Genomic DNA, 55,586 nt, shown 5'->3' on the forward strand with positions numbered 1-55,586 from the left:
GGGGTTTTGTCTTTGTGCGCCAAAAAGCTCAGCGCTATCTGAAGGCTCAAGGCGTCACTTTTCTATGCAATCACCCAGCGCATGGCTATCATGCCTGCCTCATTGTGAGTCGAGATTGGCATGCTTAAGTTGTTGAAGCTCCTCAGGGATGGACGATTCCATTCGGGTGAGGCACTGGGGGCCGCGTTGGGCGTCAGCCGCAGCGCTGTCTGGAAGCAGTTGCAGCATCTGGAAGCCGAATTGAGCCTGCCTGTGCACAAGGTTCGAGGCCGCGGCTACCGGCTGGCTGCCCCCTTGTCGCTGCTCGAGGCCCAGGCTATTAGTGAGGCGAGTTCGGGTGAGTGCTGGCCGGTGCTGATCTACGACGAAATCGACTCTACCAATGCCCAGGGGTTGCGCGCTGTCGATGCGGGGCAGCAAGCACCTTTCCTGGTGTTGGCCGAGCGGCAGACCGCAGGGCGCGGACGCCGCGGGCGACATTGGGTCAGTCCCTTTGCACAAAATCTCTATTACAGCCTGGTCTTGCGTATTGACGGCGGCATGCGTCAATTGGAAGGGCTGAGCCTTGTCGTAGGGCTTGCGGTGATGCGCACATTGCAGGCCGCGGGTGTGACAAAGGCCGGTTTGAAGTGGCCGAACGATGTCTTGGTGGGCGACCGCAAAATCGCCGGAATTCTCCTGGAATTGGTGGGGGATCCTGCTGATGTCTGTCACGTTGTCCTGGGTATTGGGGTCAACGTGAATATGCAAAATGCTGATGATGTCGACCAGGCCTGGACTTCCATTCGCCTGGAAACGGGCCAGTTGGTCGAGCGCAATACATTGGTGGCGCAGCTGAGCGCCAATCTGCAGGAATACCTGGAGCGCCACCGTCAGTACGGATTTGAAGCGCTACAAGCAGAGTGGGAGCAGGCGCACCTGTGGCAGGGGTGTCCTGTGTCCTTGATCGCGGGTGTCACCAGGGTTGATGGCATCGTACTGGGTATCGATAAACAAGGCGCGTTACGTCTGCAGGTGGATGGTGTTGAAAAGAGTTTCAGTGGTGGTGAGCTCAGTGTGAGGTTGCGTGATGATTCTTGAGCTCGACTGCGGTAACAGCTTTATTAAGTGGCGGGTCATTCGCAGCCCGGCAGGTGCAATCGTCTCTGGCGGCGTCGTCGACTCGGACCAGGCACTGATTGCGGCCGTTCAAGCGCTGCAGATCGAGCCTCCTGCCAGGTGTCGCCTGGTAAGTGTGCGCACCGAAGATGAAACGACGTTGCTAGCTGACGCGCTGGTGTTCGCATTCGGCTTGGTGGTGACGCGAGCTTCAGCGGCTCAGGCGCTGGGTGGTGTCACGAATGGTTATGTGGAGTTTGAGCGGCTGGGATTGGATCGCTGGCTGGCGTTGCTAGGTGGCTATCATCTTGCAAAGCGCGCGTGCGTGGTCATCGACCTAGGCACCGCGGTAACCTCCGATTTCGTCAGTGCCACTGGCGAGCACCTGGGTGGTTTCATCTGCCCCGGCATGCCGCTGATGCGCAACCAACTGCGCACGCACACGCGTCGTATCCGCTATGACGATGCGTCGGCGGAGCGTGCGTTGTCGAGCCTTGAGCCAGGTTGCTCAACCGTTGAAGCGGTTGAGCGTGGCTGTATGTTGATGCTCCATGGTTTCGTCTTGACTCAGATCGAGCAGGCGCGAGCTTATTGGGGTGAAGACTTCACGTTGTTCATTACCGGTGGTGATGCCTCGATGGCGCACCAGGTTGCGCCGTGGGCGCGTGTGGTGCCGGACCTGGTGTTTGTAGGGTTGGCGATCGCATGCCCGCTGGATTGAGGTGACTATGCGCTGGTTGTTCTTGTTATTGCTGGTTCTCAACGTCATTTACTACGTCTGGCATCAGCAGGGCGCTCCCCTGAAGGTCAAAGAGGTGGTTTCCTTGTCACTGTACAAGGGAAGTCAGCAGGATATTCGCCTGCTTAGCGAGTCTCGTAACGCCGCCCAGGTGCCGGCGCGCGAGAAAGAGTGCCTGTATGTCGGCGGCGTGGAGACCCCGGAGGTGCTTGAATCACTGCGTCAGCGCCTCACGAGCCTCGATATTCGCGCGCGAAAGGTGGTTGGCAAGCTGGTAGACAGTACTGGCTGGTGGCTGCAGATTTCGCCTGAAAGCCAGCGTTTGCTGGATCAAACCCTGCTTTCGACTCTTTCCAATGATTTCAAAGACTTAAAACATAAAATAATGTTGTGCGAGGGTGTTGCAACCGTCGATTAGTTTGCATAGAATGGCGCCCGCTCCACAGGGAACACCACTAGATGGAAATCTGTGAAGCGTTGTCAAATTAGCTAACCTCAAGATTTTAATGAGAAAAAGCTTGACAGCAGGACGGCAAGAGTTGAAAATGCCGCCCACGTTCAGGAGGGGTTCCCGAGCGGCCAAAGGGATCAGACTGTAAATCTGACGTCTACGACTTCGAAGGTTCGAATCCTTCCCCCTCCACCAATTTAGCGAGAGCTGCAAGCCTCGCGGGTATAGTTTAGTGGTAGAACCTCAGCCTTCCAAGCTGATGATGCGGGTTCGATTCCCGCTACCCGCTCCAGATTTGCTGCTGTTGCACAGTGTTACGCTCTTGTAGCTCAGTTGGTAGAGCACACCCTTGGTAAGGGTGAGGTCAGCGGTTCAAATCCGCTCAAGAGCTCCATATAACAAGGCAGATATGAAAATATCTGCCTTTGTTTTAATGGTCAGTTTGACTTGCTTGATTCTTCTGATGGGAGATGGTCTCGATGGCTAAGGAAAAGTTCGAACGTAACAAGCCGCACGTAAACGTAGGTACTATCGGTCACGTTGACCACGGTAAGACCACGCTGACCGCTGCGCTGACTCGCGTTTGTTCCGAAGTCTTCGGTTCCGCAAAGGTTGATTTCGATAAGATCGACAGCGCCCCGGAAGAAAAGGCACGTGGTATTACCATTAATACCGCGCACGTCGAATACGATTCAAATGTTCGTCACTATGCTCACGTTGACTGTCCAGGTCACGCTGACTACGTAAAGAACATGATTACTGGTGCTGCGCAGATGGATGGCGCGATTCTGGTTTGCTCGGCCGCTGATGGTCCGATGCCGCAAACCCGTGAGCACATCCTGCTGTCCCGTCAGGTTGGCGTCCCGTACATTGTGGTCTTCCTGAACAAGGCTGACCTGGTCGACGACGCCGAGCTGCTGGAATTGGTCGAGATGGAAGTTCGCGACCTACTCAGCACTTATGACTTCCCAGGCGACGACACTCCGATCATTATCGGTTCGGCTCGTATGGCGCTGGAAGGCAAAGACGATAACGAAATGGGCACTACTGCCGTTCGTAAGCTGGTTGAGACTCTGGATAGCTACATTCCCGAGCCTGAGCGCGCAATCGACAAGCCATTCCTGATGCCGATCGAAGACGTATTCTCGATTTCTGGTCGTGGCACTGTTGTTACCGGTCGTATTGAACGTGGCATTGTTCGCGTTCAAGAGTCGCTGGAAATTGTTGGTCTGCGTGACACTCAAACCACTACCTGTACTGGTGTTGAGATGTTCCGCAAGCTGTTGGATGAGGGTCGTGCTGGTGAGAACTGCGGCGTTTTGCTGCGTGGCACCAAGCGTGATGATGTCGAGCGTGGTCAGGTCCTGGTTAAGCCGGGTTCGGTCAAGCCGCACACCAAGTTCGCGGCAGAGGTTTACGTTCTGAGCAAGGAGGAGGGTGGTCGTCATACGCCATTCTTCAAGGGCTACCGTCCGCAGTTCTACTTCCGTACGACTGATGTGACTGGTAACTGCGAATTGCCAGAAGGCGTTGAGATGGTGATGCCAGGTGACAACATCCAAATGGTTGTCACATTGATCAAAACCATTGCGATGGAAGATGGTCTGCGTTTCGCTATCCGTGAGGGCGGTCGTACCGTCGGTGCGGGTGTCGTAGCCAAGGTTATCGAATAAGTAGTTGATTTATCTCGATCAGGTCGGCATAATTGCCGGCCAGATTAAGCTTTTAGGTCAGTAGCTCAATTGGCAGAGCGACGGTCTCCAAAACCGTAGGTTGGGGGTTCGATTCCCTCCTGACCTGCCAGATTCACCTCGTGTGTCTGGCTTTCTTTTCACAGGATCCTCCTAGATGACTCCAAAGTCTGAAGCCCAAGACTCTCGTTTTGATCTGCTCAAGTGGGTGGCTGTTGTCGCTTTGGTCGTCGTCGGTGTAGTCGGTAATCAGTACTACTCCGCATCGCCGATCCTGTATCGCGTCATTGCGCTGCTTGCACTTGCTGCTGCTGCTGCCTTCGTGGCGCTGCAGACTGCTAAAGGCAAGTCGTTCTTTGCGCTGGCGAAGGAAGCTCGCACCGAGATTCGTAAAGTCGTATGGCCAACCCGCCAAGAAACCATGCAGACCACGCTGATTGTCGTGGCTGTTGTCCTGGTTATGGCGCTGCTGTTGTGGGGTCTTGATTCCCTGCTCGGCTGGTTGATTTCCTTGATTGTTGGCTAAGGGTGTCCTGTGGCTAAGCGTTGGTATGTTGTTCATGCGTACTCGGGTTACGAGAAGCATGTGATGCGCTCGCTGGTCGAGCGTGTAAAGCTGGCCGGTATGGAAGACGGCTTCGGCGAAATTCTGGTCCCCACTGAAGAAGTGGTTGAGATGCGCAATGGCCAGAAGCGCAAAAGCGAACGCAAGTTCTTCCCTGGCTACGTGCTGGTACAGATGGACATGAACGAAGGGACTTGGCACTTGGTCAAGGACACCCCTCGCGTCATGGGCTTCATTGGTGGTACCGCAGACAAACCTGCGCCGATCACTGACAAAGAAGCTGAGGCCATTCTCCGTCGTGTTGCCGATGGCAGCGACAAGCCCAAGCCGAAGACGCTCTTCGAGCCGGGTGAGGTGGTTCGCGTTACTGATGGTCCGTTCGCTGATTTCAACGGCACTGTCGAAGAAGTTAACTACGAGAAGAGCCGGCTCCAAGTGGCTGTGCTTATTTTCGGTCGCTCTACCCCGGTGGAGCTCGAGTTCAGCCAGGTCGAAAAGGTCTAGCAGAGCGAAGCATCCCATACCCCGCAGCCCTATGTGCTGCGGGGTTTTGTCGTCACTGGGATAAAACGTAAGTAACCCGGGGAGCCATTTGGCGTTCGTACCCGATATTGGAGTAGCTCATGGCTAAGAAGATTCAGGCTTACATCAAGCTGCAAGTAAAGGCCGGCCAGGCCAACCCTAGCCCACCCGTTGGTCCAGCACTGGGTCAACACGGTGTGAACATCATGGAATTCTGCAAGGCCTTCAACGCCCGTACTCAGGGTCAAGAAGCCGGCCTGCCGACTCCTGTGATCATCACTGTTTACAGTGACCGTAGCTTCACCTTTGAAACTAAAAGCACCCCTGCTTCGGTCCTGCTGAAAAAAGCAGCTGGCCTGACCAGCGGTTCTGCACGTCCTAACACCGTTAAAGTCGGTACTGTGACCCGTGCTCAGCTGGAAGAGATCGCAAAAACCAAAAATGCTGATCTGACCGCTGCTGACATGGATGCAGCCGTGCGTACCATCGCCGGTTCTGCTCGCAGCATGGGCCTCAACGTGGAGGGTGTGTAATGGCTAAGCTGACCAAGCGCCAAAAGGCTATTGCTTCGAAAATCGAAGCTGGCAAAGTCTACAACTTCGAAGAAGCAGCAGCGCTGCTGGCCGAACTGTCCACCGTGAAGTTCAGCGAATCCTTCGACGTTGCTGTCAACCTCGGCGTTGACCCACGTAAATCCGACCAGGTTGTTCGTAGCGCTACTGTGCTGCCACACGGCACTGGCAAGACCGTACGTGTTGCCGTCTTCACCCAGGGTCCAGCTGCTGAGGCCGCTCTGGCTGCCGGCGCTGACCGTGTAGGTATGGACGATCTGGCTGCCGAAATGAAAGGCGGCGACCTGAACTATGACGTCGTTATTGCTTCCCCGGACGCAATGCGTGTTGTTGGTCAGTTGGGTCAGGTTCTGGGTCCTCGCGGCCTGATGCCTAACCCTAAAGTCGGTACCGTAACTCCAGACGTAGCCACCGCGGTTAAAAACGCCAAGGCTGGTCAGGTTCGTTATCGCACCGACAAAAACGGCATCATCCACACCTCCGTTGGCAAGATGGGCTTCGAAGCCGTCAAGCTGAAGGAAAACGTTGAAGCACTGATCGCTGACCTGAAGCGTATCAAGCCAGCTTCTTCGAAAGGTATCTACGTCAAGCGCGTTACCCTGAGCACCACTATGGGCCCAGGTCTGGTCATCGACCAGAGCTCGCTGGACGCGTAAGACAAAGGCCGGCGCGAGCGATCGCGCCGACTTGAAAAATTGGGGTCCCTGCCTGGCGGGGGCTATCCAAGACCGTAGGCGGCGCAAGCCTTAAACCTCAAGCCTACGCAGATGGTGCTCCCGGTTCCTTACCGAATCAGACACCAAAACGACATCCGGCCTCGGCCAGATGAAACGGTAACAAGCAGGAGTTAAACCCGTGGCAATTAATCTCGAAGACAAGAAGGCCATCGTCGCTGAAGTCAACGAGGCTGCCAAAGCTGCCCTGTCCGCTGTCGTGGCTGATGCCCGTGGTGTGACTGTAGGCGCTATGACCGGACTCCGTAAAGAGGCTCGTGAAGCTGGCGTATACGTACGTGTCGTACGTAACACCCTGCTCAAGCGCGCTGTTGCTGGTACTGACTACAGTATCCTCAACGACGTGTTCACTGGCCCGACCTTGATTGCATTCTCGAACCAACACCCGGGTGCTGCTGCCCGTCTGTTCAAAGAGTTCGCAAAAGGTCAGGACAAGTTCGAGATCAAGGCAGCTGCGTTCGAGGGCAAGTTCCTCGCAGCTAACCAAATCGACGTACTGGCAACTCTGCCGACCCGTGACGAAGCAATTTCTCAGCTGATGAGCGTGATCCAAGGCGCAACCAGCAAGTTGGCTCGTACACTGGCCGCAGTTCGCGACCAAAAAGAAGCTGCCGCCGCCTAAGGCACGCAGTCTTCTCGCGTTTTGTTAATTTCGATGGTCGCGTAGGCCGTCCCCCAATTCAGGAATTAGATTCATGTCTATCTCTCAAAACGATATCCTTGAAGCCGTTGGCAACATGTCCGTAATGGAAGTTGTTGAACTGATCAAAGCTTTCGAAGAAAAATTCGGCGTTACCGCTGCTGCCGCTTCGGCTGGCCCAGCTGCTGCTGCTGCAGTTGTTGAAGAGCAAACCGAGTTCAACGTTGTTCTGGTTGCCGCTGGCGAGAAGAAAGTCAACGTGATCAAGGCTGTTCGTGAACTGACCGGCCTGGGCCTGAAAGAAGCCAAGGAGAAGGTTGACACCGCTCCTCAGGTCGTAGCTGAAGGCGTTTCGAAAGAAGCCGCTGACAAAGCTGCAGCTGCACTGACCGAAGCAGGCGCTACCGTCGAAATCAAGTAATTTCGACTATGCGTCTCCAGCCCGAGCGTTAAGCGACAGGCTGATGGCTGGTGGCTCTTGCCACCGGCCTTTTTCCGTTAGTGGCGGCTGACTAGGTCGGCGCCACTAACGTGCTTCAACCACCAAAGACGGTGGCGCAAACCATGGGGTTTGCACGATTTTCTGGCTGCTCCCGTCGGGAGAAGCCAAACAAGCAGGTGACCAAGCTGGGGAACGCTGATGGCTTACTCATACACTGAGAAAAAACGTATCCGCAAGGACTTTAGCAAGTTGCCGGACGTCATGGATGTGCCTTACCTCCTGGCCATCCAGCTGGATTCGTATCGTGAATTCTTGCAAGCGGGAGCGACCAAAGATCAGTTCCGCGACGTGGGCCTGCATGCGGCCTTCAAATCGGTTTTCCCGATCATCAGCTACTCCGGCAATGCTGCCCTGGAGTACGTTGGCTATCGTCTGGGCGAACCGGCGTTTGATGTCAAAGAATGCGTACTGCGCGGCGTAACCTACGCCGTACCGCTGCGGGTAAAAGTGCGCCTGATCATTTTCGACAAAGAATCGTCGAACAAAGCGATCAAGGACATCAAAGAGCAAGAAGTCTACATGGGTGAAATCCCCCTGATGACTGAAAACGGTACCTTTGTAATCAACGGTACTGAGCGTGTAATCGTTTCCCAGCTGCACCGTTCGCCGGGTGTATTCTTCGACCACGACCGTGGCAAGACGCACAGCTCTGGCAAACTGCTGTACTCGGCGCGGATTATTCCTTACCGCGGCTCGTGGTTGGACTTCGAGTTCGACCCGAAAGACTGCGTGTTCGTCCGTATCGACCGTCGCCGCAAACTGCCGGCTTCGGTACTGCTGCGTGCGCTGGGCTACAGCACTGAACAAGTGCTGGACGCTTTCTACACCACCAACGTCTTCCATGTTTCCGGCGAAACTCTGAGCCTGGAGCTGGTACCTCAGCGTCTGCGTGGTGAAATTGCGGTCCTGGACATCCATGACGAAAACGGCAAGGTCATTGTCGAGCAAGGTCGTCGTATCACCGCTCGCCACATCAACCAGATTGAAAAATCTGGCGTCAAGAAGCTGGACGTTCCGTTCGAATACGTCCTGGGCCGCACCACTGCCAAGGCAATCGTGCACCCGGCTACCGGCGAGATCCTGGCTGAATGCAACACCGAGCTGACCACCGACGCCCTGGTGAAGATCGCCAAGGCCCAGGTTGTTCGCATCGAGACCCTGTACACCAACGACATCGACTGTGGTCCGTTCGTCTCGGATACCCTGAAGATCGACTCCACCAGCAACCAATTGGAAGCGCTGGTCGAGATCTATCGCATGATGCGTCCTGGCGAGCCACCAACCAAGGATGCAGCCGAAACGCTGTTCAACAACCTGTTCTTCAGCCCTGAGCGCTACGACCTGTCGGCCGTTGGCCGGATGAAGTTCAACCGTCGTATCGGTCGTACCGAGATCGAAGGTTCGGGCGTGTTGAGCAAGGAAGATATCGTCGAGGTTCTCAAGACCCTGGTCGACATCCGTAACGGCAAAGGCATCGTCGACGACATCGACCACCTGGGTAACCGTCGCGTACGTTGCGTCGGCGAGATGGCCGAGAACCAGTTCCGTGTTGGCCTGGTGCGTGTAGAGCGCGCGGTCAAGGAACGTCTGTCGATGGCTGAAAGCGAAGGCCTGATGCCGCAAGACCTGATCAACGCCAAGCCGGTAGCGGCCGCGGTGAAAGAGTTCTTCGGTTCCAGCCAGCTGTCCCAGTTCATGGACCAGAACAACCCGCTGTCCGAGATCACCCACAAGCGTCGCGTCTCTGCACTCGGCCCTGGCGGTCTGACTCGTGAGCGTGCCGGCTTTGAAGTCCGTGACGTACACCCGACCCACTACGGCCGTGTGTGCCCGATCGAGACTCCTGAAGGTCCGAACATCGGTCTGATCAACTCCCTGGCGGCCTATGCCCGCACCAACCAGTACGGCTTCCTCGAGAGCCCGTACCGCGTGGTGAAAGAGGGTGTGGTTACTGACGAGATCGTGTTCCTGTCGGCGATCGAGGAAGCGGATCACGTCATTGCTCAGGCTTCGGCCACAATGAACGAGAAGAAGCAACTGATCGACGAGCTGGTAGCTGTTCGTCACCTGAACGAATTCACCGTCAAGGCGCCGGAAGACGTCACCCTGATGGACGTTTCGCCGAAGCAGGTTGTATCGGTTGCAGCGTCGCTGATTCCGTTCCTCGAGCACGACGACGCCAACCGTGCGTTGATGGGTTCGAACATGCAGCGTCAAGCTGTACCAACCCTGCGTGCTGACAAGCCGCTGGTCGGTACCGGCATGGAGCGCAACGTTGCCCGTGACTCCGGCGTTTGCGTCGTGGCTCGTCGTGGCGGCGTGATCGACTCCGTCGACGCCAGCCGTATCGTGGTTCGTGTTGCAGATGATGAAGTTGAAACCGGCGAAGCTGGTGTCGACATCTACAACTTGACCAAGTACACCCGTTCGAACCAGAACACCTGCATCAACCAGCGTCCGCTGGTGAACAAGGGTGACTCGGTTCAGCGTGGCGACATCATGGCCGACGGCCCGTCCACCGATATGGGTGAACTGGCACTGGGTCAGAACATGCGCATCGCGTTCATGGCATGGAACGGCTTCAACTTCGAAGACTCCATCTGCCTGTCCGAGCGTGTGGTTCAGGAAGACCGCTTCACCACGATCCACATCCAGGAACTGACCTGTGTGGCCCGTGACACCAAGCTTGGCCCAGAGGAAATCACCGCTGACATCCCGAACGTGGGTGAAGCAGCGCTGAACAAGCTGGACGAAGCCGGTATCGTTTATGTCGGTGCTGAAGTCGGCGCAGGTGACATCCTGGTTGGTAAAGTGACGCCGAAGGGCGAAACTCAGCTGACTCCGGAAGAAAAACTGTTGCGCGCAATCTTCGGTGAGAAGGCTAGCGACGTTAAAGACACCTCCCTGCGTGTGCCAACCGGCACCAAAGGTACTGTCATTGACGTACAGGTCTTCACCCGTGATGGCGTAGAGCGCGATACTCGTGCCCTGTCCATCGAGAAGATGCAGCTGGACGAGATCCGCAAGGATCTGAACGAAGAGTTCCGCATCGTCGAAGGTGCAACCTTCGAACGTCTGCGTTCGGCCCTGAACGGCCAGGTTGTCGATGGTGGTGCAGGCCTGAAGAAAGGCGCTGTGATCTCCAACGAAGTTCTGGACGGTCTGGAGCACGGTCAGTGGTTCAAACTGCGCATGGCAGAAGACGCGCTGAACGAGCAACTCGAGAAGGCTCAGGCCTACATCGTTGATCGCCGCCGTCTGCTGGACGACAAGTTCGAAGACAAGAAGCGCAAGCTGCAGCAGGGCGATGACCTGGCTCCGGGCGTACTGAAGATCGTCAAGGTCTACCTGGCAATCCGTCGTCGCATCCAGCCGGGCGACAAGATGGCCGGTCGTCACGGTAACAAAGGTGTGGTCTCCGTGATCATGCCGGTCGAAGACATGCCGCACGACGCCAACGGTACGCCGGTTGACGTGGTACTCAACCCACTGGGTGTACCATCGCGTATGAACGTCGGTCAGATCCTCGAAACCCACCTGGGCCTGGCGGCCAAGGGTCTGGGCGAGAAGATCAACCGCATGCTCGAAGAGCAGCGCAAAGTCATCGAACTGCGCAAGTTCCTCACCGAGATCTACAACGAGATCGGTGGTCGTCAGGAAAGCCTTGAAGACTTCACCGACCAGGAAATCCTGGACCTGGCGAAGAACCTCAAAGGCGGTGTGCCAATGGCCACTCCAGTCTTCGACGGCGCCAAGGAAAGCGAAATCAAGGCCATGCTGAAACTGGCAGACATGCCAGAATCCGGCCAGATGCAGCTGTTCGACGGTCGTACCGGCAACAAGTTCGAGCGTCATGTGACCGTCGGTTACATGTACATGCTCAAGCTGAACCACTTGGTCGACGACAAGATGCACGCGCGTTCCACTGGTTCTTACAGCCTGGTTACTCAGCAGCCGCTGGGTGGTAAGGCGCAGTTCGGTGGTCAGCGTTTCGGGGAGATGGAAGTGTGGGCGCTGGAAGCATACGGCGCGGCATACACCCTGCAAGAAATGCTCACTGTGAAGTCGGACGATGTGAACGGTCGGACCAAGATGTACAAAAACATCGTGGACGGCGATCACCGTATGGAGCCGGGCATGCCCGAGTCCTTCAACGTGTTGATCAAAGAGATTCGTTCGCTCGGTATCGATATCGATCTGGAAACCGAATAACACGTGACGCGAATCGGGAGCGTGGCTGAAAAGCCCGCTCCCTGCTCCGCCAGGAGGAAAGGCCTTGAAAGACCTACTGAATTTGCTGAAAAACCAGGGTCAAGTCGAAGAGTTCGACGCCATCCGTATCGGATTGGCCTCGCCTGAGATGATCCGTTCGTGGTCGTTCGGTGAAGTTAAAAAGCCGGAAACCATCAACTACCGTACGTTCAAGCCTGAGCGTGACGGTCTGTTCTGCGCCAAGATCTTTGGCCCAGTCAAAGACTACGAGTGCCTGTGCGGTAAGTACAAGCGCCTGAAGCACCGTGGCGTCATCTGTGAGAAGTGCGGCGTTGAAGTCGCCCTGGCCAAGGTCCGTCGTGAGCGCATGGCTCACATCGAACTGGCCTCCCCAGTTGCCCACATCTGGTTCCTGAAGTCCCTGCCGTCCCGTATCGGCTTGCTGATGGACATGACCCTGCGTGATATCGAGCGCGTTCTCTACTTCGAGAGCTACGTCGTTATCGACCCGGGCATGACTACCCTGGAGAAGGGTCAGCTGCTGAACGACGAGCAGTATTTCGAAGCGCTGGAAGAGTTCGGTGATGACTTCGATGCCCGCATGGGTGCCGAGGCTGTCCGTGAGCTGCTGCACGCTATCGACCTGGAGCACGAGATTGGCCGCCTGCGCGAAGAAATTCCGCAAACCAACTCGGAAACCAAGATCAAGAAGCTGTCCAAGCGTCTGAAGCTGATGGAAGCCTTCCAGGGCTCGGGCAACCTGCCTGAGTGGATGGTCCTGACCGTTCTGCCGGTTCTGCCGCCAGATCTGCGTCCATTGGTTCCGCTGGATGGCGGTCGCTTCGCGACTTCCGACCTGAACGACCTGTATCGTCGGGTGATCAACCGTAACAACCGTCTGAAGCGCCTGCTCGACCTGTCCGCGCCGGACATCATCGTGCGCAACGAAAAGCGCATGCTGCAGGAAGCAGTCGACGCACTGCTCGACAACGGCCGTCGCGGCCGCGCCATCACTGGCTCGAACAAGCGTCCTCTGAAATCCCTGGCTGACATGATCAAGGGTAAGCAAGGTCGTTTCCGTCAGAACTTGCTCGGTAAGCGTGTTGACTACTCCGGCCGTTCGGTAATTACCGTAGGTCCGACCCTGCGTCTGCACCAGTGCGGTCTGCCGAAGAAGATGGCCCTGGAACTGTTCAAGCCGTTCATTTTCGGCAAGCTGGAAATGCGTGGTCTGGCGACCACCATCAAGGCCGCCAAGAAGATGGTCGAGCGCGAGCTGCCAGAGGTTTGGGACGTTCTCGCTGAAGTCATTCGCGAGCACCCAGTGCTGCTCAACCGTGCACCGACCCTTCACCGTCTGGGTATCCAGGCCTTTGAACCGGTTCTGATCGAAGGTAAGGCTATCCAGCTGCACCCGCTGGTCTGTGCTGCGTACAACGCCGACTTCGACGGTGACCAAATGGCCGTGCACGTGCCGCTGACGCTGGAAGCCCAGCTGGAAGCGCGCGCGCTGATGATGTCGACCAACAACATCCTGTCGCCAGCTAACGGTGAGCCAATCATCGTTCCATCGCAGGACGTTGTACTGGGTCTGTACTACATGACCCGTGAAGCCATTAACGCCAAGGGCGAAGGTCGCGTGTTTGCCGACCTGCAGGAAGTCGACCGCGTATTCCGCGCCGGCGAAGCTGCCCTGCACGCGAAGATCAAGGTTCGTATCAACGAAACCGTGAACGACCGTGATGGCGGCAGCGTCAAGAACACCCGTATCGTCGACACCACCGTCGGCCGTGCGCTGCTGTTCCAGGTTGTGCCACCAGGTCTGTCGTACGACGTGGTCAACCAGCCGATGAAGAAGAAGGCGATCTCCAAGCTGATCAACCAGTGCTACCGCGTGGTGGGTCTGAAAGAGACCGTGATCTTCGCTGACCAGCTGATGTACACCGGTTTTGCCTACTCGACCATCTCCGGCGTTTCGATCGGTGTTAACGACTTCGTTATCCCGGATGAAAAAGCCCGCATCATCAATGCTGCAACTGATGAAGTGAAAGAGATCGAGAGCCAGTACGCCTCCGGCCTGGTAACCCAGGGCGAGAAGTACAACAAAGTCATCGACTTGTGGTCCAAGGCGAACGACGAAGTTTCCAAAGCGATGATGGCCAACCTCTCGAAAGAGCGGGTCATCGACCGTGAAGGCAACGAAGTCGAGCAAGAGTCCTTCAACTCGATGTACATGATGGCTGACTCCGGTGCTCGGGGTTCGGCAGCTCAGATTCGTCAGCTGGCCGGTATGCGTGGCCTGATGGCCAAGCCGGACGGCTCGATCATCGAGACGCCAATTACTGCGAACTTCCGTGAAGGTTTGAGCGTACTTCAGTACTTCATCTCGACTCACGGTGCTCGTAAAGGTCTGGCGGATACCGCGTTGAAAACCGCGAACTCCGGTTACCTGACCCGTCGTCTGGTAGACGTCGCGCAAGACCTGGTCGTTACCGAGATCGATTGCGGTACCGAGCAAGGCCTGCTGATGACGCCGCACATTGAAGGCGGTGACGTTGTAGAGCCGCTGGGTGAGCGTGTACTGGGCCGTGTTATCGCCCGTGACGTGTTCAAGCCAGGCACCGACGACGTGATCGTCCCTGCTGGCACCCTGGTTGACGAGAAGTGGGTTGAATTCATCGAGCTGAACAGCATCGACGAAGTAATCGTGCGCTCGCCAATCAGCTGCGAAACCCGCTATGGCATCTGCGCCAAGTGCTACGGTCGTGACTTGGCTCGTGGTCACCAGGTGAACATCGGTGAAGCGGTCGGCGTTATCGCTGCCCAGTCCATCGGTGAGCCGGGTACCCAGCTGACCATGCGTACGTTCCACATCGGTGGTGCTGCAAGCCGGACCTCGGCTGCCGACAGCGTCCAGGTGAAGAACGGCGGTATGGTTCGTCTGCACAACCTGAAGCAGGTTGAGCGTGCTGATGGCAACCTGGTAGCCGTGTCGCGTTCCGGTGAGTTGGCCATTGCCGACGAATTCGGTCGTGAGCGCGAGCGCTACAAGCTGCCGTACGGTGCCGTGATTTCCGTGAAGGAAGGCGACAAGGTCGACGCTGGCGCCATCGTCGCCAAGTGGGACCCGCACACCCACCCGATCGTTACCGAAATGAAAGGTACCGTGACCTTTGTGGGCATGGAAGAAGGCATCACCATCAAGCGTCAGACTGACGAATTGACGGGTTTGACCAACATTGAAGTTCTGGACGCCAAAGACCGTCCGGCTGCAGGCAAGGAAATCCGCCCTGCAATCAAGATGGTCGACGCCAATGGCAAGGATCTGCTGCTGCCAGGTACCGACGTACCGGCTCAGTACTTCCTGCCGGCGAACGCCCTGGTCGGTGTTGCTGACGGTGCACAAATCGGTGTTGGTGACGTTATCGCGCGTATCCCGCAAGAAACGTCGAAGACCCGTGACATCACCGGTGGTCTGCCACGGGTTGCCGACTTGTTCGAAGCCCGTCGTCCGAAAGAAGCCTCGATTCTGGCTGAAGTCAGCGGCACCATCGCGTTCGGTAAAGAGACCAAAGGCAAGCGCCGTCTGGTTATCACCCCGAACGACGGTAGCGATCCGTACGAGGAGCTGATTCCGAAGTGGCGTCACCTGAACGTCTTCGAAGGCGAGCAAGTGAACCGCGGCGAAGTTATCTCCGACGGTCCAAGCGATCCGCACGACATCCTGCGTCTGCTGGGTGTGAGCGCGCTGGCCAAGTACATCGTCAACGAGATTCAGGACGTTTACCGTCTGCAAGGCGTGAAGATCAACGACAAGCACATCGAGACCATCCTGCGTCAGATGCTGCGTAAAGTTGAGATCGCCGAGTCGGGTGACTCCAGCTTCATCAAGGGCGACCAGATGGAACTGACTCACGTACTGGTCGAGAACGAGCGTCTCGCCGGTGAAGACAAGTTCATCTCGAAGTTCTCGCGTGTGCTGCTGGGTATCACCAAGGCCTCGCTGTCCACCGAATCGTTCATCTCGGCGGCTTCCTTCCAGGAAACCACCCGCGTACTGACCGAAGCGGCGGTAACCGGCAAGCGCGATTACCTGCGCGGCCTGAAAGAAAACGTGGTCGTGGGTCGTCTGATCCCGGCCGGTACCGGTCTGGCATACCATAGCGAGCGCAAGCGTCGCCGTGATGCCGACAAGCCGCTGCGTGTTAGCGCCAGTGAAGTGGAAGCTGCACTGACCGAAGCGCTGAACTCCAGCGGCAACTAAGGGGAGGGCCCTGGCCACCACTTTCCAGCTTTCGGCGACATATTTTGTTGCCGACGGTCGGGGAGGGGAGGCTGGGGCCTTGCCTTGACTGGGGGCAAGATCCTCTTTAGACTCTTGTACCCCTAAATTTGGTGGGACTCTGTCCTGCCATTTTTGCTTTTCTTGCAAGACAATAGCGTCGCAAGACAACAGTGGAGCTAGTAGATGGCAACTATCAACCAGCTGGTACGTCAGCCGCGTAAGCGTATCGTCGAGAAATCCGACGTTCCTGCGCTGCAGAACTGCCCGCAACGTCGTGGCGTGTGCACCCGTGTGTACACCACCACGCCGAAAAAACCTAACTCGGCACTGCGTAAAGTATGCCGTGTGCGCCTGACCAACGGTTTCGAGGTTTCCTCGTACATCGGCGGTGAAGGCCACAACCTGCAAGAGCACAGCGTGGTACTGATCCGCGGCGGTCGTGTAAAAGACTTGCCAGGTGTTCGTTACCACACCGTTCGCGGTTCCCTGGATACTTCCGGCGTCAAAGGTCGTAACCAAGGCCGTTCGAAGTACGGTACCAAGCGTCCGAAGTAATCGGCCGTTTGCAGCAGTTTGCAGTTATTCATTTTATTGAGTCGATAAGAGTAAGGTCGGGCAAGGACCCTTTGGTCACCTGTCCCGGGCTAACCTGAAGACCGTTTGAGGGCTTATCAATGCCAAGACGTCGTGTAGCAGCCAAGCGTGAGATTCTGGACGATCCAAAATACGGGTCGCAGATTCTCGCCAAGTTCATGAACCACGTGATGGAAAGCGGCAAGAAGGCCGTAGCCGAGCGCATCGTTTACGGTGCCCTGGATACCGTCAAAGCACGCAAGAACAGCGATCCCCTGGAAATCTTCGAGAAAGCTCTCGACGCCATCGCTCCGCTGGTCGAAGTGAAGTCGCGCCGTGTTGGCGGTGCTACTTACCAGGTTCCTGTTGAAGTACGTCCATCCCGTCGTAACGCGCTGGCAATGCGCTGGCTGGTAGACTTCGCCCGCAAGCGCGGCGAGAAGTCCATGGCTCTGCGCCTGGCTGGCGAACTGCTGGATGCCGCTGAAGGCAAAGGTGCTGCAGTCAAGAAGCGTGAAGACGTTCACCGTATGGCTGAAGCCAACAAAGCGTTCTCGCACTACCGCTTCTAATTCAAGCATCACTAATTTTGCGAGGGCTCTATGGCTCGTACTACACCAATTAACCGCTACCGTAACATTGGTATTTGCGCGCACGTTGATGCGGGCAAGACCACTACTACCGAGCGGATCCTGTTCTACACAGGTCTGAGCCACAAAATGGGCGAGGTGCATGACGGCGCCGCGACCACCGACTGGATGGTGCAGGAGCAGGAGCGGGGTATTACCATTACCTCCGCTGCTGTTACTACCTTCTGGCAGGGTTCCCGTGCTCAGTATGACAACTACCGCGTAAACGTCATCGATACCCCTGGCCACGTTGACTTCACTATTGAAGTAGAACGTTCGCTGCGTGTACTCGACGGCGCGGTTGTTGTGTTCTGTGGCACCTCCGGTGTTGAGCCTCAGTCCGAAACCGTATGGCGTCAAGCCAACAAGTACGGCGTTCCACGTGTTGTTTACGTGAACAAGATGGACCGTGCCGGCGCTGACTTCCTGCGCGTAGTTGGCCAGATCAAGAACCGCCTGGGTCACACCCCGGTTCCTGTTCAGCTGGCTATCGGTTCGGAAGATAACTTCCAGGGTCAGGTTGACCTGATCAAGATGAAGGCTATCTACTGGAACGATGACGACAAAGGCACCACCTATCGCGAGGAAGAAATTCCTGCCGATATGCTGGCGCTGGCTGAAGAGTGGCGCGCCAATATGGTCGAAGCCGCTGCAGAAGCCAACGAAGAGCTGATGAACAAGTACCTTGAAGAAGGTGAGCTGACTGTCGAAGAGATCAAAGCCGGTCTGCGTGCGCGCACCCTGGCCAGCGAGATCGTTCCGGCTGTCTGCGGTTCTTCCTTCAAGAACAAAGGCGTTCCTCTGGTTCTCGATGCTGTCATCGACTTCCTGCCGGCTCCTACCGAGATCCCTGCGATCAAAGGTATTCACCCAGACCTCATCGAGAAATCGAAAGAAGAGCTGGTTGAAGCTGACTACGACGAGCGTCACGCTGACGACAACGAGCCGTTCTCGGCTCTGGCGTTCAAGATTGCCACCGACCCGTTCGTTGGTACTCTGACTTTCGTTCGCGTCTACTCGGGCTTCCTGAGCTCGGGCGACTCCGTGATCAACTCGGTCAAGGGCAAGAAAGAGCGCGTTGGTCGTATGGTGCAGATGCACGCCAACCAGCGTGAAGAAATCAAAGAAGTACGTGCAGGCGACATCGCTGCTCTGATCGGCATGAAGGACGTCACCACCGGTGACACCCTGTGCAACGCCGACAAGCCGATCATCCTTGAGCGTATGGACTTCCCTGAGCCGGTAATTTCGGTAGCTGTTGAGCCGAAAACCAAGCAGGACCAGGAGAAGATGGGTATTGCACTGGGCAAGCTGGCTCAGGAAGACCCGTCGTTCCGCGTCAAGACCGATGAAGAAACCGGCCAGACCATCATTTCGGGTATGGGCGAGCTTCACCTGGACATCCTCGTTGACCGCATGAAGCGCGAGTTCAACGTCGAAGCCAACATCGGTAAGCCTCAGGTTTCGTACCGCGAGAAGATCAGCAAGGACAACGTCGAGATCGAAGGTAAGTTCGTTCGTCAGTCCGGTGGTCGCGGTCAGTTCGGTCACTGCTGGATTCGCTTCTCGCAGCCTGCAGTGGACGAGAAGGGCAACATCACTGAAGGCCTGGCGTTCACCAACGAGGTCGTGGGTGGTGTGATTCCTAAGGAATACATCCCGGCTATCCAGAAGGGTATCGAAGAGCAGATGAAAAACGGCGTTGTCGCCGGTTATCCGCTAATCGGCCTGAAGGCTACCGTGTTCGATGGTTCCTACCACGACGTCGACTCCAACGAGATGGCGTTTAAAGTGGCAGCCTCCATGGCGACCAAGCAGCTGGCCTACAAGGGCGGCGGTGTTGTGCTTGAGCCGATCATGAAGGTTGAAGTAGTAACCCCAGAGGACTACATGGGTGACGTGATGGGTGACCTGAACCGTCGTCGTGGTCTGATCCAGGGTATGGATGACTCGGTCTCCGGCAAGGTGATCCGTGCTGAGGTACCGTTGGGTGAAATGTTCGGTTATGCGACCGACGTTCGTTCCATGTCTCAGGGTCGCGCGAGCTACTCCATGGAATTCTCCAAATACGCTGAGGCTCCGGCGAACATCGTCGAAGCACTCGTTAAAAAACAAGGCTGATTCAGCCCCTTTAGGCTAGGAGTTCACTGTCGTGGCTAAAGAAAAATTTGATCGTTCCCTCCCGCACGTCAACGTTGGCACCATCGGTCACGTTGACCACGGTAAAACCACTCTGACCGCAGCTCTGACTCGCGTTTGCTCCGAAGTTTTCGGTTCCGCAATCGTCGACTTCGACAAGATCGACAGCGCGCCAGAAGAGAAAGCTCGCGGTATCACCATCAACACCGCGCACGTTGAGTACAACTCGACCATTCGTCACTACGCTCACGTCGACTGCCCAGGTCACGCTGACTACGTGAAGAACATGATCACCGGTGCTGCGCAGATGGACGGCGCAATCCTGGTATGTTCGGCCGCTGATGGTCCGATGCCACAAACCCGTGAGCACATCCTGCTGTCCCGTCAGGTTGGCGTTCCGTACATCGTGGTCTTCCTGAACAAGGCTGACCTGGTAGACGACGCTGAGCTGCTGGAACTGGTCGAGATGGAAGTTCGCGACCTGCTGAGCACCTACGACTTCCCAGGCGACGACACTCCGATCATCATTGGTTCGGCTCGTATGGCTCTGGAAGGCAAAGACGACAACGAAATGGGCACCACTGCCGTTCGTAAGCTGGTTGAGACTCTGGATACCTACATCCCAGAGCCTGAGCGTGCTATCGACAAGCCGTTCCTGATGCCAATCGAAGACGTATTCTCGATCTCCGGTCGTGGTACCGTTGTTACCGGCCGTATCGAGCGTGGTATCGTCCGCGTTCAGGAAGCTCTGGAAATCGTTGGTCTGCGTGACACTCAAACCACCACCTGTACTGGTGTTGAGATGTTCCGTAAGCTGCTGGACGAAGGTCGTGCTGGTGAGAACTGCGGCGTTCTGCTGCGTGGCACCAAGCGTGACGACGTTGAGCGTGGCCAGGTTCTGGTCAAGCCAGGTTCGGTTAAGCCGCACACCAAGTTCACCGCAGAAGTTTACGTTCTGAGCAAGGAAGAAGGCGGCCGTCATACTCCGTTCTTCAAAGGCTACCGTCCACAGTTCTACTTCCGTACTACTGACGTGACTGGTAACTGCCAGCTGCCAGAAGGCGTTGAAATGGTAATGCCAGGTGACAACATCCAAATGGAAGTCACTCTGATCAAAACCATCGCAATGGAAGATGGTCTGCGTTTCGCTATCCGTGAAGGCGGTCGTACCGTCGGCGCTGGCGTCGTAGCCAAAATCATCGAGTAATCCTCGATAGGTTGAAAAAAGCCCCCGCTCAGCGGGGGCTTTTTTTATTGGGTTGACACCCAATAGGCGCCTCTATAGAATCACGCCTCCTTTTAACGGGCGTAGTGCGCCCGGTGGGAATAGCAGCCTGGAGTCTGAAATCCAATGCAAAATCAGCAAATCCGTATCAGGTTGAAGGCTTTTGACCATCGCCTGATCGACCAATCCACCCAGGAAATCGTGGAAACCGCGAAACGTACTGGTGCTCAAGTGCGTGGTCCAATTCCACTGCCTACCCGTAAAGAGCGGTTCACCGTTCTGGTCTCCCCGCACGTCAACAAAGACGCGCGTGACCAGTACGAGATCCGTACTCATAAGCGCGTTCTGGACATCGTCCAGCCAACGGATAAAACCGTTGATGCTCTTATGAAGCTTGATCTTGCGGCTGGTGTGGAAGTGCAGATCAGCCTCGGCTAAGACACGGTCTTAGTCGTGTAACGCTCTGAAATGGGCGGCCATAGCGGGTGAAAGCCCCGTACACTCATGAGGTTTACAACATGACTATTGGTGTAGTCGGTCGTAAATGCGGTATGACCCGTATTTTCACCGAAGAAGGTGTCTCCATTCCGGTCACGGTCATTGAGATCGAGCCGAATCGCGTCACCCAGTTCAAAACCGAAGAAACTGATGGCTATCGTGCAGTGCAAGTCACTGTCGGTGAGCGTCGCGCTTCGCGTGTGACTGCTGCTCAAGCAGGTCACTTCGCTAAAGCGAACGTTGCCGCTGGTCGCGGTGTCTGGGAATTCCGTCTTGAAGAAGGCGAGTACCAGGCTGGCGACTTGATCAATGCAGAAATCTTCGCTGCTGGCCAAATGGTAGATGTTACCGGTCAGTCGAAAGGTAAAGGCTTTGCCGGTACCATCAAGCGTTGGAATTTCCGCGGTCAAGACAATACCCACGGTAACTCCGTTTCCCACCGCGTCCCGGGTTCTATCGGCCAGTGCCAGACTCCTGGTCGTGTATTCAAGGGCAAAAAAATGTCCGGTCACATGGGCGCCGAGCGCGTGACCGTTCAGTCCCTGGAAGTAGTGCGCGTCGACGCTGAACGCAATCTGTTGCTGGTCAAGGGTGCCGTTCCAGGCGCAACTGGCGGCAATCTGGTTGTGCGTCCGGCTGCCAAGGCTCGCGGTTAAGGGGAAGCTGACATGCAACTAAATGTAAATGACGCTCAGGCGATCGAAGTTTCCGAACTGACGTTCGGTGGCGAATTCAACGAGACGCTGGTTCACCAAGCAGTCGTGGCCTACATGGCCGGCGGCCGTCAGGGCACCAAGCAGCAAAAGACTCGTTCCGACGTTTCCGGTGGCGGTAAGCGCCCATGGCGTCAGAAGGGTACTGGTCGCGCTCGTGCCGGTACTATCCGTAGCCCAATCTGGCGTGGCGGCGGTACCACTTTCGCAGCTCGTCCTCAAGACCATTCGCAAAAGCTGAACAAGAAGATGTACCGCGCAGCAATGCGTTCCATCCTTGCTGAGCTGGTGCGTACCGACCGTCTGGTCGTGGTTCAGGACTTCGCTGTTGAAGCACCGAAAACCAAAGACCTGCTGAACAAGCTGAACGGCATGGGTCTGAGCGACGTACTGATCGTTTCTGACGCTGTTGATCAGAATCTGTACCTGGCTGCTCGTAACCTGCCGCACGTCGACGTACGTGACGTACAGGGTTCCGATCCGGTCAGTCTGATCGCATACGACAAAGTGTTGATCACTGTGTCGGCCGTGAAGAAATTCGAGGAGCTGCTGGGATGAACCAGGAACGCGTATTTAAAGTCCTCCTTGGCCCGCATGTTTCCGAGAAGGCTACCGTTCTGGCTGAGAAGAAAGGCCAGTTCGTATTCAAGGTTGCTACTGATGCAACCAAGCTGGAAATCAAGAAAGCTGTCGAAGGTCTGTTCGGTGTGAAAGTCGAAAACGTTTCGACTGTCAACGTTCTGGGTAAAACCAAGCGTACCGCACGTGGTCTGGGCAAGCGTAATGACTGGAAGAAGGCGATCGTATCCCTTCAGCCGGGCCAAGATCTCGATTTCAGCAGCAGTGCTGAGTAAGGAAGGGGTGCATCATGGCAATCGTTAAATGCAAACCGACTTCCCCTGGCCGCCGTTTTGTGGTCAAGGTGGTCAACAAGGAGCTGCACAAAGGCGCTCCTCACGCACCGCTGCTCGAGAAAAAATCGAAGACTGGTGGTCGTAACAACAATGGCCGCATCACTACGCGTCACGTAGGTGGTGGTCATAAGCAGCATTACCGTATGGTCGACTTCCGTCGCAACGACAAGGACGGTATCACCGCCACTGTCGAGCGTATCGAATACGATCCAAACCGTACTGCTCACATCGCACTGCTCTGCTACGCAGACGGCGAGCGCCGCTACATCATCGCCCCTAAAGGCGTGAGTGCTGGCGACCAGCTGATCGCAGGTGCTCTGGCTCCAATCAAGCCAGGCAACTCCCTGCAACTGCGCAACATCCCAGTGGGTAGCACCATTCACGGCATCGAACTGAAGCCGGGCAAAGGTGCACAAATCGCTCGTTCCGCTGGTGCTTCGGCTCAGCTGATCGCTCGCGAAGGTGTCTACGTGACCCTGCGTCTGCGCTCTGGTGAAATGCGTAAAGTCCTGGCTGAATGCCGTGCGACCCTGGGTGAAGTCTCGAACTCCGAGCACAGCCTGCGTTCGCTGGGTAAAGCTGGTGCCAAACGCTGGCGTGGCGTTCGCCCAACCGTTCGTGGTGTTGCCATGAACCCGGTTGACCACCCGCACGGTGGTGGTGAAGGTCGTACCTCCGGTGGTCGTCATCCGGTATCGCCATGGGGCTTCCCGACTAAGGGTGCTAAGACTCGTGGTAATAAGCGTACCGACAAAATGATCGTCCGTCGTCGCAAGTAAATAGAGGGATACGACAGTGCCACGTTCTCTGAAAAAAGGTCCTTTTATTGATCTTCACCTACTGAAGAAGATCGAAGTGGCGGCGGAAAAGAACGATCGCAAACCAGTTAAGACCTGGTCGCGCCGTTCCATGATCCTGCCACAAATGGTCGGTCTGACCATCGCGGTACATAACGGTCGTCAACATGTCCCAGTTCTCGTGAACGAAGACATGGTCGGCCACAAACTGGGCGAGTTTGCCGGTACCCGCACCTACCGCGGGCACGTGGCTGACAAGAAAGCCAAGCGTTAAGGGGTTAGGAAATGGAAGTAGCCGCTAAGTTGTCGGGCGCTCGCATCTCCGCCCAGAAAGCCCGCTTGGTCGCCGACCAGATCCGCGGGAAGAAGGTGGGCGAAGCGCTCAACCTGTTGGCCTTCAGCAGCAAGAAAGCCGCTGAAATCATGAAGAAAGTCCTCGAGTCGGCCGTAGCCAACGCCGAACATAACGAAGGCGCAGACGTTGATGACCTTAAGGTCTCCACCGTTTTCGTCAACGAAGGGCGTTCGCTGAAGCGCATCATGCCGCGTGCCAAAGGCCGCGCTGATCGCATCGTCAAGCGGTCTTGCCATATCACTGTCAAGGTTGCGGACAAGTAACGGAGTCGATCAGATGGGTCAGAAAGTACATCCCACTGGCATTCGCCTGGGAATCGTCAAGGAGCACACCTCCGTCTGGTACGCAGACGGTCGGACTTATGCGGACTATTTGCTCGCAGATCTGAATGTGCGTGAGTACCTCCAAGACAAACTAAAAAGCGCGTCCGTTAGCCGTATCGATATCCATCGTCCGGCACAAACTGCACGCATCACCATCCACACCGCTCGTCCAGGTATCGTTATCGGGAAGAAAGGTGAAGATGTTGAGAAACTGCGTCAGGACCTGACCAAGCAAATGGGTGTGCCTGTGCACATCAATATCGAAGAGATCCGCAAGCCGGAACTCGACGGTATGCTGGTTGCTCAGAGCGTAGCTCAGCAGCTGGAGCGTCGTGTGATGTTCCGTCGCGCCATGAAGCGCGCCGTACAGAACGCCATGCGCATTGGTGCCAAAGGCATCAAAATCCAAGTGAGCGGTCGTCTCGGCGGTGCTGAAATCGCACGTACTGAATGGTATCGCGAAGGTCGTGTGCCGCTGCACACCCTGCGTGCCGATATCGACTATGCCACCTACGAAGCTCACACCACTTACGGTGTGATCGGTGTGAAGGTTTGGATCTTCAAAGGCGAAGTAATTGGTGGTCGCCAAGAAGAGCTGAAACCACAAGCACCAGCGCCTCGTAAAAAAGCTGCTAAGTAAGGGGTACGCCAAATGTTGCAACCAAAGCGTACAAAATTCCGCAAGCAGATGACTGGCCACAACCGTGGTCTGGCACTGCGCGGTAGCAAAGTCAGCTTCGGCGAATTTGCTCTGAAAGCCGTTGCTCGCGGTCGTCTCACCGCTCGCCAGATTGAGTCGGCACGTCGTGCTCTGACTCGTCACGTGAAACGTGGCGGTAAAATCTGGATCCGTGTATTCCCGGACAAGCCGATTTCCAAGAAGCCTCTCGAAGTGCGGATGGGTAAAGGTAAGGGTTCCGTGGAGTACTGGGTTGCCCAGATCCAGCCAGGCAAAGTCCTGTATGAGATCGAGGGTGTTTCTGAAGAGCTGGCGCGTGAGGCATTCGCCTTGGCAGCTGCAAAGCTGCCTCTCGCCACCTCCTTTGTTAAGCGGACGGTGATGTGATGAAAGCGAATGAACTTCGTGAGAAATCAGCACAGCAACTGAACGAGCAACTGCTCGGCTTGCTGCGCGACCAGTTCAATCTGCGTATGCAGAAAGCAACTGGCCAGTTGGGGCAGTCTCACCTGCTCTCGCAAGTGAAGCGTGACATCGCTCGCGTGAAAACTGTGCTCAACCAGCAGGCAGGTAAGTAATCATGGCTGAAGCCGAAAAAACCGTCCGTACGCTGACTGGCCGTGTTGTCAGCGACAAGATGGACAAAACCATCACCGTACTGATCGAGCGTCGCGTTAAGCACCCGATCTACGGTAAATACGTTAAGCGTTCGACTAAGCTGCACGCGCACGACGAAACTAATCAGTGCCATATCGGCGACAAGGTCTCGATCCGTGAGACCCGTCCGCTGGCCAAGACCAAAGCTTGGGCACTGGTTGAAGTTCTCGAACGCGCTGTTGAAGTCTAAGGGCTAAGGGTCGGAGAAATTTTATGATTCAGACTCAATCCATGCTCGATGTGGCCGATAACAGCGGCGCTCGTCGCGTCATGTGTATCAAGGTGCTCGGCGGTTCTCACCGTCGCTACGCCGGTATCGGTGACATCATCAAGGTAACCGTCAAGGAAGCAATTCCTCGCGGTAAAGTGAAGAAAGGCCAAGTGATGACTGCTGTTGTAGTCCGCACTCGCCACGGTGTCCGTCGTGCTGACGGCTCCATCATCCGCTTTGATGGCAACGCTGCTGTTCTTCTGAACAACAAGCAAGAGCCGATCGGCACCCGTATCTTTGGGCCAGTGACCCGTGAACTTCGTACTGAGAAGTTCATGAAGATCGTCTCGCTCGCCCCAGAAGTGCTGTAAGGAGATCCGACATGCAAAAGATTCGTCGTGACGACGAGATCATCGTGATCGCCGGCAAAGACAAAGGTAAGCGCGGTAAGGTGCTGAAGGTACTCGCTGACGACCGTCTGGTTGTTGGTGGGATCAACCTGGTGAAGCGTCATACCAAGCCTAACCCGATGTCGGGCGTACAAGGCGGTATCGTCGAGAAAGAAGCGCCACTGCACGCTTCCAACGTCGCCATTTTCAACGGCGAAACCAACAAGGCTGACCGCGTTGGTTTCAAAGTAGAAGACGGCAAAAAAATTCGTGTCTTCAAGTCGACCCAAAAAGCGGTTGATGCTTGAACACTGCTAGGTAGAAGACCATGGCACGACTGAAAGAGCTGTACCGGAAGGAAATCGCTCCCAAGCTTAAGGAAGAACTTAAGCTGGAAAACGTGATGGAAGTTCCGCGCGTTACCAAGATCACCCTGAACATGGGTCTGGGCGAAGCTGTTGGCGACAAAAAAGTCATCGAGCACGCTGTTGCTGACCTGGAAAAGATCACCGGTCAAAAAGCCGTTGTGACTTTCGCTCGGAAATCCATCGCGGGCTTCAAGGTCCGTGAGGGCTGGCCGATCGGCGTTAAAGTTACTCTGCGCCGTGATCGTATGTACGAGTTCCTGGACCGCCTGCTGGCGATCTCCCTGCCTCGGGTTCGCGACTTCCGCGGCCTGAATGCCAAGTCCTTCGATGGTCGTGGCAACTACAGCATGGGCGTGAAAGAGCAGATCATCTTCCCGGAAATCGACTACGACAAGATCGATGCTCTCCGCGGTCTGGACATTACCCTGACCACCACTGCCAAGAACGATGATGAAGGCCGCGCTCTGCTGCGTGCTTTCAAATTCCCGTTCCGCAACTGATTGGAGTAGGAAAATGGCCAAGAAGAGCATGAAAAACCGTGAGCTGAAGCGTCAGCTCACTGTTGCCAAGTTCGCTAAGAAGCGTGCTGAGCTGAAAGCTATCATCGTGAACCTGGAGACCACTCCAGAAGCTCGCTTTGCAGCTATGATCGCTCTGCAGCAGCAGCCACGTGACGCAAGCGCTTCGCGCCTGCGTAACCGCTGCCGCATCACCGGTCGTCCACACGGCGTTTACCGCAAGTTCGGCCTCGGCCGTAACAAGCTGCGTGAAGCAGCAATGCGTGGTGACGTTCCAGGTCTGGTTAAAGCCTCCTGGTAAGACGTACCGGCAGCGTCCCGGTGGAAGGGGAGTGATCTTCCGACCACCGGTGATCTTGCAACGAAACAAGCCCCTTTTGGGGCTTGTTTCGTTTTTGGGATGTGTCTAGAATGACCGGCTCTCCCGAGCCCGGGTTTTTTACCCTGCGAGCTCGAGAGACTGTAGTAGCCGAAAGGCTAATTTTTCTTGTATCAGGAGCGTCTAGCCCATGAGTATGCAGGACCCGTTAGCGGACATGCTAACTCGAATCCGTAATGCCCAGATGGCTGAAAAGTCCGTCGTAAGCATGCCGTCCTCGACCCTGAAGGTGGCTGTAGCCAAAGTTCTGAAAGACGAAGGTTATATCGCGGGTTATCAGGTCAGCAGCGAAGTTAAGCCTTCGCTGTCCATCGAGCTGAAATACTTCGAAGGCCGTCCGGTCATCGAGGAAGTCAAGCGCGTAAGTCGTCCAGGTCTGCGTCAGTACAAGTCCGTTGAAGAACTGCCGAAAGTACGTGGCGGTCTTGGCGTGTCTATCGTCTCCACCAACAAAGGTGTGATGACGGATCGTGCTGCGCGCGCTGCCGGTGTCGGCGGCGAAGTTCTCTGCACAGTGTTCTAAGGGGGGATAAGCATGTCTCGCGTCGCTAAGAACCCCGTTAAGCTGCCAGCTGGCGTCGAAGTAAAATTCGCCGGCCAACAGCTTTCGGTGAAGGGTGCCAAGGGCACTCTCGAACTGAATGTTCACTCGTCCGTAGAAATTACCGAAGAAGCCGGTGAACTGCGTTTCGCTGCTCGCAATGGCGACCAGCAAACCCGCGCTATGGCCGGTACTACCCGGGCGCTGGTAAACAACATGGTCCAAGGCGTAAGCCAAGGCTTCGAGCGTAAGCTCCAGCTGGTCGGTGTTGGTTACAAAGCACAAGCTAAAGGCACTGTGCTGAACCTGGCACTCGGCTTCTCGCACCCAGTGGACTACGAACTGCCAGCCGGTATCACCGCTGAGACCCCAAGCCAGACCGATATCCTGATCAAGGGTATCGATAAGCAGCTGGTAGGTCAGGTGGCCGCTGAAATCCGCGACTTCCGTCCACCAGAGCCGTACAAAGGCAAGGGTGTGCGTTACGCGGACGAAGTCGTCCGTCGTAAAGAAGCCAAGAAGAAGTAGGGCCTAGCAAATGACCGACAAAAAAGTTACTCGACTGCGTCGCGCTCGCAAAGCACGCCTGAAAATGCACGAACTCGAAGTCGTGCGTCTCTGCGTGTTCCGCTCCTCGCAGCACATCTATGCCCAGGTCATTTCGGCCGACGGCAGCAAGGTTCTGGCCAGCGCCTCGACCTTGGACAAAGACCTGCGTGATGGCGCCACTGGCAACATCGACGCGGCCACTAAGGTTGGCAAGCTGGTAGCTGAGCGCGCGAAAGCCGCCGGTGTATCTCAAGTTGCCTTTGACCGTTCCGGCTTCAAGTACCATGGCCGCGTCAAAGCGCTGGCTGATGCTGCTCGTGAAGGCGGGCTGGAGTTCTAAGTTATGGCAAATAACGATCAAAAGCGCGACGAAGGCTACATCGAGAAGCTGGTTCAAGTTAACCGTGTAGCGAAAACCGTTAAAGGCGGCCGTATCTTCACCTTCACCGCGTTGACCGTGGTTGGTGATGGTAAAGGTCGCGTCGGCTTCGGCCGTGGCAAATCGCGCGAAGTACCTGCTGCGATCCAGAAAGCCATGGAAGCTGCTCGTCGCAACATGATTCAAGTTGACCTGAACGGCACCACCCTGCAGTACGCTACCAAGTCTGCCCATGGCGCTTCGAAGGTGTACATGCAGCCTGCTTCGGAAGGTACCGGTATCATCGCCGGTGGCGCGATGCGTGCTGTCCTGGAAGTTGCTGGTGTTCAGAACGTTCTGGCCAAGTGCTACGGCTCGACTAACCCAGTGAACGTGGTTCATGCCACTTTCAAGGGTCTGAAGGCTATGCAATCTCCTGAGTCCATTGCTGCCAAGCGCGGCAAGAGCGTTGAGGAGATCCGTTGATCATGGCTACCGTTAAAGTAACGCTGATCAAAAGCATGACCGGCCGCATCCCTAACCACAAACTGTGCGTGAAGGGTTTGGGTCTGCGTCGCATCGGTCACACTGTAGAAGTCCTGGATACTCCCGAGAATCGCGGGATGATCAACAAGGCTTACTACATGCTGCGCGTCGAGGGTTAATCGATGAAACTCAATGATCTGAGTCCAGCGCCGGGTTCCCGTCGCGAGAAGCATCGTCCGGGTCGTGGTATCGGTAGCGGTTTGGGTAAGACTGGTGGCCGTGGCCACAAAGGTCAAACCTCCCGTTCCGGTGGCACCATCGCTCCAGGCTTTGAAGGCGGTCAACAGCCGCTGCACCGTCGTCTGCCGAAATTCGGCTTCGTTTCCCTGAAAGCCATGGACCGCGCAGAAGTGCGTCTGTCCGAGCTGGCCAAAGTGGAAGGCGACGTTGTCACCGTGCAATCCTTGAAGGATGCCAACGTGATTAACCAAAACGTACAGCGTGTGAAAATCATGCTGTCCGGCGAAGTTACTCGCGCGGTCACCATCAAGGGTATCGCAGCCACCAAAGGTGCGCGTGCGGCTATCGAAGCAGCTGGCGGCAAGTTCGAGGAATAAATGGCTAAGCAAGGTGCTCTCTCTTCGCTCGGTAAAGGCGGGATGTCTGAACTTTGGGCTCGTCTGCGTTTTCTGTTTCTGGCGATCATCGTCTATCGGATAGGCGCACACATCCCAGTTCCAGGCATCAACCCGGACCGGCTGGCGGAACTGTTTCGACAGAATGAGGGGACCATTCTTAGCTTGTTCAACATGTTTTCCGGCGGCGCGCTGGAACGGATGAGCATCTTTGCACTGGGGATCATGCCGTACATTTCGGCATCGATCATCATGCAGCTGATGACCGCCGTGAGCCCGCAGTTGGAGCAGTTGAAGAAGGAAGGTGAAGCTGGCCGTCGCAAGATCAGCCAGTACACCCGCTACGGCACCGTTATCCTGGCGCTGGTCCAGGCTGTTGGCATGTCCATCGGCCTGGCCGGTCAGGGTGTAGCGTTTTCTGCTGACTTTGGCTTCCATTTCGTTGCGGTCTCCACCTTTGTGGCGGGCGCGATGTTCATGATGTGGCTGGGTGAGCAGATCACGGAGCGCGGTGTAGGCAACGGTATCTCGATGTTAATCTTCGCAGGTATCGTCGCCGGTCTTCCGAGAGCAATCGGGCAGTCTTTCGAGTCTGCACGTACGGGCGATATCAACATTTTCGCTCTGGTCGCTATCGGTTTGCTGGCAGTAGCGATTATCGGTTTTGTGGTGTTCATTGAGCGTGGTCAGCGTCGAATCGCCGTTCACTACGCCAAGCGTCAGCAGGGCCGCAAGGTCTTCGCTGCGCAGACGAGCCACTTGCCGCTGAAAGTGAACATGGCTGGTGTAATCCCAGCTATTTTCGCAAGCAGCATTTTGCTGTTCCCGGCTTCGCTGGGTGCCTGGTTCGGTCAGTCTGAAGGTATGGGCTGGTTGCAGGACATCTCGCAGTCGATCGCTCCTGGTCAGCCGTTGAATATTCTGCTGTTTAGTGCAGGGATTATTTTCTTCTGCTTCTTCTATACGGCGTTGATGTTCAATCCGAAAGACGTAGCGGAAAACCTGAAGAAGTCCGGTGCCTTTATTCCGGGCATCCGTCCTGGCGAGCAGTCGGCGCGCTACATTGATGGCGTTCTGACCCGTTTGACCATGTTCGGTGCTCTTTATATGACGGCCGTGTGCCTTCTGCCCCAGTTCCTGGTGGTGGCGGCAAACGTTCCGTTCTACCTTGGCGGGACCTCGTTGCTGATTGTGGTAGTGGTTGTGATGGACTTCATGTCCCAAGTACAATCGCACCTCGTTTCGCACCAGTACGAATCCCTGATGAAGAAAGCCAACCTGAAAGGCTACGGTGGCAGCAGTTTGCTGCGCTGACAGACCCTTAAGGTTCGAGGAGTTGGTGATGAAAGTTCGTGCATCGGTGAAAAAGCTGTGCCGTAACTGCAAAATTATTCGCCGCGAAGGTGTTGTTCGAGTAATTTGCAGCGCGGAACCACGTCACAAGCAGCGCCAAGGCTGAGTGTGATCTGAGCTTCAAACCCAGCAGCTAGTGCGCTGCTGGGTTGATTATTTGTTTCTACAGCGATATTATCTCGCGCCCTATTTCTTGGCTTCCGGGGCGTAGGTAGCTGTCAATTGGAGTCCCACTGAATGGCCCGTATTGCAGGCGTCAACATTCCAGATAACAAGCACACTGTTATCTCGCTGACCTACATCTATGGTGTTGGTCGCACAAGCGCACAGAAAATCTGTGCAGTGACTGGGGTCAACCCAGCCGCAAAGATCAAAGATCTGAGCGACGAGCAGGTTGAATCGCTGCGTACTGAAGTTGCGAAGTACATCACCGAAGGTGATCTGCGTCGTGACATCAACATGAAAATCAAGCGGTTGATGGACCTGGGTTGCTACCGCGGCCTGCGTCATCGTCGGGGTCTTCCAGTACGCGGTCAGCGTACCAAGACCAACGCGCGTACCCGTAAGGGCCCGCGTAAGCCGATCCGCAAGTAATCGCACCAGCGAATCGACAGGAATTTAGAAATGGCAAAACCTGCTGCTCGTCCTCGTAAAAAAGTCAAAAAGACAGTGGTTGATGGCATCGCCCACATCCATGCGTCTTTTAACAACACCATCGTGACCATTACCGATCGTCAAGGTAACGCCCTGTCCTGGGCAACCTCCGGCGGCTCGGGTTTCCGCGGTTCCCGCAAGTCCACCCCGTTCGCTGCTCAAGTAGCTGCTGAACGTGCTGGTCAAGCTGCGCTGGAATATGGTCTGAAGAACCTCGACGTTAACGTCAAGGGTCCAGGTCCAGGTCGTGAGTCCGCTGTTCGTGCTTTGAACGGTTGTGGCTATAAGATCGCCAGCATCACCGACGTGACGCCAATCCCGCATAACGGGTGCCGTCCGCCGAAGAAGCGCCGCGTGTAATCAGGAGACAGATAAATGGCACGTTACATTGGTCCAAAATGCAAACTGTCTCGTCGTGAAGGCACCGATCTGTTCCTGAAGAGTGGCGTTCGCGCTCTGGAATCGAAGTGCAACATCGAAGCAGCCCCAGGTATTCACGGTCAGCGCCGTGGCCGTCAGTCCGACTACGGCACCCAGCTGCGTGAGAAACAAAAAGTACGTCGCATCTATGGCGTTCTCGAGCGTCAGTTCAGCGGTTACTACAAGGAAGCGGCTGCCAAAAAAGGCGCTACCGGTGAGAACCTGCTGCAACTGCTCGAATGCCGTCTGGATAACGTCGTTTATCGTATGGGCTTTGGCGCTACTCGTGCCGAATCCCGTCAGCTGGTTTCGCACAAAGCGATCAGCATTAACGGCAAGACTGTAAACGTTCCGTCCTACCAAGTTCGTCCGGGTGACGTGGTCGCAGTTCGCGAGAAATCGCTGAACCAGCTGCGCATTGTTCAAGCCCTTGAACTGTGCGCCCAGCGTGGCCGCGTTGAGTGGGTAGAAGTAGATGCAGCCAAGAAGTCGGGCGTTTTCAAGAACGTTCCTGCTCGTGGCGATCTGTCTGCCGACATCAACGAAAGCCTGATTGTCGAGCTCTACTCCAAGTAAGGGCTAGAAAATAGGTGCATCCATGCAGATTTCGGTAAATGAGTTCCTGACGCCCCGCCACATCGATGTGCAGGTCGTCAGTCCAACCCGCGCTAAAATCACGCTCGAGCCTCTCGAGCGTGGCTTTGGCCATACCCTGGGCAACGCGCTGCGACGCATCCTGTTGTCCTCTATGCCTGGCTGTGCAGTAGTCGAGGCCGAGATTGACGGTGTACTCCATGAGTACTCGGCAATCGAAGGTGTACAGGAAGACGTCATTGAAATCCTGTTGAACCTGAAAGGCCTGGCTATCAAACTGCACGGTCGTGACGAAGTTACGCTGACCTTGTCGAAAAAGGGTTCGGGGGTGGTTACCGCTGCCGATATTCAGCTGGATCATGATGTCGAGATCGTTAACCCCGATCACGTAATCGCTAACCTGGCGTCGAATGGCGCCCTGAACATGAAGCTCACCGTAGCTCGTGGTCGTGGTTACGAGCCAGCCGACTCGCGTCAGAGCGATGAAGACGAAAGCCGCAGCATTGGTCGCTTGCAGCTCGACTCTTCGTTCAGCCCGGTTCGCCGTATCGCATACGTGGTGGAAAACGCCCGTGTCGAGCAGCGTACCAACCTGGACAAGCTGGTTATTGATCTGGAAACCAACGGTACTCTGGACCCTGAAGAGGCTATCCGTCGTGCTGCAACCATCCTGCAACAGCAGTTGGCTGCATTCGTCGACCTCAAAGGTGACAGCGAACCAGTGGTAGTCGAACAGGAAGACGAGATCGATCCGATCCTGCTTCGTCCGGTTGACGATCTGGAATTGACCGTGCGTTCGGCCAACTGCCTTAAGGCGGAGAACATTTACTACATCGGCGACCTGATTCAGCGCACCGAAGTAGAACTGTTGAAGACTCCGAACCTGGGCAAGAAATCCTTGACTGAAATCAAGGACGTTCTGGCCTCCCGTGGTCTGTCCCTCGGCATGCGCCTCGACAACTGGCCGCCTGCAAGTCTTAAGAAGGACGACAAGGCGACTGCCTGATCGTCGTAATCACCGAACGTAGTGTTTGGTAAGGAATGAACCCATGCGTCATCGTAAAAGTGGACGTCACCTGAGCCGTACCAGCTCTCACCGCAAGGCCATGTTCCAGAACATGGCGGTGTCGCTGTTCGAGCACGAGCTGATCAAGACTACTCTGCCAAAAGCCAAAGAACTGCGCCGCGTTGCCGAGCCGCTGATCACTCTGGCCAAGGAAGACAGCGTTGCTAACCGCCGTTTGGCTTTCGACCGTACTCGTTCGAAAGAAATCGTCGGTAAGCTGTTCAACGATCTGGGCAAGCGCTATGCCACCCGTCAGGGCGGCTACCTGCGTATCCTCAAGTGCGGTTTCCGCGCTGGCGATAACGCACCTATGGCGTACGTCGAGCTGGTTGATCGTCCTGTCGGCGGCGCTGTAGACGCTGCTGAGTAAGACGAACAGTCTGTAACAAGGAACCGGGCCTAGTGCCCGGTTTTTTGTGTCTGCTTGTATTGTCATTATCTATTGATGTAAGTCAGTCAATAAATTTGAAGGTGTAACCTTGCTGGTCAATACTCTTTCTCAGCCGATTAGCCGGCAGCCTGAGACCAAAAGGGAGAGTGAAGATGAGCCAGAACACAACATTGACCACGGCAAGCGGAGCCCCGGTTGCCGACAACCAGAATTCGCGTTCGGCCGGCCCACGTGGACCGTTGCTGCTCGAAGACTTCCACCTGATCGAGAAACTCGCGCACTTCAATCGCGAGAACATCCCTGAGCGTCGCGTACACGCCAAGGGCTCGGGCGCCTATGGCACCTTCACGGTAACCCGCGATATCGCCCAGTACAGCAGCGCCAAGCTGTTTGACGCGGTCGGCAAGCAAACCGAGACCTTCCTGCGCTTCTCCACCGTGGGTGGCGAACGTGGTTCGGCGGACACCGAGCGTGATCCCCGTGGCTTTGCCCTCAAGTTCTACACCGAAGAAGGCAACTGGGACATCGTTGGCAACAACACCCCGGTGTTTTTCATTCGTGACCCGCTGAAGTTCCCCGACTTTATCCACACGCAGAAGCGTCTGCCGCAGAGCAACCTGAAAAGCGCGCAGATGATGTGGGACTTCTGGTCGCATTCGCCTGAGGCGCTGCACCAGGTCACCATCCTGTTCTCGGACCGTGGTATCCCGGATGGCTACCGCCACATGCACGGCTTTGGTAGCCACACCTACAGCCTGATCAACGCCAAGGGTGAGCGGACCTGGGTCAAGTGGCATTTCAAGACCAAGCAGGGCATCAAGAACCTGGCGCCTGCCGATGCCGCCCGCCTGGCCGGTACCGACCCGGACTACGCCCAGCGTGACCTGTTCGAGGCCATCGAGCGTGGCGACTTCCCGCAGTGGCGTGTATGCATCCAGGTCATGAGCGAAGCCGAAGCGGCCAGCCGTGCCGAGAACCCGTTCGACGTGACCAAGACCTGGTCGCAGAAGGACTACCCGCTGATCGAGATCGGTGTGCTGGAACTGAATCGCAACCCACTGAACTACTTCGCCGAAGTTGAGCAGGCGGCGTTCGGCCCGAGCAACATGGTCCCGGGTGTCGGCCTGTCGCCGGACCGCATGCTGCAAGGCCGCGTGTTCGCCTACGCAGACGCGCATCGCTATCGTGTGGGTACCAACCACCAGCAACTGGCGGTGAACGCGCCACGCAGCCCGGTGAACAGCTACCAGCGTGACGGCTCGATGGCCTTTGGCAGCAATGGCGGTGCGGCGCCCAACTACGAGCCGAACAGCTACGCCAATGCGCCGAAACAGGCGCCGCAGTACGCCGAGCCGCCTTTGGCGCTCAGTGGTGCGGCCGATCGCTATGATCATCGCGAAGATACCGACTACTTCAGCCATGCCGGCGCGTTGTTCCGCCTGATGAACGATGAACAGAAGGCGCTGTTGATCAACAACATTGCCGGAGCGATGGGTGGGGTCAGCGATGACGTGGTGCAGCGTCAATTGCAGCACTTCTTCAAGGCTGATCCGGCTTATGGGGAAGGGGTGGCGAAGGCCTTGGGCATCAATTTGGCCTAAGTCGAAGTGATAAGAAGAACCGCCCTCATTTGGGCGGTTTTTCAATGCAATTGACTACTGTTTACCTGCTTTTTTGCCGGTTTTTGCCACTTTTCTCCTGATTCCAAGTGACCTCCCGGTCATCCTGGTTCACACTATGTCTTTCACACAGGGAGAGGCAGGACGATGCAAGGTCACCCGGACGTAATCGATTACCTCAACACGTTGCTGGCGGGCGAACTGGCGGCACGTGACCAATATTTCATCCACTCGCGCATGTACGAAGACTGGGGCTTGAGCAAGCTCTTCGAACGTATCAACCACGAGATGGAAGAAGAGGCGCAGCACGCCGACGCACTGATGCGCCGCATCCTCATGCTGGAAGGCACGCCGCGCATGCGCCCTGAAGATCTGGACGTGGGCACCACGGTTCCGGAGATGATCGCCGCCGACCTGCGCCTGGAGTACAAGGTGCGCGCTGCCTTGTGCAAAGGCATCGAGCTGTGCGAACTGCACAAGGATTACATCAGCCGCGACATCCTGCGCCTGCAGTTGGCCGATACCGAAGAAGATCACACCTACTGGCTGGAGAAGCAGCAGGGTCTGATCAAGGCCATCGGCCTGGAAAACTACCTGCAATCGCAGATGTAAGTTTCCCCAGGTATAAAAAAGCCCCTGTCGTGTGAGCGACAGGGGCTTTTTCATGGGGCTCAGGCCCGGTCGCGTTCCAGCAGTGGCTTGAGGTAGAAGCCGGTGTGTGACTGCTTCATCTCGGCCAATTCCTCAGGCGTACCACAGGCAATGATCTGCCCACCTTTGGAGCCACCTTCAGGACCAAGATCCACCAGCCAGTCGGCAGTCTTGATTACGTCCAGGTTGTGCTCGATCACCACCACGGTGTTGCCGTGATCGCGCAGGCGGTGCAGTACATCCAGCAATTGCTGGATATCGGCAAAGTGCAGGCCTGTAGTTGGCTCGTCGAGGATGTACAGGGTCTTGCCGGTATCGCGCTTGGACAGCTCGCGAGACAGCTTCACCCGTTGCGCCTCGCCACCGGACAGGGTGGTCGCCGACTGTCCCAGCTTGATGTACGACAGGCCCACATCCATCAGGGTTTGCAGCTTGCGCGCCAGTGCCGGTACCGCGTCGAAGAACACCCGGGCTTCCTCGATGGTCATTTCCAGCACCTCGTGGATGTTCTTGCCCTTGTATTTCACTTCCAGGGTTTCGCGGTTGTAGCGCTTGCTCTTGCACACATCGCACGGCACGTAGATGTCTGGCAGGAAGTGCATCTCGACCTTGATCAGGCCGTCGCCCTGGCAGGCCTCGCAACGACCACCCTTGACGTTGAAGGAGAAGCGCCCCGGGCCGTAACCCCGCGAGCGGGACTCAGGCACGCCGGAGAACAGCTCACGGATCGGGGTGAACAAGCCGGTGTAAGTCGCCGGGTTCGAGCGCGGGGTGCGGCCGATCGGGCTCTGGTCGATATCGACCACCTTGTCCAGGTGCTGCAGGCCATCGCAGCTGTCGTGAGCGGCGGCTTCCAGGGTACTCGCGCCGTTCAGGGCAGTGGCGGCCAGTGGGAACAGGGTGTTGTTGATCAGGGTCGACTTGCCCGAGCCGGAGACACCGGTCACGCAGGTCAGCAGGCCGAGCGGGATCTCCAGGTCGACGTTCTGCAGGTTGTTGCCGCGCGCCCCTTTGAGCTTCAACAAGAGCTTCTTGTTGCGTGGCGTACGGGTCGCCGGCACAGCGATCTTCTTGCGTCCAGAGAGGTACATGCCGGTCAGCGAGTCCGGATGGTTCATGACCTCTTCAGGGGTGCCTTCGGCGACGATCTGCCCGCCATGCACGCCGGCGCCCGGGCCGATGTCCACGACATAGTCGGCCAGGCGGATCGCATCCTCGTCGTGCTCGACCACGATCACCGTGTTGCCGATATCGCGCAGATGGTTGAGGGTCGCCAGCAAACGGTCGTTATCGCGCTGGTGCAGGCCGATGGAGGGCTCGTCGAGGATGTACATGACCCCGACCAGGCCGGCGCCGATCTGGCTGGCCAGGCGGATACGCTGCGCTTCACCGCCGGACAGCGTGTCGGCGCTGCGGTCCAGGGTCAGGTAGTCCAGGCCGACGTTGACCAGGAACTGCAAGCGTTCGCAGATTTCCTTGAGGATCTTGTCGGCGATTTCGCCACGGCGCCCAGTCAGCTTCAAGCCGGCAAAGTAGTCGCTGGCGTCACCAATCGGCAAACCGGTGACAGCCGGCAGGGTCTTCTCGCCCACCCAGACGTGCCGCGCTTCACGGCGCAGGCGCGTGCCACGGCAATCCGGGCAGGGCTGGGTGCTGAGGAACTTGGCCAGCTCTTCGCGCACGGTGGCTGACTCGGTCTCGCGGTAGCGACGCTCCAGGTTCGGCACGATGCCTTCGAACGGGTGCGAACGCTTGACGATATCGCCACGGTCATTGAGATATTTGAAGTCGACGTTCTTGCTGCCGCTGCCGCTCAGGATGACTTTCTGATGTTCGGCCGACAGTTCCTTGAAGGGCACCTCAAGGCTGAATTCGTAGTGCGCGGCGAGCGAGCCGAGCATCTGGAAGTAGTAGACATTGCGCCGGTCCCAGCCGCGTATCGCGCCTTCGGCCAGGGTCAGGTCACCATTGACCAGGCGCTTGATGTCGAAGAATTGCTTGACCCCCAGGCCATCACAGGTCGGGCAGGCACCGGCGGGGTTGTTGAAGGAGAACAGCTTGGGTTCCAGCTCGCTGATGGCGTGGCCGCAGATCGGGCAGGCGAAGCGCGCGGAGAAGATCATCTCTTCCCCCGGCTCGTCGTCCATCGGCGCTACCAGGGCAATGCCGTCGGCCAGTTTCAGCGCGGTCTCGAACGATTCGGCCAAGCGTTGCTGGAGGTCTTCACGGACCTTGAAACGGTCGACCACCACATCGATGCTGTGTTTCTTCTGCTTGTCGAGCTTGGGCAACTCGTCCAGCTCGTACAGCTTGCCGTTGACCCGTGCACGGACAAAGCCCTGGGCGCGCAATTCTTCGAACACGGCAACGTGCTCGCCTTTGCGCTCGCGAATCACCGGGGCCAGCAGCATCAACTTGCTGCCTTCGGGTTGGGCCAGCACCAGGTCGACCATCTGGCTGACGGTTTGCGCCTCCAGCGGAATGTCGTGGTCCGGGCAGCGTGGCATACCCACGCGGGCGTACAGCAGGCGCAGGTAGTCGTAGATTTCGGTGATGGTGCCGACGGTCGAGCGCGGGTTGTGCGAGGTCGATTTCTGTTCGATGGAAATCGCCGGCGACAGGCCTTCGATGGTGTCGACGTCCGGTTTTTCCATCATCGACAGGAACTGGCGGGCGTAGGCCGACAGCGACTCGACATAGCGGCGCTGGCCCTCGGCGTACAGCGTGTCGAACGCCAGTGACGACTTGCCGGAGCCGGACAAGCCGGTGATGACGATCAGCTTGTCCCGGGGCAGGGTGAGGTCGATATTCTTCAGGTTGTGGGTACGCGCCCCACGAATCAGGATCTTGTCCACTGCGGCCTCGCTTTGCGGGCATAAACGAAGGAGTATACGGCGCCGCGCCACTACGCGGCAAAGCGTCACTGTATATGCCGTTAAGCGGTGGGACTGATAGAATCGCCGCCGGTTCACACGAGGTTTATCCATGCACGATACCGATAGCGAACGCATGAGCGCCGGCGAAACCCGCGCCGCAAGCGGCCTGGCCCTGGTGTTTGCGTTCCGAATGCTGGGCATGTTCATGGTCCTGCCGGTGCTTGCGACCTATGGCATGGACCTGGCCGGTGCTACACCCGCCCTTATCGGCCTGGCCATTGGTGCCTATGGCCTGACCCAGGCGGTTTTACAGATTCCGTTCGGGGTCATCTCCGACCGTATCGGCCGGCGCCCGGTGATTTACCTGGGCCTGGTGATCTTTGCCCTGGGCAGCGTGCTGGCGTCTCAGGCCGACTCGATCTGGGGGGTGATTGCCGGGCGCGTACTGCAAGGCGCCGGGGCCATCTCGGCGGCGGTGATGGCGCTGCTCTCGGACCTGACCCGCGAGCAACACCGGACCAAGGCCATGGCCATGATCGGCATGAGCATCGGTTTGTCGTTCGCCGTGGCGATGGTGGTCGGCCCGCTGCTGACCCGTGCCTTTGGTTTGTCCGGGCTGTTCCTGGCAACGGCGGCCATGGCCCTGGTGGGCATCGCCTTGATCGCCTTCGTGGTGCCGCCTTCGCATGGCACCTTGCAGCATCGCGAGTCCGGTGTCGCCAAGCAGGCCCTTGGGCCGACGCTGCGCCATCCCGACCTGCTGCGCCTGGACGTTGGCATCTTCGTCCTGCATGCCATCCTGATGGCCAGTTTCGTTGCCTTGCCGCTGGCTTTCGTCGAGCGTGGCGGGCTGCCGAAAGAGCAGCACTGGTGGGTGTACCTGACGGCGTTGCTGATTTCATTCCTGGCAATGATTCCGTTCATCATCTACGGCGAAAAAAAGCGCAAGATGAAACGCGTACTGCTTGGGGCGGTCAGTGTGTTGATGCTGACGGAGCTATTCTTCTGGGTGTCAGCGGTCAACTTAAAAGAACTGGTGATCGGCACCGTGATATTCTTCACGGCCTTCAACCTGCTGGAGGCATCGCTGCCTTCGCTGGTCAGCAAGGTTTCGCCGGCGGGGGGCAAAGGAACGGCAATGGGGGTGTATTCCACCAGCCAGTTCCTCGGTGCCGCGCTGGGTGGGATCCTCGGCGGCTGGATGTTCCAGCACGGGGGTCTGAGTACGGTGTTTCTGGGGTGCGCCGCGCTGTGTGCGGTATGGCTGATCGTTGCGCTAAGCATGCGCGAGCCGCCATACGTGACCAGCCTGCGCATGCCGCTGTCGCCGGAAGCGGTTCGTGAAGCCGGTCTGACCGAGCGCCTCATGGCTGTACCGGGTGTGACCGACGCAGTGGTGGTGGCAGACGAAGCCGCCATCTATATCAAATTGGATACGAAAATTTTGGATCGTTCGGCCCTGGAGCGTCTGGTCAACCCAGCGCCCGCGGCGTGCGAAGCCTAGGAGAACGTTATGGCCCGTGGGGTTAACAAAGTCATTTTGGTCGGCACGTGCGGCCAAGACCCTGAAGTTCGCTACCTGCCAAATGGCAACGCCGTGACCAACCTGAGCCTGGCCACCAGCGAGCAGTGGACCGACAAGCAGACTGGCCAGAAGGTCGAGCGCACTGAGTGGCACCGCGTTTCGATGTTCGGCAAGGTCGCCGAGATCGCTGGCGAGTACCTGCGCAAGGGCTCCCAGGTGTACATCGAGGGCAAGCTGCAAACCCGCGAGTGGGAAAAAGACGGCATCAAGCGTTACACCACTGAAATCGTCGTCGACATGCAGGGCACCATGCAACTGCTTGGTGGTCGTCCGCAGAACCAGGATGGCTCGCAGCAGCAGCCTCAGGGTGGTGGCAACAACTACAACCAGGCGCCGCGTCAGCAGGCTCCACGTCCGCAGCAGGCGCCACAGCGTCCAGCGCCTCAGCAGGCCGCTCCGCAGCCAGCACCGGACTTCGACAGCTTTGATGACGATATCCCGTTCTAATCGACGGATTGACTCTGCTGTCCCGAAAGCCCGTGGCGTAATGCCACGGGCTTTTTTGTTTTTGCGCGCAAGTACAGAACCCTGTCTTTGTTGCGTGGGACGTTTCTGAAACTGCTTGCACGGCCGTTTTTGGCGGCAATCATTGCTTAGTATTCACTTTTTCGAAGGAGTGAATCATGCAAGCAGGCACAGAAGAAAAGGTGAAAGAGCGCATCGTGTTGACGTCCTCTGCTGAGGACTGTCATGTCGCCGGGTTCTCTGATCGCTACGCGGTGTACCTCGAAGGCCCCGCTGGAGACGGTGTCCATAACGGATGGGTGCTGATGGTGTTCGGCGTGATCATCCTTGCGATAGGAGTCGCAACGCTCATTTTTGGGCCTGAAACCGTTACCTACAGCACATTTTCAGGCTCGAACTATATCCAGTACATCCAGATGTACCCTGGCCCGATCACAACCGTAGGGGGTGCCTGTGTGGCGTTGGCCAGTAGCCTGATCTCCAAGGGCCTCGTGAGCCGCGAAACCTACTTGCAGGCCCACTATGACTTCATTGCGAGTGATGGTCGCGACGTCAGTGCCGAGGTTCAAGTTCGTCACTTGGGTGATGACAGGTTTCATGTGTCGGTCAATCAATAGCTCACCCCAACACCCGTGATTCATAGATAGGGTTGCGTCATTCGCGATGCCCCAAGAGAGAAGGCACCCCATTCAATTGCCAGCTTCCTGCTCGGCCTTGAAGGCTTGGGCGGAGAGCGGGGGCGGGGCTTTGGTAAACCACCAATGGGCTGCGGCGCCCAGAACCGAGGTCAGTACAGCCAGGATCAGGATTACCCGCTGCGTACCCAAGGGCGAGGCCAGCAGCGCTACTAACAATCCGGCCAGTGGTTGCGACAAGTTGTTGAGTAGGGTGATCACGCCCACGGTCTTGCCGAAGTCCTGGGGCGGAATTACCCGTTGGCGGATACTGCGCATATGGACGTTGAACATCTTGTCGAAGCCGACGATAAGCAGAAAGCCCAACACATAGCCGGCCAGGTACGGGCTCAGGGCGCTGATGAAGGCGCCTGCGGCGATCATCGAGTAGGCGATGCCTCCAAGTGCTCGTTGGGGCAGCACCACCCTGGCCAGGAAGAACAGGATCGCGATGGTGATTACCGCACCCGCTGCCTGTAGCCCTGCGTAGTCGTCTTTATCGGCACTGTACTGACCGATCACCATCGCCGCCGAGGTGGCCAGAGTGACGCCGACAATCAGGTTGACCCCAACCGCCAGAGTGATGATCTTCTTGAGTTCTACCTGTTCACGAATATGCCTGAAGGCTATACACAGGGGCTGTATCCAGATGTCTTGATGCTGCTCGAAAACCTCCAGAGTCATGCGGCTGAGCCGCTGCCACGCCAGCATGCTCAGGTCGGCCAGCAGAAATAGTCCGGCAACACACAAGACCACCCAGTGCCAAGCCCAGGTCTCCAGGAGTAGTGCCGCGACTAGCGGCCCGAGGACCAGACCGGTTTGATCAGCGATTTGTGAGTAGGAAAGAGTCTTTGTGTAGCTGTAGTGCTGGAAAATATGTGGCAGCAGCACTTCGCGGGCCATGATGCCCTGAGTGGTCAACACTCCGCATAGGGCTGACAGCGCGACTACCCAGGCGATGCCGCCGAATATTCCGTGGAGCACCACCGCCAGCACGCAGAACAGTGCTCGATAGGCTTGGCTGATGTGAAGGATCCGGATGGGCGAGAATTTGTCGCACAGCGCCCCGCACAATGGAAACGCGAGAAAGCGTGGCAGAGATTCGACGAAAAATGCCAGCCCGGCCAAAGAGGCACTATTGGTTACCTGATACACCAACAATGGCACGATAAATAGCAGGATTTGATCCGCCAGTCGCGATAGAAACAGCGAGATGAAAAAAGCCAGGTAATCCTTACGCATAGTGACCTCCTGTGAACGGGCGACATGCTGCGCTAGCTTTACTCGATATCAGTAGGCCGACCCCGAGCTGTCGTTGAGGTTATGCCGCTCGTCGCCGCGTAGGGGCGGGTTGAACACGCTGAGCAGAATCAGGTCCTGTTCCTTGCTGGCGCGCAGGTAGTGGCGATCGTGCTGATCGAGTACATACACATCGCCGGGCCGAACCGGGTAGATACTGCCCTGCATGTCTTCGACCTCGCCTTCGCCGGCGATGCAGTAACACGCCTCCAGATGATTGCGATAATGCAGCAGTGATTCGGTGCCGGCACGGACCACGGTGTGGCACAAGGTAAAGCCCATGGCATCGCGCTCGGTAAGTAGGCGATGGCTGGTGCCTGCGCCCCACTCGACGAAGTACGGGTTTTTCTCGACGTCAGATTTGCTGCGAATGAACATACGAACCTCTGTGAAGCGTTTGGTATTGAAAGGCATCAGGCCGGAGAGACACTAACGTTGATGGGCTTCAAGCAGGCCTCGCCGAAAGCCGTCATTGCGTCGTTCCAAGCCAAGTCGCGGTGTGCTGCTATCGCCTGGATATCACGCCAATGACGCTGAAGTGGGTTGCCGGCTACCAGCGCTGAGGCACCGAGCCGTTCCACTAGGCGCCATACCGCCTGAACGCACTGCTGCGCCAAGTAGGCTCGGTCCCGCTTAAGGAGCAACAGTTGCCGGGCATCCAAAGCTCGGTCATGAGTACCGGCTTCATGCAACCTGGAGATCAGCGACTCATACAGTCGCCCCGCGCTGTATAGTTGCGCTGCTGAGTGGGCCGCTCGTTCAGCGATCAGTGGGTCGCTGGCCAGTGAGGAACCGGCCATCGCCGTCACATAGGCGGTATAGGCGCCTTCGGCGCAGCCCAGCAGCGGGCCGATGATTGAAGTGGTGAGATAGGGTGCCAGAGGTAGCCGGTCGATATAGTCGTTGCCGAACGCGGGCAAGCGTTGAGCGAATACCTTGTGCAGCGCAAACACCCGGTCATGAGGCACCAGCAATTGGTGGGTCAGCAGATCGTGGGAGCCGGTCGCGGCCATGCCACAGCTGTCCCAACTGTCGAGCCTCTCGACCTCGTGTGCGGCGATCAACAACAGAAACCGTGGCGTGTACGCAGCATCCGTGTGGTTCGGACAGGGAGCATTGAGCATTAACCAGGTGGCGTCCTCGATACCAGAGCTGAAGCGCCAATGCCCGTTTACCCGAATACCCTTTGCCTCTTGGGACAGCTGGCAGTTGGCGCCACTAGAGGCAGAGGCGAACAACTGTCGGGCCCCCTCGGCGTATAACAGATCTTGGCAGGCCGTGGGCAGGCGTCGGGCGATGCTAGCGTGGCCACCCACAAGTGCCAGTATCCAGCCTGTGGAAGCACAAGCTCTGGCGGCGATGCGTGCGCTTTCTACCAGCGTTGGCCAGTTCCCACTATTAGTTGCTGGGGCGCGTGGCGATAGCAGGTCCAACCAGTCGCCGGCAAACAGTTCGGTGAAAGCTCTGCTGTTCAAGCGACGGTTCTTTTCTGCAGCGGCGGCCTGCAGGCGCCAGCCTGGCAGGTGTTGGAGTGCCCGGTGGCAAAGCGCAGATTTAGCGGCGGGGTGGAACGCTTGGTCGATGAGGTCATGCATTGCCTGACTCTCCAGCGTCTCTATTGTCAGTTGCTAGGCGGCCAAGGCGCGCACTCTCAAAGCAAAAATCCACGGGTTGCACCACTGGGCCCAACAAACTGAGGAAGCGCTCTATCTGGTCTAGGTCGTTCGAGGCAACGAGCTCGCAGAAGTTGCTGCTGCTCCACAGCAGGTGAACGTACTTGAAGTGTGTGGACAGGGCGCTCACCAACTCCTCCAGAGTGACTTGGCCGTTTTGCATCTGCTCGAGCATCTGCTGGCGTTTCCAGCGGATTTCTTCTTCACTGAAGTAGCGGGTTTTGAATACCTCGTCCTTGATCAGCTCACGCCTCAGGTATTCCTGCGGATCGGGGTGATTGAGTTTTTCAAGGAAAAACGCCAACCCGGTGGGCTTGAGAAACTGCTTGATATGGGCGATTTGTCGCTCGCGGTCGCGGGTATAAAACTGGAATGCTGCCATTTCATAAATGAACTCGAAACCTTGGCTGAACCCCCGGTATTCTGGGCTTTGCAGCAGGGCCGGACAGACCTTGAGTAATGACTGCGGATAGAACTGCGACAGCAATGGGTCAGCATATCGTTCGAATGCGGCCCGGTTAGCCCGGTTGGGCGACGATGTAAAACTGCGGATCAATCCTTTCGAATGGCCAGCCAGGGCGCGGCCGTTGGTACCATCGAAGGCATCCACTTCGAACAGGCTGAAGGTCTGGGCTCCCTCTTTGGCTCTGGTTTGGGCCAGCCGGGTCAGGGCTACGCCAACCCGGGACAGCTCTTCGAGAATGTATGGCACGCTGGCCAGGAAGTGTGAAAACAAGGGCCCCGCGCCTTCGATTAGGCGGTCGTGGTAGTCGAAGACTCGAGGGTCGGTGATCGTTGACCTCAGGTGGCTATGCAAAGACTGTAAGGGTACTTGGCTGGCGCCTGTGGCCAAACTATGGAAATGCCTAGCTAGTTTCAGCATGGCACTTTGTTGCAGGTCTTGCTCCAGCTTGGTGTCGTCCGGTGACTGTTCGGGGCAAGTTTTCATGACAGAGCTCCTATGATCAGATCAGTCCGTTGGTGGTGAGCTTGCCCGAGTCGGTTTTTGGCAAGGCTTCGAGGAACACGCAGTGAGTTGGCACCATGTGCCAGTCCAGGAGGGATTTGCAGTAATCGAGTAAGACTTGTTCGCTGGTTTGGCTATGGTTGGCCTCAAGCACGATGCAGGCCTTGGGCACATGGCCTGCTAACTCGTCGGCGACCGGCACTACCAATACCTCGGCAACCGCCGGGTGTGAGGCCAGGCACTGCTCGATTTCCTGCGGGTTGACACTCCAGATGTTGCGCATGAACACGTTGTCTTTGCGGGCCACGTAGTAGAGGTAGCCTTGAGCGTCCCGCTTGAACAGATCGCCAGTGCGGTAAAGCCGTGAATGGCCGAAGGTGTCGTGGACGAAGGCATTGGCATTCGCTTCGGGCATGTTCCAGTACTCGAGCATCAGGTAGTCGCTGGTTACCAACAATTCGCCTATCTGCTCAGGCCGGTCGATGGTCAGGCCCAATTTGTCCACCAGATACACGCTGACGCCGGGTAGAGGCTTGCCTACTGATGTCGGTCGTTGGTCGATTTCTTCAGGGGGGAGGTAGCTGACGCGCTTGCACTCGGTGAGCCCGTAGTTGGAAAAAATCCGTACCTGGGGTAAGGCCCGGCGAACCTGTTGTAGATGGCGGATGTGTAGTGCCTGTCCGCTGCTAGAGATATAGCGCAGGCTGGGGATTCGCTTCTGCCACTGCGGGCCGGTATTGGCCAATAAGGAAAACACAGGGGGGAACACGTGCATGGCCGTTACTGCTTGGCGTTCGACCACTTCGAGTACATCCTCGGCGCTGCTGGCGGACCGGCTTTCGATCACGCTGGTGGCACCGACGAATAGCGGCATCAGCACGTTGTAGACGCCGTAGTCCGAGGCCAGCGTCGAGTAGCTGAGAATGCGGTCGTCGGGGTTGTTCTGCTGGTAGGCGGTAACCCGGCTGGAAACCTCCAACATGATCCGGCTATTAACCAACACTCCTTTGGGATTGAAGGTCGAACCTGAGGTATAGAAAATGGAGGTGGGCCGCTCGGGGTCCACTGCCGGTAACGATGTGGCTGATACCTTCTGATTTCGGTACATGGCCATGGCATCGGCCAAGTAGAGCACCTGGGGCGTGGGCGTGGGGTTAGGAACGGTAAGTAGGATCAGTACCAAGCCTGCTTCCTCAATTAGTTCCGGCAGGTCATCAGTGCAGTCAGTGATCAGCACCCGAGCTCCTGAATGCTTGAGCTGATGAATCAGCTTGGCACGGCTCAGGGTGTGATGGGTGGCCACGGTAATTGCCCCTGCTTGCAACAGGCCCAAGTAGGCAGTAATCAGCTCAATGGAAATAGCCGAGTACAGACCCACGCGCTCACTTGGGGCGACGCCTAAATTCGGCAATAGTGAAGCAATGTCATCCGCCTGCTGTTGCAGTTCGTGATAGAGAGTTACGACCCCATCCAGGACAATCGCCGGTTTGGATGGGTATTTATTGGCGTTGTCCGCGATGACCTGATGAAAAGTTTTCACAGTTTAATGTCCTCAAAAAAGCTTTATTTCGCGGAAATGTCTGTGTGTTGCAAGTGTGTCAGGCGCTAGGACTCTTGTTTAATGCAGTCGCCGGGCGGAGAGCTTGTTTTTGGTGAGAAGCGCAGAGCTTGAGTACTGCCAAGCACACCTCTAGTTACTAGCGTCGGGTAGTGATTTGGTTGGCCAGTGTGTTGATGGCGAAATTCCCTCAGCCAGGGATAGTTCTCGCGCTAAATGGGTCGGCTAGTAGATTGTGGTCAATGGAGGTCAGGTGTGACGTGGTACGCGAAATGAGCGTGTGGCGCAGAAAAGAGAGGCGCATAATAAAGTCCAATTTAATTATTGTTGTTTGGAGTGCTCATTCCCTTCGGCTGTCGTGAGCATCTAGCTGGTGATGTAGATACTTCATCGTGTGGGTTGAGCTGTCAACACGAAACTTGGCCGGTGATGAGGCATTTTTGTAACGTAAGTATTGATGTTTTTAAGCGGTGTGGCTTTTGATGCTAAATGATGTGGGAAAGGTCGGGTGGTTTAATGGTTTGATTAAACATGTTCTGTTTTAGTGTTTCGGGGTTTTCGGGGTTTTCGGGCTTATTAGCGGCTGGGCTGTTGGTCGGTTTAAATAATTGATGTGCTTCGAAGCATGGTCAATGTTCTTCGTTATTTAAAACTTCTAGTTCTTTGCCCAGCTTTTGGTCAAGCTCAGAAGCTACCTTGTCGAGGTGGTTTTTTGGGGTGATGGCGATACAAATTTTCTAAAGTGGCATCGCCCTCGACATCAATCCGCAGCGCTGGCTGCCGGTCATCAGCCGGGCAGAAGACTATGTCAGTGCCCACCGGCAACAACGCCGCCACCGACCATCCGCTTTCACCCTGCGCCACTGATTCTTGGCTAGAGTGATCATTGGCGGCCATCGTTTCGCCGCCACCGTGATCGTTCAAGAGACGCCGGCAATGACCCGCGCGTCCACCACCTGATCAGGAGTGCACGATGGATCTCAACCGTCGGCAGTTCTTCAAGGTCGCTGCTATCGGCCTTGGAGGCTCGAGCCTGGCGGCGCTGGGCATGGCGCCCACGCCCGCTTTCGCCGAGCAGGTGCGTCACTTCAAACTGACGCACACCCACGAAACCCGCAACACCTGCCCCTACTGCTCAGTCGGCTGCGGCCTGATCCTGTACAGCCAGGGCGATGCGGCGAAAAACGTGGCGCAGAACATCATCCACATCGAAGGCGACGCCGACCACCCGGTCAACCGCGGCACCCTGTGCCCCAAAGGCGCCGGCCTGCTCGACTTTATCCACAGCCCCAACCGCTTGCAGTACCCGCAGATCCGCAAACCCGGCAGCACCGAGTGGACGCGTATCGGCTGGGACGAAGCCATGGACCGCGTGGCCGAGCTGGTCAAGACCGACCGCGATGCCAACTTCATCGAGAAGAACGCCCAGGGCCAGACGGTCAACCGCTGGCTCACCACCGGGTTCCTCGCCGCCTCCGCCGCGTCGAGCGAAGCCGGCTACCTGACCCACAAGGTCATCCGCAGTCTGGGCATGCTGGGGTTCGATAACCAGGCACGTGTCTGACATGGCCCGACGGTGGCAAGTCTTGCCCCGACGTACGGCCGTGGTGCCATGACCAACCACTGGACAGATATCGCCAACGCGAATCTGGTCCTGGTGATGGGCGGCAACGCAGCAGAAGCGCACCCCTGCGGCTTCAAATGGGTGACCGAAGCCAAGGCCCACAACAAGGCCCGGCTCATCGTGGTCGACCCGCGCTTTACCCGGACCGCCTCGGTGGCGGACTACTACGCGCCAATTCGCACCGGCAGCGACATCGCCTTCATGGGCGGGCTGATCAATTACCTGCTGAGCACCGACCAGATCCAGCACGAGTACGTGCGCAACTACACCGACGTGTCGTTCATCGTCAAAGCCGGCTATGGCTTCGAGGATGGGCTGTTCAGTGGCTACGACGCGGCCAAGCGCACCTACAGCGACAAGTCCGGCTGGGGCTACGAGATGGGCGAGGACGGTTTCGCCAAGGTCGACCCGACTCTGCAGGATCCCCGTTGCGTCTACCAGCTGATGAAGACCCACTACAGCCGCTACACCCCGGAAATCGCCAGCATGACCTGCGGCATGCCGCAGGACAGCATGCAGAAGATCTGGGAAGAGATCGCCACCTGCTCGGCACCGGGCAAGACCATGACGATTCTCTATGCCCTGGGCTGGACCCAGCATTCGATTGGCGCGCAGATCATTCGCAGTGCGGCGATGGTGCAGCTGTTGCTGGGCAACGTCGGCATGCCGGGCGGCGGGGTAAATGCATTGCGTGGCCACTCCAACATCCAGGGCCTGACCGACCTTGGCCTGTTGTCCAACTCGCTGCCGGGCTACCTGACGTTGCCCGGCGACGCCGAGCAGGACTACAACGCCTATATCGCCAAGCGTGCGCTCAAGCCATTGCGCCCGGGGCAGCTGTCGTACTGGCAGAACTACGGCAAGTTCCACGTCAGCCTGATGAAGGCCTGGTACGGCGCCAACGCCACGGCTGAAAACAACTGGGGCTATGACTGGCTGCCCAAGCTGGATATCCCCGGCTATGACGTGCTGAAGATGTTCGACCAGATGGGCCAGGGCAAGGTCAACGGCTATATGTGCCAGGGCTTCAACCCGATTGCCGCGTTGCCGGACAAGAACCGGGTGACGGCCGCGTTGAGCAAGCTCAAGTGGCTGGTGGTGATGGACCCGCTGGCCACCGAGACCTCGGAGTTCTGGCGCAATGTCGGGCCGTACAACGACGTCACCAGTGCCAATATCCAGACCGAGGTGATCCGCCTGCCGACCACCTGTTTTGCCGAGGAAGACGGCTCGCTGGTCAACAGCAGCCGCTGGTTGCAATGGCACTGGAAGGGCGCCGACGGCCCCGGCGAAACCCGCACCGACGTGCGCATCATGAGCGAGCTGTACCGGCGCCTGCGTGATCGCTACAAGGCCGAAGGTGGTGCGTTTGCCGAGCCGTTGCTCAACCTCAGCTGGCCGTACAAGATCGCTGACGAACCATCGCCAGAAGAGCTTGCCAAGGAGCTCAACGGCGCAGCCGTCACCGATGTGACCGACGCCACGGGCGCAGTGCTCAAGGCTGGCCAGCAGTTGGCCGGCTTCGCCCAGCTCAAGGACGATGGCAGTACTGCGTCCGGCTGCTGGATCTTCTGCGGCAGTTGGACCGAGCAGGGCAACCAGATGGCCCGGCGCGACAACAGCGACCCGTACGGCATGAAGCAGAACCTGGGCTGGGCCTGGGCCTGGCCGTCGAACCGGCGGATCCTCTACAACCGCGCCTCGGCCGATACCCAGGGCCGGCCGTGGGACCCGGCCAAACGCCTGGTCTGGTGGAACGGCAAGGCCTGGGGCGGCACCGACACGCCGGACTACAAAGCCGACGTGCCGCCGGAAGCCGGGATGAACCCGTTCATCATGAACCCCGAAGGGGTGGCGCGGTTCTTCGCGGTCGACAAGATGGCCGAAGGGCCATTCCCCGAGCACTACGAACCCTTCGAGACGCCAATCGGCATCAACCCGCTGCACCCGAACAACAAGCAGGCCACCAGCAACCCGGCCGGGCGCATCTTCGATTCGGTGTGGGAAACCCTCGGCACCGCCAAGGACTACCCCTACGCGGCGACCAGCTACCGGCTCACCGAGCACTTCCACTTCTGGAGCAAGCATTGCCGGTTGAATGCGATTGCCCAGCCGGAGCAATTCGTCGAGATCGGTGAAGTGCTGGCCAAGGAGAAGGGCATCGCTGCCGGCGACCGGGTCCGGGTGTCGTGCAAACGCGGGTTCATCGAGGCGGTGGCGGTGGTCACCAAGCGGATCCGGCCGTTGCAGGTCAACAACCAGACCGTGCACCAGGTCGGTATTCCGCTGCACTGGGGGTTCACCGGCCTGACCCGGCACGGCTACCTCACCAACACCCTGGTGCCGTTCCTCGGTGACGGCAATACCCAGACCCCGGAATCGAAGTCGTTCCTGGTCAACGTGGAGAAAATCTGATGGCTAGCCAAGACATCATTGCCCGTTCGGCCACCACCACGCCGCCGCCGTCGATACGCCAGTTGGAGGAGGTGGCCAAGCTGATCGACACCACCAAGTGCATCGGCTGCAAGGCCTGCCAGGTGGCGTGCTCGGAATGGAACGAGTTGCGTGACGAGGTCGGCCACAACCATGGCACCTACGACAACCCGCAGGACCTCTCGGCCGAGAGCTGGACGCTCATGCGCTTTACCGAGCATGAGAACGAGGCCGGCAACCTGGAGTGGTTGATCCGCAAGGACGGCTGCATGCATTGCGCCGAGCCTGGCTGCCTGAAGGCCTGCCCGAGCCCGGGGGCGATCATCAAGCACGCCAACGGCATCGTCGACTTCAACCAGGACCACTGCATCGGCTGCGGCTATTGCATCACCGGCTGCCCGTTCAACATCCCGCGCATCTCGCAGAAGGACCACAAGGCCTACAAGTGCACCCTGTGTTCCGATCGCGTGGCCGTAGGGCTGGAGCCGGCCTGCGTGAAGACCTGCCCGACCGGGGCGATCGTCTTCGGCAGCAAGGAAGACATGAAGACCCATGCCGCCGAACGCATCGTCGACCTCAAGTCGCGTGGCTTCGACCAGGCCGGCCTGTATGACCCGGATGGCGTCGGCGGCACCCACGTGATGTATGTGCTGCACCACGCCGACCAGCCGAGCCTGTACGCCGGCCTGCCGAACCAGCCGGTGATCAGCCCGCTGGTGGGCCTGTGGAAAGGCGTGACCAAGCCGTTGGCGCTGTTGGCCATGGGCGCGGCGGTGCTGGCCGGGTTCTTCCACTATGTGCGGGTGGGGCCGAACCGGGTGGAGGAAGATGAACACCCTTCGGCGCCGGACACCAGCGTGCATCAGGTGGATCCGGCCGTGCATGTCTATGACCCGGGCAAGCCCGGCACACCCGGGGAGGAGCGGCCATGAAAGACAAACCGATCCTGCGTTACACCGCCAACGAGCGAACCAACCACTGGATCGTCGCGATCCTGTTCTTCATGGCCGGGCTGTCGGGGCTGGCGCTGTTTCACCCGGCGCTGTTCTGGCTCAGCCACTTGTTCGGCGGCGGGCCGTGGACGCGGATCCTGCACCCGTTCATGGGCGTGGCGATGTTCGTGTTCTTCCTGGGCCTGGTGATCCGTTTCTGGCGCTACAACTTCCTCACGGCCAATGATCGCCAATGGCTGCGGGGTATCGACAAGGTCCTGCGCAACGAGGAGGAAGGGCTGCCGCCAGTGGGTAAATACAATGCCGGGCAGAAGCTGCTGTTCTGGACCCTGCTGGTCTGCATGCTGGTGTTGCTGGTGAGTGGCGTGGTGATCTGGCGGGCGTACTTCAGCCACTGGTTCGGGATCGAGTCGATTCGCCTGGGGGCGCTGGCGCATGCGGTCGCCGGCTTCGTGCTGGTGATGAGCATCATCGTGCACATCTATGCCGGGATCTGGATCAAGGGCTCGGTCGGCGCCATGCTGCATGGCTGGGTAAGCCGTGCCTGGGCGCGCAAGCACCATGCGCTATGGTATCGGCAGGTGACCCGTGAAGAACCCACCGACAGCCAGAAAGGAATCAAGCCTTGAGTACACTACTTGAGCCCGGTGAAATCGAGGCGGCGGCCAGTTCGCCGCCGTTTCTCTACTTGCCGCCGAGCAACCTGTTCACCTTGCGGGCCGAGCGTCTGCAAATGCTGGCCGAAGGCAATGGGCTAGGCGACTACCTGCGCTTTGCCGCCGCGCTGTGCCGGGTGCAGCAGGATCTGTTTGATCATCCGCCACTGACGCTGGCGCGCGTTGCCGGGCCGGCACCGTTGGCGGCCGAGAGCCTGGTGCGTGATGACGCCTGGCAGTCCTGGCTGGATGCGCTGTTGCGAGGTTTTCAGGCGCAGACCTCCGAGCAGCAGGCCGCCATGGACACCTTGTCCAGCGCCAACGCGGGGCAGCGCAAGGTCTGGGCGCTGGAGCTGCTCAGTGGGCAATATGGGCTGGTCCCGGCGGCGCTGGTTCCGTTCCTTGGCGCCGCGTTGCAGGCGGCGTGGAGCCACGCCTTGCTGGCGCTGGGGGAGGCGGACGTGAAGCCCGCGCACACCTTGGCGCAGTGCCCGGCGTGCGGGTCGCCGGCGATGGCCGGGGTGATCCGCCACCGGGGGCGGCACAACGGCTTGCGCTATCTGCTGTGTTCGTTGTGCGCCTGCGAATGGCATGTGGTGCGGGTCAAGTGCGTGTACTGCGAGCAGAGCAAGGGCTTGCTGTATTACAGCTTCGAGGATGACCGCCATGCCAGCGGCAAGGCGCCGTTGCAGGCCGAGTGTTGCCCGGGGTGCAGCAGCTACCTGAAACAGGTGTACCTGGAGAATGACGCCAGTGCCGAAGGGCTGTCGGCGGACTTGGCGAGCCTGGCGCTGGATATGCGCCTGGACGGGGAAGGTTACCAGCGCTTGGCGCCGAATCTGTTGCTGGCGCCGGGAGGGGAGTGACAGGAGGGTCTACACTCAGCACTCCAATCACGCCTTCGCCGGAGTTGTCGCTGAACCTGTGGGAGCCGGCTCCCACAGGGGTACGGCGGGCTCGGGCGCCAATGGATCTGTCGAGGGTAGCCCCTGCATGCCGTCCAGCCCTGCCTCCAGCGTCAGCCATCTACCCTCCATCGATGCCTTGTTACGCAGCCCCGCCTGCCAGCCGCTGATCACTCGCTATGGTCGCGATGCCACCCTGGCGACCTTGCGCCAACTCCTCGACGACCTGCGTGAACCGGCCAGGTTCGGCCAGTTGGCCAGCGCCGAGCTCGCCACCGAGGTGCTCGCCGGGCGCACAGGCGAGCGCCTGGCCAACCAGCACCGCAGCCAGGTTCGGCGGGTGTTCAACCTCACCGGCACCGTGCTGCACACCAACCTTGGCCGAGCACTGCTGCCCGAGGAAGCCATCGAGGCGGTGCAGATGGCTGCGCGCTACCCGCTCAACCTTGAATTCGACCTGCACAGCGGCAAGCGCGGCGATCGCGACGACCTGATCGAAGGCCTGATCCGCGAGCTGACCGGCGCCGAGGCCGTCACCGTGGTCAACAACAACGCTGCCGCCGTATTGCTGGCGCTCAACAGCCTGGGCGCACGCAAGGAGGGCATCATTTCCCGCGGTGAGCTGATCGAGATCGGCGGGGCGTTTCGCATCCCCGACATCATGGCCCGCGCCGGGGTGAAGCTGCACGAGATCGGCACCACCAACCGCACCCACGCTCGCGACTACGAAGCCGCCATCAACCCACGCAGCGGCCTGTTGATGCGCGTGCATTGCAGCAACTACAGCATCCAGGGCTTCACCACCCAGGTGCCCACCGCCGAGCTGGCGCGCATCGCCCACCAGCACCAGTTGCCGTTGCTCGAAGACCTGGGCAGCGGCAGCCTGCTCGACCTGACCCGCTGGGGCCTGCCGGCTGAGCCGACGGTACGCCAGGCACTGGCCGATGGCGCCGACATCGTCACCTTCAGCGGCGACAAGTTGCTCGGCGGGCCGCAGGCCGGGGTAATCGTCGGGCGCAAGGAACTGATCGCCAAAATCAAGAAGAACCCGCTCAAGCGCGCCCTGCGCGTCGACAAGCTGACCCTCGCCGCGCTCGAGGCAGTGCTGGGCCTGTACCGCGACCCGGACCGCCTCGCCGAGCGCCTGCCCAGCTTGCGCCTGCTGACCCGGCCGCAAGCCGACATCCATGCCCAGGCCGAGCGCCTGGCGCCGTCACTGGCAC

The 55,586-nt window shown here is 57.8% G+C and carries 61 protein-coding genes and 4 tRNA genes (1 of these 65 running past the window's edge); 58 read left to right on the top strand and 7 right to left on the bottom strand.

Annotated features, from left to right (window positions below):
• The first annotated feature begins 120 nt into the window (after positions 1-120).
• From birA to bfr, 50 genes are all read left to right on the top strand, one after another.
• Positions 121-1,080, top strand: coding sequence for a bifunctional biotin--[acetyl-CoA-carboxylase] ligase/biotin operon repressor BirA (birA, locus tag M5G11_RS17735; RefSeq protein WP_273912150.1), 960 nt, complete (start codon positions 121-123; stop codon positions 1,078-1,080).
• Entirely contained in the window at positions 1,070-1,819 is a 750-nt protein-coding gene (locus M5G11_RS17740) for a pantothenate kinase (protein ID WP_273912149.1), read from the top strand. The genes birA and M5G11_RS17740 overlap by 11 nt, the downstream gene beginning before the upstream one ends.
• A gap of 7 nt (positions 1,820-1,826) precedes the next feature.
• On the top strand, positions 1,827-2,255 hold the full coding sequence (locus M5G11_RS17745; protein ID WP_273912148.1) for a hypothetical protein: 429 nt from the start codon (positions 1,827-1,829) through the stop codon (positions 2,253-2,255).
• A 143-nt stretch (positions 2,256-2,398) separates the two neighbouring features.
• Positions 2,399-2,483, top strand: a tRNA-Tyr gene (locus tag M5G11_RS17750).
• A 23-nt stretch (positions 2,484-2,506) separates the two neighbouring features.
• Positions 2,507-2,580, top strand: a tRNA-Gly gene (locus M5G11_RS17755).
• Positions 2,581-2,606: 26 nt separating this feature from the next.
• Positions 2,607-2,682 (top strand) — tRNA-Thr (locus tag M5G11_RS17760).
• A gap of 85 nt (positions 2,683-2,767) precedes the next feature.
• Complete coding sequence (gene tuf / locus M5G11_RS17765; RefSeq protein ID WP_273912147.1) at positions 2,768-3,961, top strand: elongation factor Tu; 1,194 nt, start codon at positions 2,768-2,770, stop codon at positions 3,959-3,961.
• A 54-nt stretch (positions 3,962-4,015) separates the two neighbouring features.
• Positions 4,016-4,091, top strand: a tRNA-Trp gene (locus tag M5G11_RS17770).
• Positions 4,092-4,136: 45 nt separating this feature from the next.
• Entirely contained in the window at positions 4,137-4,505 is a 369-nt protein-coding gene (gene secE / locus M5G11_RS17775; protein WP_273912146.1) for a preprotein translocase subunit SecE, read from the top strand.
• A 9-nt stretch (positions 4,506-4,514) separates the two neighbouring features.
• A complete protein-coding gene (gene nusG, locus M5G11_RS17780; RefSeq protein WP_273912145.1) occupies positions 4,515-5,048 on the top strand; it encodes a transcription termination/antitermination protein NusG in 534 nt (177 codons plus the stop codon).
• A gap of 119 nt (positions 5,049-5,167) precedes the next feature.
• Positions 5,168-5,599: a 50S ribosomal protein L11 gene (rplK, locus tag M5G11_RS17785; RefSeq protein WP_010220295.1), complete on the top strand. Its 432-nt coding sequence runs from the start codon at positions 5,168-5,170 to the stop codon at positions 5,597-5,599.
• A complete protein-coding gene (rplA, locus tag M5G11_RS17790; protein WP_273912144.1) occupies positions 5,599-6,294 on the top strand; it encodes a 50S ribosomal protein L1 in 696 nt (231 codons plus the stop codon). Before rplK ends, rplA begins: the two co-directional genes overlap by 1 nt.
• A gap of 199 nt (positions 6,295-6,493) precedes the next feature.
• A complete protein-coding gene (gene rplJ / locus M5G11_RS17795) occupies positions 6,494-6,994 on the top strand; it encodes a 50S ribosomal protein L10 (protein ID WP_273912143.1) in 501 nt (166 codons plus the stop codon).
• Between the two features lie 73 nt (positions 6,995-7,067).
• Positions 7,068-7,433 carry a 50S ribosomal protein L7/L12 gene (rplL, locus tag M5G11_RS17800; protein WP_273912142.1) on the top strand — a complete coding sequence of 122 codons (366 nt, stop codon included), beginning with the start codon at positions 7,068-7,070 and terminating at the stop codon, positions 7,431-7,433.
• Positions 7,434-7,652: 219 nt separating this feature from the next.
• Complete coding sequence (gene rpoB / locus M5G11_RS17805) at positions 7,653-11,726, top strand: DNA-directed RNA polymerase subunit beta (protein WP_273912141.1); 4,074 nt, start codon at positions 7,653-7,655, stop codon at positions 11,724-11,726.
• Between the two features lie 64 nt (positions 11,727-11,790).
• Positions 11,791-15,990: a DNA-directed RNA polymerase subunit beta' gene (gene rpoC / locus M5G11_RS17810; RefSeq protein WP_273912140.1), complete on the top strand. Its 4,200-nt coding sequence runs from the start codon at positions 11,791-11,793 to the stop codon at positions 15,988-15,990.
• A gap of 204 nt (positions 15,991-16,194) precedes the next feature.
• Positions 16,195-16,566, top strand: coding sequence for a 30S ribosomal protein S12 (gene rpsL, locus M5G11_RS17815; protein WP_003186084.1), 372 nt, complete (start codon positions 16,195-16,197; stop codon positions 16,564-16,566).
• 119 nt (positions 16,567-16,685) lie between these two features.
• Complete coding sequence (gene rpsG / locus M5G11_RS17820) at positions 16,686-17,156, top strand: 30S ribosomal protein S7 (RefSeq protein ID WP_009397350.1); 471 nt, start codon at positions 16,686-16,688, stop codon at positions 17,154-17,156.
• A 30-nt stretch (positions 17,157-17,186) separates the two neighbouring features.
• Positions 17,187-19,334, top strand: coding sequence for an elongation factor G (fusA, locus tag M5G11_RS17825; protein ID WP_273912139.1), 2,148 nt, complete (start codon positions 17,187-17,189; stop codon positions 19,332-19,334).
• Positions 19,335-19,365: 31 nt separating this feature from the next.
• Entirely contained in the window at positions 19,366-20,559 is a 1,194-nt protein-coding gene (tuf, locus tag M5G11_RS17830) for an elongation factor Tu (RefSeq protein WP_273912138.1), read from the top strand.
• 144 nt (positions 20,560-20,703) lie between these two features.
• Positions 20,704-21,015: a 30S ribosomal protein S10 gene (gene rpsJ, locus M5G11_RS17835; RefSeq protein ID WP_003186070.1), complete on the top strand. Its 312-nt coding sequence runs from the start codon at positions 20,704-20,706 to the stop codon at positions 21,013-21,015.
• A gap of 80 nt (positions 21,016-21,095) precedes the next feature.
• Positions 21,096-21,731, top strand: coding sequence for a 50S ribosomal protein L3 (gene rplC / locus M5G11_RS17840; RefSeq protein ID WP_043861931.1), 636 nt, complete (start codon positions 21,096-21,098; stop codon positions 21,729-21,731).
• Positions 21,732-21,743: 12 nt separating this feature from the next.
• The gene (gene rplD / locus M5G11_RS17845) at positions 21,744-22,346 is read left to right on the top strand and encodes a 50S ribosomal protein L4 (RefSeq protein WP_163942092.1); all 603 of its coding nucleotides are present in this window, start codon (positions 21,744-21,746) and stop codon (positions 22,344-22,346) included.
• The gene (gene rplW, locus M5G11_RS17850) at positions 22,343-22,642 is read left to right on the top strand and encodes a 50S ribosomal protein L23 (RefSeq protein ID WP_010220306.1); all 300 of its coding nucleotides are present in this window, start codon (positions 22,343-22,345) and stop codon (positions 22,640-22,642) included. The genes rplD and rplW overlap by 4 nt, the downstream gene beginning before the upstream one ends.
• A gap of 14 nt (positions 22,643-22,656) precedes the next feature.
• Positions 22,657-23,481, top strand: a complete 825-nt coding sequence (rplB, locus tag M5G11_RS17855; RefSeq protein ID WP_273912137.1) for a 50S ribosomal protein L2 — start codon at positions 22,657-22,659, stop codon at positions 23,479-23,481.
• A 16-nt stretch (positions 23,482-23,497) separates the two neighbouring features.
• Positions 23,498-23,773, top strand: coding sequence for a 30S ribosomal protein S19 (rpsS, locus tag M5G11_RS17860; RefSeq protein WP_002555486.1), 276 nt, complete (start codon positions 23,498-23,500; stop codon positions 23,771-23,773).
• 11 nt (positions 23,774-23,784) lie between these two features.
• A complete protein-coding gene (gene rplV / locus M5G11_RS17865) occupies positions 23,785-24,117 on the top strand; it encodes a 50S ribosomal protein L22 (RefSeq protein WP_003103908.1) in 333 nt (110 codons plus the stop codon).
• A 13-nt stretch (positions 24,118-24,130) separates the two neighbouring features.
• Positions 24,131-24,817: a 30S ribosomal protein S3 gene (gene rpsC, locus M5G11_RS17870; RefSeq protein WP_010220308.1), complete on the top strand. Its 687-nt coding sequence runs from the start codon at positions 24,131-24,133 to the stop codon at positions 24,815-24,817.
• Between the two features lie 12 nt (positions 24,818-24,829).
• A complete protein-coding gene (gene rplP, locus M5G11_RS17875; protein ID WP_003255479.1) occupies positions 24,830-25,243 on the top strand; it encodes a 50S ribosomal protein L16 in 414 nt (137 codons plus the stop codon).
• Positions 25,243-25,434 carry a 50S ribosomal protein L29 gene (rpmC, locus tag M5G11_RS17880; RefSeq protein ID WP_002555481.1) on the top strand — a complete coding sequence of 64 codons (192 nt, stop codon included), beginning with the start codon at positions 25,243-25,245 and terminating at the stop codon, positions 25,432-25,434. The genes rplP and rpmC overlap by 1 nt, the downstream gene beginning before the upstream one ends.
• Positions 25,435-25,436: 2 nt before the next feature.
• Positions 25,437-25,703: a 30S ribosomal protein S17 gene (gene rpsQ, locus M5G11_RS17885; protein ID WP_028944481.1), complete on the top strand. Its 267-nt coding sequence runs from the start codon at positions 25,437-25,439 to the stop codon at positions 25,701-25,703.
• A 23-nt stretch (positions 25,704-25,726) separates the two neighbouring features.
• Entirely contained in the window at positions 25,727-26,095 is a 369-nt protein-coding gene (rplN, locus tag M5G11_RS17890; protein WP_002555479.1) for a 50S ribosomal protein L14, read from the top strand.
• Positions 26,096-26,106: 11 nt separating this feature from the next.
• Positions 26,107-26,421: a 50S ribosomal protein L24 gene (gene rplX, locus M5G11_RS17895; RefSeq protein ID WP_009397501.1), complete on the top strand. Its 315-nt coding sequence runs from the start codon at positions 26,107-26,109 to the stop codon at positions 26,419-26,421.
• 20 nt (positions 26,422-26,441) lie between these two features.
• On the top strand, positions 26,442-26,981 hold the full coding sequence (gene rplE, locus M5G11_RS17900; RefSeq protein ID WP_273912136.1) for a 50S ribosomal protein L5: 540 nt from the start codon (positions 26,442-26,444) through the stop codon (positions 26,979-26,981).
• Positions 26,982-26,994: 13 nt separating this feature from the next.
• On the top strand, positions 26,995-27,300 hold the full coding sequence (rpsN, locus tag M5G11_RS17905) for a 30S ribosomal protein S14 (protein WP_273912135.1): 306 nt from the start codon (positions 26,995-26,997) through the stop codon (positions 27,298-27,300).
• A 208-nt stretch (positions 27,301-27,508) separates the two neighbouring features.
• Positions 27,509-27,901: a 30S ribosomal protein S8 gene (gene rpsH, locus M5G11_RS17910; RefSeq protein ID WP_010220313.1), complete on the top strand. Its 393-nt coding sequence runs from the start codon at positions 27,509-27,511 to the stop codon at positions 27,899-27,901.
• Between the two features lie 12 nt (positions 27,902-27,913).
• The gene (rplF, locus tag M5G11_RS17915) at positions 27,914-28,447 is read left to right on the top strand and encodes a 50S ribosomal protein L6 (protein ID WP_273912134.1); all 534 of its coding nucleotides are present in this window, start codon (positions 27,914-27,916) and stop codon (positions 28,445-28,447) included.
• 10 nt (positions 28,448-28,457) lie between these two features.
• On the top strand, positions 28,458-28,808 hold the full coding sequence (rplR, locus tag M5G11_RS17920) for a 50S ribosomal protein L18 (protein WP_008089801.1): 351 nt from the start codon (positions 28,458-28,460) through the stop codon (positions 28,806-28,808).
• 3 nt (positions 28,809-28,811) lie between these two features.
• The gene (gene rpsE / locus M5G11_RS17925) at positions 28,812-29,312 is read left to right on the top strand and encodes a 30S ribosomal protein S5 (protein WP_010220316.1); all 501 of its coding nucleotides are present in this window, start codon (positions 28,812-28,814) and stop codon (positions 29,310-29,312) included.
• Between the two features lie 2 nt (positions 29,313-29,314).
• Positions 29,315-29,491 (top strand): 50S ribosomal protein L30, encoded by a 177-nt coding sequence (gene rpmD, locus M5G11_RS17930; protein ID WP_003186033.1) that lies wholly within the window; start codon positions 29,315-29,317, stop codon positions 29,489-29,491.
• Positions 29,492-29,494: 3 nt separating this feature from the next.
• Positions 29,495-29,929 carry a 50S ribosomal protein L15 gene (gene rplO, locus M5G11_RS17935; protein WP_010220318.1) on the top strand — a complete coding sequence of 145 codons (435 nt, stop codon included), beginning with the start codon at positions 29,495-29,497 and terminating at the stop codon, positions 29,927-29,929.
• Positions 29,930-31,261 (top strand): preprotein translocase subunit SecY, encoded by a 1,332-nt coding sequence (gene secY / locus M5G11_RS17940; protein WP_273912133.1) that lies wholly within the window; start codon positions 29,930-29,932, stop codon positions 31,259-31,261.
• A gap of 28 nt (positions 31,262-31,289) precedes the next feature.
• On the top strand, positions 31,290-31,406 hold the full coding sequence (rpmJ, locus tag M5G11_RS17945) for a 50S ribosomal protein L36 (RefSeq protein ID WP_002555468.1): 117 nt from the start codon (positions 31,290-31,292) through the stop codon (positions 31,404-31,406).
• Positions 31,407-31,537: 131 nt separating this feature from the next.
• Positions 31,538-31,894 carry a 30S ribosomal protein S13 gene (rpsM, locus tag M5G11_RS17950; protein ID WP_273912132.1) on the top strand — a complete coding sequence of 119 codons (357 nt, stop codon included), beginning with the start codon at positions 31,538-31,540 and terminating at the stop codon, positions 31,892-31,894.
• Positions 31,895-31,924: 30 nt separating this feature from the next.
• Positions 31,925-32,314: a 30S ribosomal protein S11 gene (rpsK, locus tag M5G11_RS17955; RefSeq protein ID WP_002555466.1), complete on the top strand. Its 390-nt coding sequence runs from the start codon at positions 31,925-31,927 to the stop codon at positions 32,312-32,314.
• A 15-nt stretch (positions 32,315-32,329) separates the two neighbouring features.
• Complete coding sequence (gene rpsD / locus M5G11_RS17960) at positions 32,330-32,950, top strand: 30S ribosomal protein S4 (protein ID WP_273912131.1); 621 nt, start codon at positions 32,330-32,332, stop codon at positions 32,948-32,950.
• A 22-nt stretch (positions 32,951-32,972) separates the two neighbouring features.
• Positions 32,973-33,974 carry a DNA-directed RNA polymerase subunit alpha gene (locus tag M5G11_RS17965; protein ID WP_003186012.1) on the top strand — a complete coding sequence of 334 codons (1,002 nt, stop codon included), beginning with the start codon at positions 32,973-32,975 and terminating at the stop codon, positions 33,972-33,974.
• A 43-nt stretch (positions 33,975-34,017) separates the two neighbouring features.
• Positions 34,018-34,404 carry a 50S ribosomal protein L17 gene (gene rplQ, locus M5G11_RS17970; RefSeq protein WP_273912130.1) on the top strand — a complete coding sequence of 129 codons (387 nt, stop codon included), beginning with the start codon at positions 34,018-34,020 and terminating at the stop codon, positions 34,402-34,404.
• A gap of 173 nt (positions 34,405-34,577) precedes the next feature.
• Entirely contained in the window at positions 34,578-36,026 is a 1,449-nt protein-coding gene (locus M5G11_RS17975) for a catalase (protein WP_273912129.1), read from the top strand.
• A 165-nt stretch (positions 36,027-36,191) separates the two neighbouring features.
• The gene (gene bfr / locus M5G11_RS17980) at positions 36,192-36,656 is read left to right on the top strand and encodes a bacterioferritin (RefSeq protein ID WP_273912128.1); all 465 of its coding nucleotides are present in this window, start codon (positions 36,192-36,194) and stop codon (positions 36,654-36,656) included.
• Positions 36,657-36,715: 59 nt separating this feature from the next.
• Here the strand turns inward: bfr and uvrA are convergent, their stop codons facing one another.
• Entirely contained in the window at positions 36,716-39,550 is a 2,835-nt protein-coding gene (gene uvrA / locus M5G11_RS17985; protein WP_273912127.1) for an excinuclease ABC subunit UvrA, read from the bottom strand.
• A 130-nt stretch (positions 39,551-39,680) separates the two neighbouring features.
• Here uvrA and M5G11_RS17990 point away from each other — a divergent pair, with 130 nt between their 5' ends.
• From M5G11_RS17990 to M5G11_RS18000, 3 genes are all read left to right on the top strand, one after another.
• Complete coding sequence (locus M5G11_RS17990; protein ID WP_273912126.1) at positions 39,681-41,075, top strand: MFS transporter; 1,395 nt, start codon at positions 39,681-39,683, stop codon at positions 41,073-41,075.
• 9 nt (positions 41,076-41,084) lie between these two features.
• On the top strand, positions 41,085-41,603 hold the full coding sequence (locus M5G11_RS17995) for a single-stranded DNA-binding protein (protein WP_273912125.1): 519 nt from the start codon (positions 41,085-41,087) through the stop codon (positions 41,601-41,603).
• Positions 41,604-41,779: 176 nt separating this feature from the next.
• Complete coding sequence (locus tag M5G11_RS18000) at positions 41,780-42,238, top strand: hypothetical protein (RefSeq protein WP_273912124.1); 459 nt, start codon at positions 41,780-41,782, stop codon at positions 42,236-42,238.
• Positions 42,239-42,310: 72 nt separating this feature from the next.
• On the opposite strand, the gene M5G11_RS18005 is transcribed toward M5G11_RS18000, so the two are convergent.
• The 6 genes from M5G11_RS18005 to M5G11_RS18030 form a co-directional block, all read right to left on the bottom strand.
• Positions 42,311-43,537, bottom strand: coding sequence for an MFS transporter (locus M5G11_RS18005; protein ID WP_273912123.1), 1,227 nt, complete (start codon positions 43,535-43,537; stop codon positions 42,311-42,313).
• A gap of 48 nt (positions 43,538-43,585) precedes the next feature.
• A complete protein-coding gene (locus M5G11_RS18010; protein WP_273912122.1) occupies positions 43,586-43,972 on the bottom strand; it encodes an ectoine synthase in 387 nt (128 codons plus the stop codon).
• A 35-nt stretch (positions 43,973-44,007) separates the two neighbouring features.
• Positions 44,008-45,189: an acyl-CoA dehydrogenase family protein gene (locus M5G11_RS18015; RefSeq protein WP_273912121.1), complete on the bottom strand. Its 1,182-nt coding sequence runs from the start codon at positions 45,187-45,189 to the stop codon at positions 44,008-44,010.
• Complete coding sequence (locus M5G11_RS18020; RefSeq protein ID WP_273912120.1) at positions 45,182-46,216, bottom strand: class I SAM-dependent methyltransferase; 1,035 nt, start codon at positions 46,214-46,216, stop codon at positions 45,182-45,184. Before M5G11_RS18020 ends, M5G11_RS18015 begins: the two co-directional genes overlap by 8 nt.
• Positions 46,217-46,232: 16 nt before the next feature.
• The gene (locus M5G11_RS18025; protein ID WP_273912119.1) at positions 46,233-47,774 is read right to left on the bottom strand and encodes a class I adenylate-forming enzyme family protein; all 1,542 of its coding nucleotides are present in this window, start codon (positions 47,772-47,774) and stop codon (positions 46,233-46,235) included.
• 702 nt (positions 47,775-48,476) lie between these two features.
• Positions 48,477-48,716: a hypothetical protein gene (locus M5G11_RS18030; protein ID WP_273912118.1), complete on the bottom strand. Its 240-nt coding sequence runs from the start codon at positions 48,714-48,716 to the stop codon at positions 48,477-48,479.
• Positions 48,717-48,765: 49 nt separating this feature from the next.
• Here M5G11_RS18030 and fdnG point away from each other — a divergent pair, with 49 nt between their 5' ends.
• The 5 genes from fdnG to selA all read left to right on the top strand — a co-directional run.
• Complete coding sequence (gene fdnG, locus M5G11_RS18035; RefSeq protein WP_273912117.1) at positions 48,766-51,831, top strand: formate dehydrogenase-N subunit alpha; 3,066 nt, start codon at positions 48,766-48,768, stop codon at positions 51,829-51,831.
• The gene (gene fdxH / locus M5G11_RS18040; RefSeq protein ID WP_273912116.1) at positions 51,831-52,781 is read left to right on the top strand and encodes a formate dehydrogenase subunit beta; all 951 of its coding nucleotides are present in this window, start codon (positions 51,831-51,833) and stop codon (positions 52,779-52,781) included. Before fdnG ends, fdxH begins: the two co-directional genes overlap by 1 nt.
• Positions 52,778-53,431: a formate dehydrogenase subunit gamma gene (locus tag M5G11_RS18045; RefSeq protein ID WP_273912115.1), complete on the top strand. Its 654-nt coding sequence runs from the start codon at positions 52,778-52,780 to the stop codon at positions 53,429-53,431. Before fdxH ends, M5G11_RS18045 begins: the two co-directional genes overlap by 4 nt.
• Positions 53,428-54,324, top strand: coding sequence for a formate dehydrogenase accessory protein FdhE (fdhE, locus tag M5G11_RS18050; RefSeq protein ID WP_273912114.1), 897 nt, complete (start codon positions 53,428-53,430; stop codon positions 54,322-54,324). Before M5G11_RS18045 ends, fdhE begins: the two co-directional genes overlap by 4 nt.
• 127 nt (positions 54,325-54,451) lie before the next feature.
• Positions 54,452-55,586: the 5' portion of an L-seryl-tRNA(Sec) selenium transferase gene (gene selA, locus M5G11_RS18055; RefSeq protein WP_273912113.1), read on the top strand. Its footprint extends 296 nt past the window's final position; only the first 1,135 of its 1,431 coding nucleotides appear in the window; the start codon lies at positions 54,452-54,454; its stop codon lies off the right edge, out of view.

The organism is Pseudomonas fontis (assembly GCF_028656955.1).
Classification (GTDB): Bacteria; Pseudomonadota; Gammaproteobacteria; order Pseudomonadales; family Pseudomonadaceae; genus Aquipseudomonas; species Aquipseudomonas fontis.

What these genes read in the sequence shown, in the direction of transcription:
- rpsD (WP_273912131.1), top strand. Translation starts at nt 32,330, where the DNA reads ATGGCACGTTACATTGGTCCAAAATGCAAACTGTCTCGTCGTGAAGGC.
- rpsM (WP_273912132.1), top strand. Translation starts at nt 31,538, where the DNA reads ATGGCCCGTATTGCAGGCGTCAACATTCCAGATAACAAGCACACTGTT.
- M5G11_RS17990 (WP_273912126.1), top strand. Translation starts at nt 39,681, where the DNA reads ATGCACGATACCGATAGCGAACGCATGAGCGCCGGCGAAACCCGCGCC.
- M5G11_RS17995 (WP_273912125.1), top strand. Translation starts at nt 41,085, where the DNA reads ATGGCCCGTGGGGTTAACAAAGTCATTTTGGTCGGCACGTGCGGCCAA.
- birA (WP_273912150.1), top strand. Translation starts at nt 121, where the DNA reads ATGCTTAAGTTGTTGAAGCTCCTCAGGGATGGACGATTCCATTCGGGT.
- rplX (WP_009397501.1), top strand. Translation starts at nt 26,107, where the DNA reads ATGCAAAAGATTCGTCGTGACGACGAGATCATCGTGATCGCCGGCAAA.
- rplV (WP_003103908.1), top strand. Translation starts at nt 23,785, where the DNA reads ATGGAAGTAGCCGCTAAGTTGTCGGGCGCTCGCATCTCCGCCCAGAAA.
- rplW (WP_010220306.1), top strand. Translation starts at nt 22,343, where the DNA reads ATGAACCAGGAACGCGTATTTAAAGTCCTCCTTGGCCCGCATGTTTCC.
- M5G11_RS18000 (WP_273912124.1), top strand. Translation starts at nt 41,780, where the DNA reads ATGCAAGCAGGCACAGAAGAAAAGGTGAAAGAGCGCATCGTGTTGACG.
- fusA (WP_273912139.1), top strand. Translation starts at nt 17,187, where the DNA reads ATGGCTCGTACTACACCAATTAACCGCTACCGTAACATTGGTATTTGC.
- rplL (WP_273912142.1), top strand. Translation starts at nt 7,068, where the DNA reads ATGTCTATCTCTCAAAACGATATCCTTGAAGCCGTTGGCAACATGTCC.
- rplB (WP_273912137.1), top strand. Translation starts at nt 22,657, where the DNA reads ATGGCAATCGTTAAATGCAAACCGACTTCCCCTGGCCGCCGTTTTGTG.
- M5G11_RS18010 (WP_273912122.1), bottom strand. Translation starts at nt 43,972, where the DNA reads ATGTTCATTCGCAGCAAATCTGACGTCGAGAAAAACCCGTACTTCGTC.
- rplE (WP_273912136.1), top strand. Translation starts at nt 26,442, where the DNA reads ATGGCACGACTGAAAGAGCTGTACCGGAAGGAAATCGCTCCCAAGCTT.
- M5G11_RS17975 (WP_273912129.1), top strand. Translation starts at nt 34,578, where the DNA reads ATGAGCCAGAACACAACATTGACCACGGCAAGCGGAGCCCCGGTTGCC.
- rpoB (WP_273912141.1), top strand. Translation starts at nt 7,653, where the DNA reads ATGGCTTACTCATACACTGAGAAAAAACGTATCCGCAAGGACTTTAGC.
- rplK (WP_010220295.1), top strand. Translation starts at nt 5,168, where the DNA reads ATGGCTAAGAAGATTCAGGCTTACATCAAGCTGCAAGTAAAGGCCGGC.
- M5G11_RS17965 (WP_003186012.1), top strand. Translation starts at nt 32,973, where the DNA reads ATGCAGATTTCGGTAAATGAGTTCCTGACGCCCCGCCACATCGATGTG.
- bfr (WP_273912128.1), top strand. Translation starts at nt 36,192, where the DNA reads ATGCAAGGTCACCCGGACGTAATCGATTACCTCAACACGTTGCTGGCG.
- rpmD (WP_003186033.1), top strand. Translation starts at nt 29,315, where the DNA reads ATGGCTACCGTTAAAGTAACGCTGATCAAAAGCATGACCGGCCGCATC.
- rpmJ (WP_002555468.1), top strand. Translation starts at nt 31,290, where the DNA reads ATGAAAGTTCGTGCATCGGTGAAAAAGCTGTGCCGTAACTGCAAAATT.
- M5G11_RS18020 (WP_273912120.1), bottom strand. Translation starts at nt 46,216, where the DNA reads ATGAAAACTTGCCCCGAACAGTCACCGGACGACACCAAGCTGGAGCAA.
- M5G11_RS17745 (WP_273912148.1), top strand. Translation starts at nt 1,827, where the DNA reads ATGCGCTGGTTGTTCTTGTTATTGCTGGTTCTCAACGTCATTTACTAC.
- rplF (WP_273912134.1), top strand. Translation starts at nt 27,914, where the DNA reads ATGTCTCGCGTCGCTAAGAACCCCGTTAAGCTGCCAGCTGGCGTCGAA.
- rpsG (WP_009397350.1), top strand. Translation starts at nt 16,686, where the DNA reads ATGCCAAGACGTCGTGTAGCAGCCAAGCGTGAGATTCTGGACGATCCA.
- M5G11_RS18005 (WP_273912123.1), bottom strand. Translation starts at nt 43,537, where the DNA reads ATGCGTAAGGATTACCTGGCTTTTTTCATCTCGCTGTTTCTATCGCGA.
- rpsE (WP_010220316.1), top strand. Translation starts at nt 28,812, where the DNA reads ATGGCAAATAACGATCAAAAGCGCGACGAAGGCTACATCGAGAAGCTG.
- rpsN (WP_273912135.1), top strand. Translation starts at nt 26,995, where the DNA reads ATGGCCAAGAAGAGCATGAAAAACCGTGAGCTGAAGCGTCAGCTCACT.
- rplN (WP_002555479.1), top strand. Translation starts at nt 25,727, where the DNA reads ATGATTCAGACTCAATCCATGCTCGATGTGGCCGATAACAGCGGCGCT.
- M5G11_RS17740 (WP_273912149.1), top strand. Translation starts at nt 1,070, where the DNA reads ATGATTCTTGAGCTCGACTGCGGTAACAGCTTTATTAAGTGGCGGGTC.
- secY (WP_273912133.1), top strand. Translation starts at nt 29,930, where the DNA reads ATGGCTAAGCAAGGTGCTCTCTCTTCGCTCGGTAAAGGCGGGATGTCT.
- secE (WP_273912146.1), top strand. Translation starts at nt 4,137, where the DNA reads ATGACTCCAAAGTCTGAAGCCCAAGACTCTCGTTTTGATCTGCTCAAG.
- tuf (WP_273912147.1), top strand. Translation starts at nt 2,768, where the DNA reads ATGGCTAAGGAAAAGTTCGAACGTAACAAGCCGCACGTAAACGTAGGT.
- rpsK (WP_002555466.1), top strand. Translation starts at nt 31,925, where the DNA reads ATGGCAAAACCTGCTGCTCGTCCTCGTAAAAAAGTCAAAAAGACAGTG.
- rplA (WP_273912144.1), top strand. Translation starts at nt 5,599, where the DNA reads ATGGCTAAGCTGACCAAGCGCCAAAAGGCTATTGCTTCGAAAATCGAA.
- rplC (WP_043861931.1), top strand. Translation starts at nt 21,096, where the DNA reads ATGACTATTGGTGTAGTCGGTCGTAAATGCGGTATGACCCGTATTTTC.
- rpsQ (WP_028944481.1), top strand. Translation starts at nt 25,437, where the DNA reads ATGGCTGAAGCCGAAAAAACCGTCCGTACGCTGACTGGCCGTGTTGTC.
- M5G11_RS18045 (WP_273912115.1), top strand. Translation starts at nt 52,778, where the DNA reads ATGAAAGACAAACCGATCCTGCGTTACACCGCCAACGAGCGAACCAAC.
- rplO (WP_010220318.1), top strand. Translation starts at nt 29,495, where the DNA reads ATGAAACTCAATGATCTGAGTCCAGCGCCGGGTTCCCGTCGCGAGAAG.
- rpsJ (WP_003186070.1), top strand. Translation starts at nt 20,704, where the DNA reads ATGCAAAATCAGCAAATCCGTATCAGGTTGAAGGCTTTTGACCATCGC.
- rpsL (WP_003186084.1), top strand. Translation starts at nt 16,195, where the DNA reads ATGGCAACTATCAACCAGCTGGTACGTCAGCCGCGTAAGCGTATCGTC.
- fdxH (WP_273912116.1), top strand. Translation starts at nt 51,831, where the DNA reads ATGGCTAGCCAAGACATCATTGCCCGTTCGGCCACCACCACGCCGCCG.
- rplP (WP_003255479.1), top strand. Translation starts at nt 24,830, where the DNA reads ATGTTGCAACCAAAGCGTACAAAATTCCGCAAGCAGATGACTGGCCAC.
- rplQ (WP_273912130.1), top strand. Translation starts at nt 34,018, where the DNA reads ATGCGTCATCGTAAAAGTGGACGTCACCTGAGCCGTACCAGCTCTCAC.
- M5G11_RS18015 (WP_273912121.1), bottom strand. Translation starts at nt 45,189, where the DNA reads ATGCATGACCTCATCGACCAAGCGTTCCACCCCGCCGCTAAATCTGCG.
- rpsC (WP_010220308.1), top strand. Translation starts at nt 24,131, where the DNA reads ATGGGTCAGAAAGTACATCCCACTGGCATTCGCCTGGGAATCGTCAAG.
- rpsH (WP_010220313.1), top strand. Translation starts at nt 27,509, where the DNA reads ATGAGTATGCAGGACCCGTTAGCGGACATGCTAACTCGAATCCGTAAT.
- rpmC (WP_002555481.1), top strand. Translation starts at nt 25,243, where the DNA reads ATGAAAGCGAATGAACTTCGTGAGAAATCAGCACAGCAACTGAACGAG.
- rplD (WP_163942092.1), top strand. Translation starts at nt 21,744, where the DNA reads ATGCAACTAAATGTAAATGACGCTCAGGCGATCGAAGTTTCCGAACTG.
- rplR (WP_008089801.1), top strand. Translation starts at nt 28,458, where the DNA reads ATGACCGACAAAAAAGTTACTCGACTGCGTCGCGCTCGCAAAGCACGC.